At 67.1% G+C, this 52,410-nt stretch carries 47 protein-coding genes; 22 read left to right on the top strand and 25 right to left on the bottom strand.

The genetic code is table 11. From position 1 onward, the window contains the following. Both WG902_RS22430 and WG902_RS22425 read left to right on the top strand, forming a co-directional pair. A partial coding sequence (locus WG902_RS22430; protein WP_340062443.1) for an Ig-like domain-containing protein occupies window positions 1-8,293 on the top strand: 8,293 nt, incomplete at its 5' end. 25 nt (window positions 8,294-8,318) lie between these two features. Beyond that, window positions 8,319-10,271 (top strand): TolC family outer membrane protein, encoded by a 1,953-nt coding sequence (locus tag WG902_RS22425; RefSeq protein WP_340062442.1) that lies wholly within the window; start codon window positions 8,319-8,321, stop codon window positions 10,269-10,271. A 3-nt stretch (window positions 10,272-10,274) separates the two neighbouring features. Here WG902_RS22425 and WG902_RS22420 read toward each other — a convergent pair whose 3' ends face one another. Together WG902_RS22420 and WG902_RS22415 are read right to left on the bottom strand one after the other, a co-directional pair. Then, window positions 10,275-11,903 (bottom strand): AMP-binding protein, encoded by a 1,629-nt coding sequence (locus WG902_RS22420; protein ID WP_340062441.1) that lies wholly within the window; start codon window positions 11,901-11,903, stop codon window positions 10,275-10,277. Further along, a complete protein-coding gene (locus WG902_RS22415; RefSeq protein WP_340062440.1) occupies window positions 11,900-12,379 on the bottom strand; it encodes a MarR family winged helix-turn-helix transcriptional regulator in 480 nt (159 codons plus the stop codon). Before WG902_RS22415 ends, WG902_RS22420 begins: the two co-directional genes overlap by 4 nt. Window positions 12,380-12,501: 122 nt before the next feature. On the opposite strand from WG902_RS22415, the gene WG902_RS22410 reads away from it, so the two are divergent. Beyond that, complete coding sequence (locus WG902_RS22410; protein ID WP_340062439.1) at window positions 12,502-13,764, top strand: class I SAM-dependent methyltransferase; 1,263 nt, start codon at window positions 12,502-12,504, stop codon at window positions 13,762-13,764. A 12-nt stretch (window positions 13,765-13,776) separates the two neighbouring features. Further along, window positions 13,777-14,103, top strand: coding sequence for a DUF1840 domain-containing protein (locus tag WG902_RS22405; protein WP_340062438.1), 327 nt, complete (start codon window positions 13,777-13,779; stop codon window positions 14,101-14,103). 9 nt (window positions 14,104-14,112) lie between these two features. On the opposite strand, the gene WG902_RS22400 is transcribed toward WG902_RS22405, so the two are convergent. From WG902_RS22400 to WG902_RS22360, 9 genes are all read right to left on the bottom strand, one after another. After that, window positions 14,113-15,132 (bottom strand): Bug family tripartite tricarboxylate transporter substrate binding protein, encoded by a 1,020-nt coding sequence (locus WG902_RS22400; RefSeq protein ID WP_445263723.1) that lies wholly within the window; start codon window positions 15,130-15,132, stop codon window positions 14,113-14,115. Window positions 15,133-15,135: 3 nt separating this feature from the next. Beyond that, entirely contained in the window at window positions 15,136-16,119 is a 984-nt protein-coding gene (locus WG902_RS22395) for a tripartite tricarboxylate transporter substrate-binding protein (protein ID WP_340062437.1), read from the bottom strand. A 149-nt stretch (window positions 16,120-16,268) separates the two neighbouring features. Next, window positions 16,269-17,516, bottom strand: coding sequence for a phenylacetate--CoA ligase family protein (locus WG902_RS22390; protein ID WP_340062436.1), 1,248 nt, complete (start codon window positions 17,514-17,516; stop codon window positions 16,269-16,271). A 20-nt stretch (window positions 17,517-17,536) separates the two neighbouring features. Next, the gene (locus WG902_RS22385) at window positions 17,537-18,343 is read right to left on the bottom strand and encodes an ABC transporter ATP-binding protein (protein ID WP_340062435.1); all 807 of its coding nucleotides are present in this window, start codon (window positions 18,341-18,343) and stop codon (window positions 17,537-17,539) included. A 110-nt stretch (window positions 18,344-18,453) separates the two neighbouring features. Continuing rightward, complete coding sequence (locus WG902_RS22380) at window positions 18,454-19,767, bottom strand: ABC transporter substrate-binding protein (RefSeq protein WP_340062434.1); 1,314 nt, start codon at window positions 19,765-19,767, stop codon at window positions 18,454-18,456. Window positions 19,768-19,802: 35 nt separating this feature from the next. Next, a complete protein-coding gene (locus WG902_RS22375) occupies window positions 19,803-20,879 on the bottom strand; it encodes a branched-chain amino acid ABC transporter permease (RefSeq protein ID WP_340062433.1) in 1,077 nt (358 codons plus the stop codon). Between the two features lie 62 nt (window positions 20,880-20,941). Next, on the bottom strand, window positions 20,942-21,871 hold the full coding sequence (locus tag WG902_RS22370) for a branched-chain amino acid ABC transporter permease (protein WP_340062432.1): 930 nt from the start codon (window positions 21,869-21,871) through the stop codon (window positions 20,942-20,944). A gap of 86 nt (window positions 21,872-21,957) precedes the next feature. Then, a complete protein-coding gene (locus tag WG902_RS22365) occupies window positions 21,958-22,797 on the bottom strand; it encodes an ABC transporter ATP-binding protein (RefSeq protein ID WP_340062431.1) in 840 nt (279 codons plus the stop codon). Further along, complete coding sequence (locus WG902_RS22360) at window positions 22,794-24,728, bottom strand: AMP-dependent synthetase/ligase (RefSeq protein ID WP_340062430.1); 1,935 nt, start codon at window positions 24,726-24,728, stop codon at window positions 22,794-22,796. Before WG902_RS22360 ends, WG902_RS22365 begins: the two co-directional genes overlap by 4 nt. A gap of 109 nt (window positions 24,729-24,837) precedes the next feature. Here WG902_RS22360 and WG902_RS22355 point away from each other — a divergent pair, with 109 nt between their 5' ends. Continuing rightward, window positions 24,838-25,566, top strand: coding sequence for a Crp/Fnr family transcriptional regulator (locus WG902_RS22355; RefSeq protein ID WP_340062429.1), 729 nt, complete (start codon window positions 24,838-24,840; stop codon window positions 25,564-25,566). A gap of 34 nt (window positions 25,567-25,600) precedes the next feature. Beyond that, window positions 25,601-26,374: a pseudouridine synthase gene (locus WG902_RS22350; RefSeq protein ID WP_340062428.1), complete on the top strand. Its 774-nt coding sequence runs from the start codon at window positions 25,601-25,603 to the stop codon at window positions 26,372-26,374. 10 nt (window positions 26,375-26,384) lie between these two features. Here the strand turns inward: WG902_RS22350 and WG902_RS22345 are convergent, their stop codons facing one another. The 3 genes from WG902_RS22345 to WG902_RS22335 all read right to left on the bottom strand — a co-directional run bounded on the left by WG902_RS22345 (window position 26,385) and on the right by WG902_RS22335 (window position 28,934). Next, window positions 26,385-27,389, bottom strand: coding sequence for a Bug family tripartite tricarboxylate transporter substrate binding protein (locus WG902_RS22345; RefSeq protein ID WP_445263724.1), 1,005 nt, complete (start codon window positions 27,387-27,389; stop codon window positions 26,385-26,387). 49 nt (window positions 27,390-27,438) lie between these two features. Then, window positions 27,439-28,320, bottom strand: a complete 882-nt coding sequence (locus WG902_RS22340; protein WP_340062426.1) for an isocitrate lyase/PEP mutase family protein — start codon at window positions 28,318-28,320, stop codon at window positions 27,439-27,441. A gap of 62 nt (window positions 28,321-28,382) precedes the next feature. Beyond that, complete coding sequence (locus tag WG902_RS22335; protein WP_340062424.1) at window positions 28,383-28,934, bottom strand: VOC family protein; 552 nt, start codon at window positions 28,932-28,934, stop codon at window positions 28,383-28,385. A 134-nt stretch (window positions 28,935-29,068) separates the two neighbouring features. On the opposite strand from WG902_RS22335, the gene WG902_RS22330 reads away from it, so the two are divergent. The 3 genes from WG902_RS22330 to WG902_RS22320 all read left to right on the top strand — a co-directional run bounded on the left by WG902_RS22330 (window position 29,069) and on the right by WG902_RS22320 (window position 31,781). Next, on the top strand, window positions 29,069-30,091 hold the full coding sequence (locus WG902_RS22330; RefSeq protein ID WP_340062423.1) for an ABC transporter substrate-binding protein: 1,023 nt from the start codon (window positions 29,069-29,071) through the stop codon (window positions 30,089-30,091). 107 nt (window positions 30,092-30,198) lie between these two features. Next, the gene (pyp, locus tag WG902_RS22325; RefSeq protein ID WP_340062422.1) at window positions 30,199-30,582 is read left to right on the top strand and encodes a photoactive yellow protein; all 384 of its coding nucleotides are present in this window, start codon (window positions 30,199-30,201) and stop codon (window positions 30,580-30,582) included. 2 nt (window positions 30,583-30,584) lie between these two features. Beyond that, a complete protein-coding gene (locus tag WG902_RS22320; protein ID WP_340062421.1) occupies window positions 30,585-31,781 on the top strand; it encodes an AMP-binding enzyme in 1,197 nt (398 codons plus the stop codon). Here the strand turns inward: WG902_RS22320 and WG902_RS22315 are convergent. Beyond that, window positions 31,778-32,149, bottom strand: a complete 372-nt coding sequence (locus WG902_RS22315; RefSeq protein ID WP_340062420.1) for a hypothetical protein — start codon at window positions 32,147-32,149, stop codon at window positions 31,778-31,780. The genes WG902_RS22320 and WG902_RS22315 overlap by 4 nt on opposite strands. Window positions 32,150-32,158: 9 nt before the next feature. Next, window positions 32,159-32,716: a tetratricopeptide repeat protein gene (locus WG902_RS22310; protein ID WP_340062419.1), complete on the bottom strand. Its 558-nt coding sequence runs from the start codon at window positions 32,714-32,716 to the stop codon at window positions 32,159-32,161. Window positions 32,717-33,078: 362 nt separating this feature from the next. On the opposite strand from WG902_RS22310, the gene WG902_RS22305 reads away from it, so the two are divergent. After that, complete coding sequence (locus WG902_RS22305; protein WP_340062418.1) at window positions 33,079-34,635, top strand: hypothetical protein; 1,557 nt, start codon at window positions 33,079-33,081, stop codon at window positions 34,633-34,635. Between the two features lie 116 nt (window positions 34,636-34,751). Here the strand turns inward: WG902_RS22305 and groL are convergent, their stop codons facing one another. The 5 genes from groL to WG902_RS22280 form a co-directional block, all read right to left on the bottom strand. Further along, complete coding sequence (gene groL / locus WG902_RS22300; protein WP_340062417.1) at window positions 34,752-36,404, bottom strand: chaperonin GroEL; 1,653 nt, start codon at window positions 36,402-36,404, stop codon at window positions 34,752-34,754. A gap of 39 nt (window positions 36,405-36,443) precedes the next feature. Further along, window positions 36,444-36,764 (bottom strand): co-chaperone GroES, encoded by a 321-nt coding sequence (gene groES / locus WG902_RS22295; protein ID WP_340062416.1) that lies wholly within the window; start codon window positions 36,762-36,764, stop codon window positions 36,444-36,446. Between the two features lie 204 nt (window positions 36,765-36,968). Next, complete coding sequence (locus WG902_RS22290; protein ID WP_340062415.1) at window positions 36,969-37,613, bottom strand: MarC family protein; 645 nt, start codon at window positions 37,611-37,613, stop codon at window positions 36,969-36,971. Next, window positions 37,613-38,113 carry a MaoC family dehydratase gene (locus WG902_RS22285; protein ID WP_340062414.1) on the bottom strand — a complete coding sequence of 167 codons (501 nt, stop codon included), beginning with the start codon at window positions 38,111-38,113 and terminating at the stop codon, window positions 37,613-37,615. The genes WG902_RS22290 and WG902_RS22285 overlap by 1 nt, the downstream gene beginning before the upstream one ends. After that, the gene (locus WG902_RS22280; RefSeq protein ID WP_340062413.1) at window positions 38,113-38,859 is read right to left on the bottom strand and encodes an SDR family oxidoreductase; all 747 of its coding nucleotides are present in this window, start codon (window positions 38,857-38,859) and stop codon (window positions 38,113-38,115) included. The genes WG902_RS22285 and WG902_RS22280 overlap by 1 nt, the downstream gene beginning before the upstream one ends. A gap of 122 nt (window positions 38,860-38,981) precedes the next feature. On the opposite strand from WG902_RS22280, the gene WG902_RS22275 reads away from it, so the two are divergent. Both WG902_RS22275 and WG902_RS22270 read left to right on the top strand, forming a co-directional pair. After that, entirely contained in the window at window positions 38,982-39,665 is a 684-nt protein-coding gene (locus tag WG902_RS22275; protein WP_340062412.1) for a dienelactone hydrolase family protein, read from the top strand. After that, complete coding sequence (locus WG902_RS22270; protein ID WP_340062411.1) at window positions 39,662-40,567, top strand: amidohydrolase; 906 nt, start codon at window positions 39,662-39,664, stop codon at window positions 40,565-40,567. The genes WG902_RS22275 and WG902_RS22270 overlap by 4 nt, the downstream gene beginning before the upstream one ends. 4 nt (window positions 40,568-40,571) lie before the next feature. On the opposite strand, the gene WG902_RS22265 is transcribed toward WG902_RS22270, so the two are convergent. Continuing rightward, window positions 40,572-41,105 carry a hypothetical protein gene (locus WG902_RS22265; RefSeq protein WP_340062410.1) on the bottom strand — a complete coding sequence of 178 codons (534 nt, stop codon included), beginning with the start codon at window positions 41,103-41,105 and terminating at the stop codon, window positions 40,572-40,574. A 175-nt stretch (window positions 41,106-41,280) separates the two neighbouring features. Between WG902_RS22265 and WG902_RS22260 the strand changes: the two genes are divergently transcribed. Then, window positions 41,281-41,928: a glutathione S-transferase family protein gene (locus WG902_RS22260; RefSeq protein ID WP_340062409.1), complete on the top strand. Its 648-nt coding sequence runs from the start codon at window positions 41,281-41,283 to the stop codon at window positions 41,926-41,928. On the opposite strand, the gene WG902_RS22255 is transcribed toward WG902_RS22260, so the two are convergent. The 3 genes from WG902_RS22255 to hemB are packed head-to-tail and all read right to left on the bottom strand — an operon-like array spanning window position 41,911 to window position 44,742. Continuing rightward, entirely contained in the window at window positions 41,911-42,636 is a 726-nt protein-coding gene (locus tag WG902_RS22255) for a DUF72 domain-containing protein (protein ID WP_340062408.1), read from the bottom strand. The two genes, WG902_RS22260 and WG902_RS22255, sit on opposite strands and share 18 nt — an antisense overlap. Next, the gene (locus WG902_RS22250; RefSeq protein WP_340062407.1) at window positions 42,636-43,733 is read right to left on the bottom strand and encodes a magnesium transporter CorA family protein; all 1,098 of its coding nucleotides are present in this window, start codon (window positions 43,731-43,733) and stop codon (window positions 42,636-42,638) included. Before WG902_RS22250 ends, WG902_RS22255 begins: the two co-directional genes overlap by 1 nt. A gap of 7 nt (window positions 43,734-43,740) precedes the next feature. Further along, complete coding sequence (gene hemB, locus WG902_RS22245; RefSeq protein ID WP_340062406.1) at window positions 43,741-44,742, bottom strand: porphobilinogen synthase; 1,002 nt, start codon at window positions 44,740-44,742, stop codon at window positions 43,741-43,743. 288 nt (window positions 44,743-45,030) lie between these two features. Between hemB and WG902_RS22240 the strand changes: the two genes are divergently transcribed. From WG902_RS22240 to WG902_RS22200, 9 genes are all read left to right on the top strand, one after another. After that, window positions 45,031-45,453 (top strand): CopD family protein, encoded by a 423-nt coding sequence (locus WG902_RS22240; protein ID WP_340062405.1) that lies wholly within the window; start codon window positions 45,031-45,033, stop codon window positions 45,451-45,453. A gap of 1 nt (window position 45,454) precedes the next feature. Continuing rightward, the gene (locus tag WG902_RS22235; RefSeq protein WP_340062404.1) at window positions 45,455-46,588 is read left to right on the top strand and encodes a VanZ family protein; all 1,134 of its coding nucleotides are present in this window, start codon (window positions 45,455-45,457) and stop codon (window positions 46,586-46,588) included. Next, complete coding sequence (locus tag WG902_RS22230; RefSeq protein WP_340062403.1) at window positions 46,585-46,935, top strand: (2Fe-2S) ferredoxin domain-containing protein; 351 nt, start codon at window positions 46,585-46,587, stop codon at window positions 46,933-46,935. Before WG902_RS22235 ends, WG902_RS22230 begins: the two co-directional genes overlap by 4 nt. A gap of 13 nt (window positions 46,936-46,948) precedes the next feature. Then, window positions 46,949-47,578 carry an alpha/beta hydrolase gene (locus WG902_RS22225; protein ID WP_340062402.1) on the top strand — a complete coding sequence of 210 codons (630 nt, stop codon included), beginning with the start codon at window positions 46,949-46,951 and terminating at the stop codon, window positions 47,576-47,578. Further along, complete coding sequence (locus WG902_RS22220) at window positions 47,575-48,735, top strand: D-alanyl-D-alanine carboxypeptidase family protein (RefSeq protein WP_340062401.1); 1,161 nt, start codon at window positions 47,575-47,577, stop codon at window positions 48,733-48,735. The genes WG902_RS22225 and WG902_RS22220 overlap by 4 nt, the downstream gene beginning before the upstream one ends. Before the next feature lie 164 nt (window positions 48,736-48,899). Then, window positions 48,900-49,277 (top strand): 30S ribosomal protein S12, encoded by a 378-nt coding sequence (gene rpsL / locus WG902_RS22215; protein WP_193675732.1) that lies wholly within the window; start codon window positions 48,900-48,902, stop codon window positions 49,275-49,277. A 141-nt stretch (window positions 49,278-49,418) separates the two neighbouring features. Beyond that, entirely contained in the window at window positions 49,419-49,892 is a 474-nt protein-coding gene (gene rpsG, locus WG902_RS22210; RefSeq protein ID WP_193675731.1) for a 30S ribosomal protein S7, read from the top strand. Between the two features lie 69 nt (window positions 49,893-49,961). Further along, window positions 49,962-52,064: an elongation factor G gene (gene fusA, locus WG902_RS22205; protein WP_340062399.1), complete on the top strand. Its 2,103-nt coding sequence runs from the start codon at window positions 49,962-49,964 to the stop codon at window positions 52,062-52,064. Window positions 52,065-52,308: 244 nt separating this feature from the next. Beyond that, the coding region (locus WG902_RS22200) for a GTP-binding protein (protein ID WP_033456734.1) at window positions 52,309-52,410 on the top strand (102 nt) is incomplete at its 3' end.

Here is a 52,410-nt window from a genome sequence, read left to right as displayed (position 1 = left end):
GGCCAACGACACCGACCCGGACACCGGCAACACGCTCGGCATCACCGCCGTGGGCAACCCCGTGGGCGGCACCGTCGCCGTCGTCGGCGGGAACGTCGTCTTCACGCCGAACCCGAATTTCGTCGGCACGGCGACCTTCGAATACACCGTGAGCGACGGCAACGGCGGAACCGATACCGCCGTGGTCAGCGTCAACGTGACGCCGGTGCAGGACGCGCCCACCGCCGGTGCCGACAGCTTGAGCACCGCGGAAGACACGCCTGTCACCGTCCCCGTTGCAAGCCTGCTGGCGAACGATACCGACCCCGACGCCGGCAACACATTGACCGTCACGGGCGTGGGCAACCCCATCGGTGGCACCGTCACCTTGATCGGCGGCAACGTCACCTTCACGCCCAACCCGAACTTCACGGGCACGGCCAGCTACGACTACACCATCAGCGACGGCAACGGCGGCACGAGCACCGCCACCGTCACGGTCAACGTCACGCCGGTCCAGGACAGCCCCAGCGCCAACAACGACACGGTCTCGACCAACGAGGACACACCGCTCACGATCGCGCCGGCCACGCTGCTCGGCAACGATACCGACCCGGACGCCGGAGCGACCCTGAGCATCATCGCTGTCGGAAATGCGGTGGGCGGCACGGTTGCCATCGTCGCGGGCAACGTGGTGTTCACGCCGACCGCCAACTTCGCGGGCGCTGCGACCTTCGAATACACCGTGAGCGACGGCCAGGGCGGCACCGACACGGCGACGGTCACGGTGAACGTGGCGGCAGTGCAGGATGCGCCGACGGCGATTGGCGACACCGTCACCACCGCCGAGGACACGCCGGTGACCACCACCGTCACGAGCCTGCTGGCGAACGACACCGACCCCGACGCGGGCAACACCTTGACCGTGACGGGCGTGGGCAACGCAGTGGGTGGAACCGTCACCCTTTCCGGCGGCAACGTGACTTTCACGCCGAATCCCAACTTCACGGGCGCCGGCAGCTACGAGTACACCATCAGCGACGGCCAGGGCGGCACGAGCACGGCCACCGTCACCGTGAACGTGAGCCCGGTGCAGGACGCGCCGGCGGCAGGCAACGACACCGTCGCGACCGCGGAGGACACGCCGCTCACCATCACGCCGGCAACCCTGCTGGGCAACGACACGGATCCGGACTCGGGCGATACGCTCAGCATCTCCGCCGTGGGCAACGCGGTGGGCGGCACGGTTGCCATCGTTGCCGGCAATGTCGTCTTCACGCCGACGCCCGACTTCAACGGCGCCGCCAGCTTCGAATACACGGTGAGCGACGGCAACGGCGGCACCGACACCGCCGTCGTGACCGTGAACGTCGGCACGCAGGCGGACATCGCCGGGGACCTGGCGACCGCGGCCCAGGACACGCCGATCACCATCGACGTGCTGGCCAACGACAGTTTCGAAGGCACGCCGGTCATCACGGCCATCAACGGCACGGCCATCACGGATGGAGGCGGCGGCGTCGCGGTCACGAATGGCAGCGTCAGCCTCGTCGGCGGCGAGCTGGTGTTCACGCCGGCGGCGGGATTCAGCGGCGCGGTGCCCGCTTTCAGCTACACCGTCACCTCCGGGGGCGTGACGGAAACCGCGGCCGTCAACGTGAGCGTGGTTCCGACACCGACGGTCACGGCCGTGACCAGCCCGTCCGCCACCGAAGGCAGCGACCTGGTCTTCAGCGTCACGTTGTCGAATGCCTCGCCCATCGCAACCACCTATCCGTACACGCTGGGCGGCGGCAGCGCATCCGGCGCCGATTACGGCGCGGTCACGTTCAGCGACGGCGTCACGCTCGCGGGCGGCGTGCTGACGGTCCCCGCCGGCGTCACCAGCTTCACCATCACCGTCGCCGGTGTCCAGGACGCGCTGGACGAGGGCAGCGAAACCGTTCCGCTGACTGTAGGCGGCGCAACGGCCACCGGCACGCTGAACGACGATGACCCGGCGCCCAGCCTCAGCATCAATGACGTCGTCGTCAACGAGGCCGCCGGTACGGCGACATTCACCGTCACCCTGAACGCCGTGTCCGGCCAGACCGTGACCGTCGACTACGGCACATCGAACGGGACGGCGGCATCCGGTGGCGACTACACGACGGCGGCGGGCACGCTGACCTTCGCCCCCGGGGTGACGACGCAAACCATCACGGTGCCGATCGGCAACGACACGATCTTCGAGGGTGCGACCAACGAGACCTTCAACGTCACCCTGTCGAACCCGGGCAATGCCACCATCGCGGACGGCAGCGGAGCAGGCGGGATCGTCGACGACGACGCGGCGCCGGTGGTAACCACCATCAGCAGCCCCTCCGCGACCGAAGGTGGCGACCTGGTCTTCACGATCACGCTGAGCAACGCGTCGAGCACGACCACCACCGTCCCGTTCGTGATCGGCGGTACCGCCACGTCGGGGACCGACTACGGCGTGGCGCCCACCTTCACCAACGGCGTAACCTTGTCGGGTGCGAACCTCGTGATTCCCGCGGGCGTGACCAGCTTCACGGCCACGATCGCGACCGTCGGCGACACGCTCGACGAGACCGACGAGACGCTGGTCGTCACGGCGGCGGGCGGCGCCACCGGCACGGGCACCATCCAGGACAACGACCCGGCGCCGTCCCTGAGCGTCAACGACGTGACGGTCAGCGAGGCGGCGGGCACGATGACCTTCACGGTCACGCTGAATGCCGTGTCGGGCCAGTCCGTCACCGTGAACTACGCCACCGGGAACGGCACGGCCACGGCGGGCAGCGACTACACGTCCGCCTCCGGGACCCTGACCTTCGCGCCCGGCGTGACCACGCAGACGGTCACGGTGAGCATCCTCAACGACCTCGCCACCGAGGCGTCCGAGACCTTCAACCTGACCTTGTCCTCACCGACGAACGCCACCGTCGCGGATGGCACGGGCGTCGCGACGATCACGGACAACGACCAGGCCCCGGTGGTGGACCTCGACGGCAACAATTCCTCGGGCGCCGCGGGCACGGGCTATGCCGCCACGTTCACGGAGAACGGCGCCGCGGTCGCGGTCGGGGATGCCGACATCGCCGTGACGGACGTCGACAGCACGACGGTGACCGGCGCCACGATCACGCTGACCAACGCGCAGGCCGGCGACGTCCTCGCCGCCGGTGGAATGCCGGCGGGAATCACTGCCACCATCGTGGGCAACGTGGTGACGCTCAGCGGCGCCGGCTCCCTGGCCGACTACCAGACCGCGATTCGCGCCGTGACTTTCGCCAGCAGCAGCGAAAACCCGGGCACGACCGCCCGCACCATCGAGGTTGTCGTCACCGACGGCAACGCGACCAGCGCAGTGGCCACCGCGACTATCAGCGTCGTGGCGGTGAACGACGCCCCGGTGAACTCGGTGCCGGGCGCCCAGATCGCCGCCGAGGACACCGTGAAGGTGTTCAGCACCGCCGGCTCGAACGCGATCACGGTGGCCGACGTCGACGGCGGCACCTTGACCACCACGGTCAGCGTCACCAACGGCTCGCTGACTGCCGTGGCCTTCGCCGGCGCCACGATCACGAACAACGGGACTTCGAGCGTCACGATCACCGGAACGGCAGCCGCCATCAACGGCGCGCTGGACGGCCTCGGTTTCACCAATACGGGCGACTACAACGGAAGCGCGACGCTCACCGTGACGACCAACGATGGCGCCGCGCTGGACACCGACCTCATCGCCATCACCGTGAACGCGGTCGCGGACATTGCCGCCGACAACGTCAGCACCGCGGAGGACACCCCGGTCACGATCGACGTCCTGGGCACCGACAGCTTCGAGAACCCGGGCCGCGTCATCACCGCGATCAACGGCACGGCGATCGTGGACGGCGGCGCATCCGTGGCGGTCACGAACGGCAGCGTCGCGCTGGTCGGTGGCCAACTGGTCTTCAGCCCGGCCGCCAACTTCAACGGCGCGGTGCCGGCTTTCAGCTACACCGTCACCTCCGGCGGCGTCACCGAGACGGCCAACGTGACAGTGAACGTCACGGCGGTCAACGATGCACCGGTGGGCGTCGCGAACAACTACAGCGCCGTCGAGGGCACGACGGTCCTGCGCGGAACCGTGCTGGCCAACGACACCGACATCGACAGCGTGCTGCTGTCTGCCTTCCAGGTGGCGACCACCGCAGGTGGACCGGCGGTCCCGGTGAACGGGACCAACGCGATCACCACCGCCCTGGGCGGCACGGTGATCATGAACACCGACGGGACGTTCACGTACACGCCCCCGGCAAGGCTGCACAACGACGCGGTGGCCGACGTGGACAGCTTCGTCTACAAGGCCTCCGACGGCACCGACAGCTCGGGCTGGACCACCGTGAGCCTCACCATCACCGACACGGGCGTCACCGCCATCGCGGACGCCGACAGCGTCGGCCGCGGCGGCACCACGGCCGGCAACGTGATCACGGGCGCGGGCGGGGTCTCGGCGGATACGCTGGGCGCGGACTCCGCGGCGCTGTCGAATGTGAGTTTCACGGGAACGGCCTTGTCGACCACCTTCAGCGGTGGCGCCTGGACCATCGTCACCGAGACCGGCACGCTGGTGATCAACCAGTCCGGTGCTTACACGTATTCCTCACTGGGCAACGTGACGATTGGCACCGGCCAGAACCAGGCAGCCTGGACCAGCGCGGGCGTCGCGACCTACGGCTTCGCGGGCGCGGTGCCCTTCACCGGCGCAGGCGCCGCGAATGCGGGTCTCGACCTGTCCACGCTCACGCCGGCCCGCGCCGGCGCCATCAACGCCAACACAGGCCTGGGCGTGACTGCAGGCACGACCACCAGCATCGACCAGAACGAGTACCTGGTGATGAACATGGGGCGCAGCTCCACCTCGGCGACGCTGACTTTCAGCGGCTTGGGCAACAACGAGACCGCGACCTGGTATGCATATTCGGCGACCGGCGCCTACCTGGGCACGGGCAGCGCCACCAACGCGGGAACCGGGACGGTGAACGTCGGCGTGCCCTTCTACTACCTGGTGGTCACGGGCGGCGTGGGCGATGCCTTCCGCGTCAACGGCATCAACAGCATCACGGCGACGCCCACCGTCACCTTCAACTACACGCTGACCGATGCCGATGGCAGCAGCTCTTCGTCGACGCTGGCCGTGTCCACCAGCACGACCATCGGCGCCGTGGCGAACACCGCGATGGTCAACGAATCCGGACTGTCGGACGGGACCCAGGCCAACGGGCAGCCCACCATCGCCAGCGGCAATCTGCTGGACAACGACACCGGCCTGACCGGCACGACGACGATCACCGCGGTGGCGGGCGTGACGCCGGTGGCCGGAGTGATCACGGTGACGGACGCCTTCGGCACGCTGCAGGTGTACACCGTGGCGGGCGGCGGCCGCTCCGCCGGGGATTACGTCTACACGCTGAACGCCAACACCACGCAGGGCACGAACGACGTCCGCACTTACAGCTACACGATCACGGACTCGGCGACCGCGCAAACGTCGACTTCGAACCTGACCGTGACCGTACAGGACGATGCACCGCAGGCCGTCAGCGCGTCGGCCGAGGTGGCGGAGATCCCGGGCACCGCCTACAACATGGTGCTGATCCTGGACATTTCCGGCAGCATGGAGACCAACATCTATGGCGGCGAGGTCCGATCCGTGGCCGCCGACGGCACCGCGACCATCACGACGCGCCTCGAGATGGCCAAGGCCGGATTGGTGGCGCTGGTCGAGGAGTATTTCAGCCAGACCGGCAACGTGACGGTGAAGCTGGGCGTTTTTGCGGACGGGGCGGTGATGCTCAACGGGGGGGCCGCGTACGCCGGCAAGACGGCGATCGTCAACGCCATCAACGCCATCACCGGCAACGAGCTGACCAACCAGCTTGCCACGGACTATGAAGATGGCATCGCCATCATGCAGGCCGCGTTCGGCACGCCGTCATCGTCCGTGCAGAATGTTTCGTACTTCATGTCGGACGGGGCGCCCACCACCCCCACCGCCGCCAACACCGCCATCGCGAACTACATTGCCTTCGCCAACGCGAACAACATCAAGTCCTACTCCGTGGGCATAGGCACCGGCATCGCGGATGTCAGCTTCCTGAACAACCTGCACAACGTCGACGCCGACTTGAACGGGGCGATCGACTCCGCGGTGATCGTGCCCGACCTGAACAAGCTGGACGAAACCCTGGTCGCCACGGTTCCCACCGCCTACTCCGGCAGCGTCGGCGGAACCGGCGGTGCGAGCAACGTGACCTTCGGCGCCGACGGCGGCTACATCAAGTACATCGAGGTGATGCTGGACAGCAATGCCAACGGCACCGCCGACCAGCTGGTGCGCTTCACCTACAACCCGGCCACCGGCCAGATCACGCAGAACAGCAGTTTCCTCACCGGTTACCCGATCACCAACGACACGGTGAACCTGGGCAGCACCTCCGGCTTCGTGTTCGGTTCGTTGAATTTCAACTTCAAGACGGGTGAATACACCTACTACACCGCCAACGGCATCAACGAGGGCGATTCTTTCAACATCGGCTTCCAGGTCATGGATGGGGACGGCGACACGGCGAACGCCGTGCAGACGGTGACGATCGTCGATGGGCAGCCGATCGCGCGCAGCGACTACGACACCCTGGTGCCGAAGTCCACCTTCTTCGAAGGCAACGTGGTCAACGGGATCGGCACCGATGGCGGCGCGATCGACAGCATCGCGGAATTCTCCTCGTCGTCCGTGAGCAAGGACACCATCCTCGACGGCGCGGTGGTGACGTCCGTGACCTTCAAGAGCGTCGTGTTCGACCTGACCGTCAATTCGTCCGGCACGGCAGCGGGGGGGACGTACACGATCAGCGGGGGCCGCCTCACGTGGACGAGCGCGACCTCGTCGTTCATCTTCGACAACGACGGGTACTACAAGTACACGCCGCCGGCGACCCAGACGGCCGCTCCCACCCAGGCCGCAGCCGTCACGACCAGCTTCACGTCCGCTGTCAATGCGTCGGCCAACGGAGTGACCATCACCGGCTACACCCGCACCGGCAACCTGGAGGGCGCCGCGAACTCCACCCTGACGTACACGGCAGGCAGCGGCGTCGGGGTCACCGGCGGCGGCGACAACACGGTGGTGAACGACCTCGAAACCCTGGTCGTGGTGTTCAGCCGCACCACGCACCCGCGCGGCGTGCAGAACGTCAGCTTCAACATCAACGCGGCCAGCAGCAACCTGAACGGCACGCAGACCGTCACGTACACCGCTTACGACATCCACGGCAACTTGCTGGGGCAGTTCTCCAGCGGCGCCGAAAACACCGTCGCGCTGCCTGCCAGCTGGAGCAACATCGGCCGCATCGAGATCGAGGCGGGCAGCGCATCCGATGCCCGCATCGCAGGCGTCACGTTCAACAGCATCACGGGGTCGGGCACGGCCGCCGCGGTCGCGCCTGAATCCATCAACTACACGCTGACCGACCTGGATGGCGATGCGTCCTCGGCCACGCTGAACCTGGGCGTCATCAGCGACCAGTACGCGGGCTCCACCGGCAACGACACGCTGACGGGCACGCTGGTCAACGACTACGTCTCCGGCAACGCGGGCAACGACTCGCTTGCGGGCGGCGCCGGTTACGACCTGATCCGCGGCGATGCCGGCAACGACACCATCGACGGCGGCGCCGACGCCGACCGCCTGTTCGGCGGAGATGGCGCCGACTCCATCATCGGTGGCACGGGCGCCGACGAACTGAACGGGGAGGATGGCAACGACACGCTGGTGGCAGGCGACGGCAACGATTCGCTGGCAGGCGGCGCCGGCGTCGACGTGCTGACCGGCGGCCTGGGCGCCGACACGCTGCGGGGCGGCGCGGGCAACGACGCCGTCGACGCCAGCATCGACCTCGTTTCCGACGTCTTCGCATGGCAACTCGCCGACGTGGGTGCCAAGGGCGTGCCGGCCATGGACACCCTGCTGAATTTCAACGCGGCCACCGCGGGAACGGGCGGCGACGTGCTGGACTTGCGCGACCTGCTGGCCGGCGAGAACCACGACGTCGGCACGGGCAACCTGGACGACTTCCTGCAATTCGAGAAGTCGGGTTCCAACACGATCATCCACGTCAGCAGCACCGGAGAGTTTTCCTCGGGCTACAGCGCCTCGCGCGAGGTCCAGACGATCGTCATTTCCGGAGTCGACCTGGTCGGTTCCATGAACACGGACCAGCAGATCATCCAGGACCTGCTGGCCAAGGGCAAGCTGCTGGCGGACTGACCGCGGCGAGGAAGAGGAAGAGGGCATGAACCAGAATACGAACGAGAAAGACGCGCGCCGACGACGGAACGGGGCGCGGCGAGCGATCGCGCTGCTGCTGTGCGGGCCGGTGCTGCTGGCCCATGCCCAGGTGGCGCAGCCGCCGCTGACGCTGCGCGACGCGGCCCAGCAGGCGGTGCTGACCAATCCGGAAGTGCTGGCGCGCTGGCATGGCGTGCGTGCCGCCGAGGGCGAGCGTGACGCTGCCCGCGGCGGTTTCTTCCCGCGCGTGGACCTGAGCCTCTCGGCCGGCAACGAGCGCCAGAACGACGTGACCGGCGGCAACTATGGGCGCGGCTCCGGCAGCCTGACGCTGACGCAGTTGCTGTACGACGGCTTCGCGACGCGCGACGAGGTCCGCCGGCTGGACCACACGACGCGCGTGCGCCTGTTCGAGCTGATCTCCACGTCCGAGTCCGTGGCGCTGGAAGCCGCGCGTGCCTTCCTCGACGTGGTGCGCTATCGCGATCTCGTGCAGCTGGCCGAAGAGAACTTCATCGAGCACCGCACCGTGTATGCGCAGACCGACCAGCGCGTGAAGGCCAAGGTGGCCCGCGCGGTGGATTTCGAACAGGTCACCGGCCGGCTGGCGCTGGCCGAAGCGAACCTGTTGATCGAAACCTCCAACCTGCACGACACGACGGCGCGCTTCCAGCGCATCGTCGGCCGGACGCCGCCGGCGCAATTGGCCGTGCCCCCGCACCTCACGCAGGGCCTGCCGAACGACGCGACCACGGCGCTGGTGCAGACCAGCGAGCGCAACGCGGCCGTGCTGGCCGCGATCGAAAGCGTGCGCGCGGCCAATGCGGCGCTGGACGTGCGCAAGGATGCTTACGCGCCGCGGATCGACTTTCGCCTGCGCCGCGACCAGGGCCGCAACGTGGACGGACTGCCCGGCGGCACCAACGCCAACGTGGCGGAAGTGGTGCTGAACTGGAACCTGTTCAACGGCTTCGCAGACCGGGCGCGCGAGCGCCAGTTCGCCGAGCAGGCGAACGTGGCGCGGGACCAGCGTGACAAGACCTGCCGCGACCTGCGTCAGACCACCCTGATCGCTTACAACGATGGGGTGAAGCTGCGCGAGCAACTCGAATACCTGCTGCTGCACGAGTCCTCCCTGGACAAGACGCTCGTTGCGTATCGCCAGCAATTCCAGATCGGCCAGCGCTCGCTGCTGGACTTGCTGGACACCGAGAACGAGCGCTACCAGGCCCGCCGCTCGGTCGTCAATGCGCGCATCGACCTGGCCCTGGCCTACATCCGGCTGCACGCAGGCATCGGGACCCTCCTGCAGGCGCTGGACCTTTCGCGTCCCGCCACCAGGGACGACCAGGACCTGCGGACGTGGGCGATCGACGGCGACGGCGCGCAGCAGTGCCCGCCGGAGCCCGTCGCGGTGTACACCGTGGACAAGGACGCGCTGGTGCAGCGCGCCATGCAGCAGGTGCTGCGCACCCCCGCGCCGACCTTGTCGGCCGCCCTGGAGCGGCCTGATGCCTCGGCTGCCGCGCCCGTGGTGGTCGCCCCCGCGGCTCCCGCTGCCGCGCCCGTGGTGGTCGCCCCCGCGGCTCCCGCTGCCGCGCCGTCCATGGACGCGGTGCTTTCCGCGCTGGAGACCTGGCGAGCTGCCTGGGCGCGCCGCGATGTGGACGCCTACCTGCGCTCCTATGGTCCCGCCTTCGTCGCGCCGCAGGGCATGGAGCGCAAAGCCTGGGAGCAAAGACGCCGCGCGATCATCGGCAAGTCGAGCGGCGTGAGTGTCGACCTCGGCCAGCCGGAGGTCGCCTTCGTCGCTGAAGACCGGGCGACGACACGCTTCACGCAGACCTACCGGTCGGCCAGCTACGAGGACCGTGTGCGCAAGACTCTGGAGTGGCAGCGCCTCGATGGCCGCTGGGTGATCGTGTCGGAGACCAGCGAGCCGCTGGCGGCGCGTTGACGCTCAGCCCTGCTGCCGCAGCCTGAAGCGTTGCAGCTTTCCGGTTTCCGTGCGCGGCAGGGCGGCGACGAACTGGATCTCGCGCGGGTACTTGAAGGGCGCGATCGTGGCCTTCACGTGGTCCTGCAGCGCCTTGACCATGGCGGCGTCGCCGGCGTGGCCGTCCTTCAGCACGCAGAACGCCTTGACGATCATCCCGCGCTCGTCGTCGGGCTTGCCGATCACGCCGCACTCCGCCACGGCAGGGTGCTTGAGCAAGGCGTCTTCCACCTCGGGGCCGCCGACGTTGTAGCCGGCCGTGATGATCATGTCATCGGCGCGCGCCTGGTAGAAGAAGTAGCCGTCGGCGTCCTGCACGAAGGCGTCGCCGGGATAGTTCCAGCCGTCCCGGACGTAGTCGGCCTGCCGCGGCTCGTCCAGGTACTTGCAGCCCGTGGGGCCGACCACGGCCAGCTTGCCGACGGTGCCGCGCGGCACCTCCTTGCCCTCGTCGTCCACCACGCGCGCCGTGTACCCGGGCACCACCCTGCCGACGGCGCCGCGGCGAACCTGGTCGCCCGCCGAGGAGATGAAGATGTGGAACATCTCGGTGGCGCCGATGCCGTCCAGCATCTCCAGGCCGCTGGCCTGCTTCCACAACTGGCGCGTCGCATCCGGCAGGCCTTCTCCCGCACTCACGCTGATGCGCAGGCGGCCCACCCCGTGCTCGCGCGCAAAGGCGGCGGCCTGGCGGTAGAAAGTGGGCGCGGTGTAGCAGATCGTGGCGCCAACCTCGTTGATGGTGCGCACCAGCGACTCCGGGGTGTACGGGGCATCGGGAAAGTACACCGAGGCGCCGGCCCACATCGGGAACACCAGCAAGCCTCCCAGCCCGAAGGTGAAAGCCAGCGGCGGGCTGCCGACGACAACGTCTTCCGGCGTCGCGCGCAATACATGCCGCGGCCAGGCCTCGCACGCGGCCAGCACGTCGCGGTGGGTGTGCACCGCCGCCTTGGGCCTCCCCGTGGTGCCGGATGTGAAGGCCAGCATCGCGATGTCGTCGGCCGCCGTGGGACACGCGCTGAACTCGCCCGACCGTTGCGCCGAGCGGCTCTCCAGTGAACCGGCCACGCCCGGTGCGTTGAATCGCACCACTTCCCGCAGCACGGGGCGGCCGTCGCGCGCCAGTTCCAGCTCGTCGCCCAGCCGGTCTTCGCACAGTGCGAATGACGGCTGCGCCTTGTCGATGATGTCGCCCAACTCGCGCGCGCGCAGCAGCGGCATCGTGGCGACCGCAATGCCGCCGGCCTTGACGACCGCCAGCCAGGCCAGCGCCATGGCGATGGAGTTGCCGCCGCGCAGCAGGACCCGGTTGCCCGGCACGAGCCTCAGGTCATCCACCAGCACGCGACACATGCGGTCCACCTGTTCGCGCGCCTGCGCGTAGGTGAGCGTCAGGCGCGACGAGCGCAGCATCGGCCGGGAGCCCCAGCCACGCTCGGCCGCGCGGTCCAGCAGTTCGGCCACCAGGTTCAGGCGCGGCGGCAGCTGCAGTTCGGGCAATTCATAGTGCAGTTGCGGCCACTGCGCGCGCGGCGGCAGGCGGTCGTGCACGAAGCGGTCCACCTGCGCGGAAGCAATCGGAGCCCTCATGGTGCGGCCTCCCTGGGCGCGGTGGTCGCCTGCTCCTTGACCTTGCCCAGCAGCTTGTGCAACGTACCGATGTCCTTGTCGGTCAGGCCCGAGAACGCCTGCACGATCCAGTCCTCGTGCTCGCGCGCCATGTCGTGGAACTGCTTGCGGCCCTTGGCCGTGAGGCGAACGCAATAGGCGCGGCGGTCGCCCTCGACGTCGATGCGTTCCACCAGCCGCTCGGCGACCAGCTGGTCGGTGATGCCGGTCACGTTGCCGCCGGTCACCATCATGCGGCGCGACAGCTCGTTCATCTTCAAGCCTTCCGGAGCGCGTTCGAGCTGCGCCATCAGGTCGAAGCGGGGCAGGGTGGTGTCGAAGCGCTGGCGCAGCAGTCCGCGGACCTGCTTTTCCACCAGCTGGGTGCAGGTCAGCAGCCGCAGCCACAAACGCAGGGCTTCCGGGTGCTCGCTGTGCACGCGCGCTTCCATGTCCATGGGGAGTCCTTTGAAGGGGTCTAAATAGTTTAGGCCTGAACTAATCGCGGGGCAAGCACACCCGGGCATGGCGTTTACCCGGGCGGTTGACGGCACGGCCGGTCGAGTCAAGAATTTGGCTTATGGAACCCCTGCAGCGGAAGCTCGAGCAGCAGCTGGCCACACTCCCGGTGGCCCTGTCGGTCACCATCCCCGGCGGGCGGCGGATCGGCCCGGCGAATGCGGAAGTGCAGCTGGAGTTCAAGGACTGGTCCGGTCTGGCGAGGTTCGCCGCGGGCCAGATCGGGCGGATAGCGGAGGACTACGTCGAGCGGCGCGTGAGGATCGAAGGCCGGATGCGCGACGTGATGGCCGCGGCGGCGTCACTGTTGCCCGGCAGCCCGGTGGCAAGCGACACGAGCTGGTGGACGCAGATGCTGCGGCGCGCGCAATCGCTGGCCCTGCACACGCCGGAGAAGGACGCCGAGCAGATCCGCTTCCACTACGACGTCTCCGACGACTTCTATGCGCTGTGGCTGGATCCGCGCCGCGTCTATTCGTGCGCTTACTTCGCACAGCCGGACTACACGCTGGCGCAGGCGCAGGAAGCCAAGCTCGACCTGATCTGCCGCAAGCTGATGCTGCGGCCGGGGGACCGCTTCCTGGACATCGGCGCGGGCTGGGGCGGCCTGCTGATGTGGGCGGCCGAGCACTACGGCGTCAATGCCACCGGCATCACGCTGTCGCACAACCAGCATGCGTACGTCAACCGCACGATCGAAGAAAAGGGGCTGGGCGCTCGCGTGCAGATGCGCATCATGGATTACCGCGAGCTGCCGGAGGAGCAGCCTTTCGACAAGATCGCCTCCGTCGGCATGTTCGAGCACGTCGGGCAGGTGAACATGCCCACCTACTTCGGCAAGATCTACCGCCTGCTCAAGCCGGGCGGCCTGGTCCTGAACCACGGCATCACCGCGGGCAGCCTGCAGCCGGGCAAGCTCGGTGCGGGCATGGGCGACTTCATCGGCAAGTACATCTTTCCGGGCGGCGAGCTGCTGCATCCGAGCCTGGTCCTGCGCGACCTGGCGGTCGGCGGGCTGGAGATGGTGGACACCGAGAACCTGCGCCCGCACTATGCCCGCACGCTGTGGGCCTGGTCGGATGCGCTGGAAGATCGGCTGGAGCAGGCGCGCGCCGTGCTCGAGCGCACGCACGGCGTGGAAGGCGGCGACACCGTGCTGCGCGCCTACCGGCTGTACCTGTCGGGTTGCGCCATGACGTTCGAGCACGGCTGGATCGGGTTGCACCAGATCCTGGCGACCCGGCCGGACGGCAACATGGGCACGGGTTCGCTGCGCGGCGCGCAATCGCTCTATCCGTTCACCCGCAATTACATCTACCGGTGATACGCTGCAAGCATGCTGTACAAATTCAAGTCCAAGGCGGCCGGTGACCTGATCATGCTGGAGCCCAATGGTCGCCGCGTGCTGGAGATCATCGGCAAGGATGCGGGCCCGAAAGGCATCATCCTGCCCGAGGAGATGCCAGCGGCCACGCAGGCGCTGAGCGCCGCGATCGCGCGCGAAGAGGCCGACCAGCAGGCGGCCATCGACGAGGCGAAGGCCAAGGGCGAAGTGCCTCCGCGTTTCGACGGCGGCGTCTCGCTGCGCCAGCGCGCCGTCCCCTTCCTCGACATGCTGCAGCGCTGCAGCAAGGCGGGCAAGGAGATCGTCTGGGGCGTCTAGGCAGGCTGCCTAGTCGACCTTCGCGCCGGAGGACTTGACCACCGGCTGCCACTTCTTCAGCTCCCGGTCGATGTGCTGCGCGAACTGGGCCGGCGTGTTGCCGCTGGGGATGGCGCCTTGCGCGAGCAGGCGCTCCTTCATCTCGGGCGTCGCCAGTGCGCGGGCCGTGGCCTGCTGCACCTTGTTGACGACGTCGGCGGGCGTACCGGCGGGCGCCAGCAGGCCGAACCAGGAGCTCGCCTCGAAGCCCTTGAGCGACGGGCCGCCGACTTCTTCCACCGTCGGGATGTCCGGCAGCGCCTGCGAGCGGGCCGCACTGGTCACCGCCAGCGCCTTGAGCTTGCCGGACTTGATGTGCGGCATCGCCGAGGGCAGGTTGTCGAACATCACGTCCATGTCGCCCGCCATCAGGCTGAACAGCGCGGGGTTCGAACCCTGGAAGGGGAAGTGCGTCATGTAGACGCCCGTCATCGACTTGAACAATTCACCTGCCAGGTGGATCGACGTGCCGTTGCCGCTGGACGCCATGTTCAGCTTGCCGGGGTTGGCCTTCGCAAGCTTGATGAAGTCCTGCACGCTGTTGATGTTGCGCGCGGCCGCCTTCTCGGCGTTCATCACCATCACGTTGGGCACGCCCGCCACCAGCGTGATCGGCATGAAGTCCTTCTGCGGGTCGAAGGGCATCCTCGCGTACAGCCACTTGTTGATCGACTGCGTGCCGACCGTTCCCATCAGCAGCGTGTAGCCGTCCGGCGGCGCCTTGGCCACGAGGTCGGCGCCGATGTTGCCGCCGGCGCCCGGCTTGTTGTCCACCACGAAGGACTGGCCCAGCGCCTTGGTCAGTTCCTGCGCGACGGCACGCGCCAGGATGTCGGTGGTGCCGCCGGCCGCAAAGGGCACGACGATGCGCACGGGCTTGGCCGGCCAGGCGCCCTGCGCGTGCACGGCGACAGGCGCCAGTGCCGCCAGCGCGAGCGCGGCGCCGGCGGACAGGGTGAGGCGGCGGGACGGAGAGCGAAGGCGACTCACCGGTCAATCCACATAGACGTTGGCGGCCTTGATCAGCGGGCTCCACTTGGCGATTTCGGCGGCGACGAACTTCTTGTGTTCGGCGGGGTCGCTGCGGCGGTCGTTGACCACGACGGCGCCCAGGCCTTCCTGCTTCTTGATGAAGTCCGGGTCCTTGAGCGCCACCTTCAGCGCGTCGTTCAACTTCTTCAGCACCGGCGCGGGCGTGCCCTTGGGCGCGTACAGGCCGTGGAAGATGCTGACCTCGAAGTCCTTCAGGCCCGACTCCTGCAGCGTGGGCAGGTCTTTCAGCGCCGCGGTGGTCAGGCGCTTGGGCGACGACACCGCGTACGCCTTGACCTTCTTGCCCTCGATCTGCGCGGTGGTGTTGGTGGTCTGGTCGCACATCAGGTCGATCTGGCCGCCCATGAGGTCGGTCATTGCCGGGCCCGTGCCCTTGTACGGGATGGCGGTCATGTCGACGCCGATGGCGTTCTGGAACAGCATGCCGCACAGGTGCGAGGCCGAGCCGACGCCGGCGTTGCCCAGGTTGATCTTGCCCTTGTTGGCATTGATCCAGGTGGTCAATTCCCTGTAGTTGTTCGCGGGCAGCGAGGGCTTGCCGATCAGCGTCATCGGCACGTCGTTGATCATGCCGAGGTACTCGAAGTCCGATTCGACCTTGAACGGGATGTTGCGCACCAGCGTGGGCATGGTCGCCATGCCGATATGGTGGACCAGCAGCGTGTAGCCGTCGGCGGGCGCCTTGGCGACCTTGTTGGCGCCGATCGAGCCACCCGCGCCGGCAGCGTTGTCCACCACCACGACCGCGCCGCCGAGCGGCTTGCGCATGGCTTCGGCAAGATCCCGCGCGACGCGGTCCGTGGGGCCGCCGGCGGCGAACGGGACGACCAGCGTGATGGGCTTGGTCGGGAATTCCTGGGCGACGGCGCCGAAGGCAACGGCGGCGAGGGCTACGGGGACGAGGGTCTTGAACGTCTTCTTCATGGGAGCTCCAAAGGATGAACCGGCGGATGATAGGCACGGCCCGGGGCCGGCAACCGGCGGGAAACACGTAAATCGCCGGCGGGACAGGGAATTCCCGGGTGTTTCGCTTGATCTTGACGCCTCTGACGGCCGGGCAGGGCGTCCTGTTTCTATTTGTAGCTGCGCGCGTCCTCGATGACCTTGCCGTCGTTGGGCAGGCTGCCGGGCTGCACCAGTTCCACTTCGGCACGCAGCTTCGTCACGTCGCGCACCACCTCGCCGATGCGCGCGTCCAGCCCCTGCGGCGCGCCGGCGGCCTCGACCTTGAGCGTCATGACGTCGTTGGCCATCTCGCCGCTGACCACCAGGCGGGCCTTGACGATTTCGGGAAACCGGCGGGCGATGTCCGCCACCTGCGACGGGTGGACGAACATGCCGCGGATCTTGGTGGTCTGGTCGGCGCGGCCGAGCCAGCCCTTGATTCGCATGTTGGTCCGGCCCGTCGGGTCCTCGCCTTCCAGCACTGCCGACAGGTCGCCGGTGCCGAAGCGCACGAGCGGGTAGCCGGGATTGAGCGTGGTGACCACCACTTCGCCCACCTCGCCGGGGGCCACCGGGTCGCCGGTGCCCGGACGCACGATCTCGACCAGCACGCCCTCGTCCACCACCAGTCCCTGGCGTGACGAGGTCTCGTATGCGATGAGGCCCAGGTCGGCGGTCGCATAGCTCTGGTAGACATCGAGGTCGCGCTCCTGGAACCAGTCCCGCAGGCTGGGCGGGAATGCCTCGCCACCCACCATGCCCTTGCGCAGGCTGCCGATGTCGCCACCGCTTTCCTGCGCCTTCTCGACCAGGATGCGCAGGAAGCTGGGCGTGCCGGCGTAAGCGACGGGCCGCAACTCGGCGATCGCCTGCAGCTGCTGCTCGGTCTGGCCCACGCCGGCGGGGAACACCGTGCAGCCGACGGCGTGGGCCCCCGATTCCATGATGAAGGCGCCCGGCGTCATGTGATAGCTGAAGGCGTTGTGCACCAGGTCGCCGCTGCGAAAGCCGGCTGCATACATCGCGCGGCCCATGCGCCAGTAATCGCGGGTGCTGCCTTCGGGCTCGTAGATGGGGCCGGGCGACGCGTAGATGCGCGGCATGGCCGGCCCGCGCACCAGGGCGGAGAAGCCGCCGAATGCATCGGTGGCGCGCTGGGCCTTTTGCCGCTCGAGCAGCTCGCCCTTGCGGGTGACCGGCAGCTTCGCCAGCGCGGCGCGGCTGCGAACCTTGGCGGCGTCCACGCCCTGCAGGATCTGCGTGAACGCGGCGGACGAAGCTTGCGCGTGCGCCACCTGGGCGGGCAGCGCCGCCAGCAGCTGCGCCTCGCGCTCGGCGGCGGGGCGGGTTTCGAGCGTGTCGTAGAACGGGGTCATCGATTCTCCAGGCGTGCGGCTCAAGCCAGCCAGCGCTTGCGGCGCTTGTAGCTCTTGATCTCACGGAAGCTCTTGCGCTTGCCGCTGCCGACGCCGAGGTAGAACTCCTTGACGTCTTCGTTGCTGGCCAGGTCGGCGGCCGGGCCGTCCATGACGATGCGGCCGCTTTCCATGATGTAGCCGTAGCCCGCGTACTTGAGGGCCATGTTGGTGTTCTGTTCGGCCAGCAGGAAGGTCACCTTCTCGCGCACGTTCAGGTCCTTCACGATCTCGAACACTTCCTCCACGATCTGCGGCGCCAGGCCCATCGAAGGCTCGTCGAGCAGCACCATGCTGGGGTTGGCCATCAGCGCGCGGCCGATCGCGCACATCTGCTGCTCGCCGCCGGAGGTGTATGCGGCCTGCGACGCGCGGCGCGTCTTCAGGCGCGGGAAGTAGGTGTAGACCTTCTCCAGGTTGGCGGCGATCTCGCTCCTGCTCTTTCGGGTGTACGAACCGGTGAGCAGGTTCTCCTCGATGGTGAGGTGCGCGAAACAGTGCCGCCCTTCCATCACCTGCACCACGCCGCGCTGCACCAGGTCCGCCGGCGTGAGATTCTCGATGCGCTCGCCGCGCAATTCGATGGAGCCCTTGGTGACGGCGCCGCGCTCGCCCTTGAGCAGGTTCGACACCGCCCGCAGCGTGGTCGTCTTGCCCGCGCCGTTGCCCCCGAGCAGCGCCACGATGGCGCCTTCGGGCACCTGCAGCGACACGCCCTTGAGCACCAGGATCACGTGGTTGTAGATGACCTCGATGCCGTTGACGTTGAGGACGATGTTGGGTGTCATGGTCTTCCTCCCTCTCCCCTCCGGGGAGAGGGCTGGGGTGAGGGGCGAGCGCGCAACGGCCCTCACCCCAGCCCTCTCCCGCGAGCGGGAGAGGGAGCCTTCAGGTCACATCAGGACTGGCAGTCCGCCACCGTGCGGCGCTGCATCTTCTTGTCCGCCAGGTACTTCTCCGCGCCAGCCTTGACCATCGGCTTGATGATCTGCTCGTCGGCCTGGTACCAGTCGCTGGAGAAGTTCCACTTGGCGCCGTCCCAGGTGTGGATGCGGGCCCAGGTGGAACCCATGTGGTCGCTGCACGAGGTGCTGATGGGGCGCATCACTCCCGCGAAGCCGAGAGCGTCCAGCCGCTTCTGGTCCAGCGCCAGGTTCTCCAGGCCCCAGCGCACCTGCTCGGACGTCATCACCTTGCCCTTGCCGAAACGCTCCTGCGCGCGCCGCACGGCTTCCACGCCCAGCATCTGGATGATCAGGCCGCGGGTGTAGAGCACGGAGCCGACCTCGTCCTTCGGTCCCGTTCCCTGGCCCTTCTCGTGCACGTACTTCAGGATGTCCTGGATCACCTTCGGCTGCTGGCCCGAGGTGTTCAGTGCAAGCGCGTTGTAGCCCTTCGCGCCCTCACCGACGTCCTTGACGTCCGGTTCCGCGCCGGACCACCACACGCCATACATCTTGTCGCGCGGATAGCCCGTGGCTTGCGCTTCCTTCAACGCGGTGGAGTTCATCACGCCCCAGCCCCACAGCATCACGTAGTCGGGACGCGACTGGCGCACCTGCAGCCAGGCGGCCTTCTGTTCCACGCCCGGCGCCGTCACGGGCACCAGGTTCAGCTGGAAGCCGTGCATGCGCGCGCGTTCCTCCAGCAGGGGGATCGGCTCCTTGCCGAACGGAGAGTCGTGGTACACGAGCGCGATCTTCTTGCCCTTGAGCTTGTCCCAGCCGCCTTCCTTCTTGGCCAGGTGCTGCAGGATGATGTCGGCGCCCGTCCAGTAGCTTCCCATCAGCGGGAAGTTCCATTTGAAGGCCATGCCGTCCTGCGCCACGGACAGGCCGTAGCCCAGCGTGATCAGCGGGATCTTGTCGTTGGGCACCTTCTCCGTCAGCGCGAAGGTGATGCCGGTGGCCTGCGGATCGAACAGCGTCATGCCGGGGCGGCTCTTCAGGCGCTCGTAGCACTCCACGCCGCGGTCCGTGGCGTAGCCGGTCTCGCATTCCTCGAACGTGAGCTTCACGCCGTTGATGCCGCCGTCGCGCGCGTTGATCATCTTGATGTAGTCCTGCTTGCCGTTGGCCCACGGCGTGCCGTTCGGCGCGTACGGGCCGGTGCGATACGACAGCAGCGGGAAGAACTGCTCCTTGGCCTGGGCCCATGCCCCCGTGGCGGCTGCGCCCACGAGCGCGGCGAGTAGTACGGAACGAAGCTTCATCGGATGTCTCCTTCTGGTTTGGTCGGTCGGGAAATTCAATGCGGGAACGGCCACAGGCGCAGCTTCTGCTTGCCGGTGGCCCACAGGCGCGCCAGGCCGTGCGGCTCGACCACCAGGAACCACACGATCAGCGCGCCGAAGATCATCAGCTCGGCATGCGAGATGCCCGCGGTGGAAATGGAGATGCCGAACAGCGAGGCGAAAATCGGGAGGAACTGGTTCAGGAAGATCGGCAGCACCACGATGAAGGCCGCACCGAAGAAAGCGCCCGAGATCGAGCCCAGCCCGCCGATGATCACCATGAACAGCAGCCGGAAGGAGATGTCCACGGAGAATGCCGCGGGCTCCCAGGCGCCGAGGTAGACGAAGGCCCACAGCGCGCCGGCCACGCCGATGATGAAGGAGCTGACGGCGAAGGCGGTGAGCTTGGCGTACATCGGCCGGATGCCGATCACCGCTGCGGCAACGTCCATGTCGCGGATCGCCATCCATTCGCGGCCGATGGCGCTGCGCACGAGGTTCTTGGCCAGCACCGCCATGACCACCAGGATGGCCAGGCAGAACCAGTACTTGCTGACGGCGCTCTCGATCGGCATGCCGAACACCTGCAGGTTGTTGACCGACACCGAGCCCGAAGGCGAGTCGTTCACCAGCCACTTGATGCGCAGGAACATCCAGTCGGAGAAGAACTGCGCCGCCAGCGTGGCGACCGCGAGATACAGGCCCTTGACGCGCAGGCTGGGCAGCCCGAACAGGATCCCGAACAACGTGGCGCACAGGCCGCCCAGGATGATGGCCGGCACCAGCGGCATGCCGGGGATGCGCACGAAGAAGTTGTACGCACCGTAGGCACCCACCGCCATGAAGGCGCCGGAGCCCAGCGAGATCTGGCCGCAGTAGCCCACCAGGATGTTCACGCCCAGGGCCGCCAGCGCCATGATCAGGAACGGGATCAGGATGGCGCGGAACATGTAGTCGCTGGAGATGGACGGCACCAACAGGAAGGCGATCGCCAGCAGCGCGGCGATGCCCCACCGGTCCTGCAGGATCGGGAAGACCGCCTGGTCGGCGCGGTAGCTGGTCTTGTACTGGCCGTTTTCGCGGTAGAACATGTTTAATCAGTTGGGGTCAGAGCACATTTGCCGCGCAAATCGTGATCTGACCCACAAAGTTTTCAGACTCGATCGATGATCTTCTCGCCGAACAGCCCTTGCGGCCGGATCAGCAGGAAGCCAAGCGCCAGCACGTACGCGAACCAGATCTCGATGCCGCCGCCCACCAGCGGTCCGATGTAGACCTCGGAGAGTTTTTCACCGACGCCGATGATCAGTCCGCCGATGATGGCGCCCGGCACCGAAGTGAGCCCCCCGAGGATCACCACCGGCAGCGCACGCAACGCCACGGTGGCCAGCGAAAACTGCACGCCCAGCTTGCTTCCCCAGATCATCCCGGCCACGAGCGCCACGATGCCGGCGACGCACCACACGATCACCCAGATGCGCGCCAGCGGGATGCCGATGGATTGCGCGGCCTGGTGGTCGTCCGCCACCGCGCGCAGGGCCCGGCCCGTCGACGTCTTCTGGAAGAACACCGACAGCAGCGCCACCAGCGCCGCCGCGATCAGCGCCGCGATCAGGTCCTCCTTGTTGATCAGGATGCCGCCGGGGAAGACGTCCTGGAACGCCATCACCGGGTCCTTCGGCATGCCGATGTCGATCTTGTAGATGCTGCTGCCGAACAGCGTTTGCCCCAGGCCTTCGAGGAAGTACGTGATGCCCAGCGTGGCCATCAGCAGCGTGGCGCCTTCCTGGTTGACCAGGCGACGCAGCACCAGGAACTCGATGATCCACGCAGCCACGAACATCAGCACGCCGGCGATGAGGAAAGCCACGATGTTGGCGAAGATCGGGCTGGCGATGCCGGTCCACTGCGGGATCCACTCGGAAAAGCGCGCCATCGCGAGCGCGGCGAACAGCACCATCGCGCCTTGCGCGAAGTTGAAGACGCCCGAGGCCTTGAAGATCAGCACGAAGCCGAGCGCCACCAGCGAATAGAGCATGCCGGCCATGAGGCCGCCGAGGAGGGTTTCGAGGAAGAATCCCATGTCAGCCTCCGCTCGGCCGCCCGAAGGAGGCTGAAGCCCCCTCGGGGGGCAGCGCATTACACGTAGTGAAAAGCGTGGGGGCCATATCAGTGGCTGGTCCCGAGATAGGCCCGGATCACGTCCGGGTTGTTGCGTACTTCTTCGGGCGCGCCGTCGCCGATCTTCCTGCCGTAATCCAGGACGACGATGCGGTCCGAGATGTCCATCACCACCCCCATGTCGTGCTCGATCAGGACGACCGTGGTGCCGAATTCGTCGTTCACGTCCAGGATGAAGCGGCACATGTCCTGCTTCTCCTCCATGTTCATGCCGGCCATGGGTTCGTCGAGCAGCAACACCTGCGGCTCCATCGCCAGCGCGCGGCCGAGGTCCACGCGCTTCTGCAGGCCGTACGGCAGCTGGCCGACGGGCGTCTTGCGATAGGCCTGGATCTCGAGGAAGTCGATGATCTTCTCGACGTATTCGCGGTGGCGGATCTCCTCGCGCTCCGCGGGGCCGATGCGCAGCGCCTGCAGCAGCAGGTTGCTCCTGATGCGCAGGTTGCGGCCGGTCATGATGTTGTCCAGCACGCTCATTCCCTTGAACAGCGCCAGGTTCTGGAAGGTGCGGGCGATGCCCATCTCCGCGACCTGCCGGCTCTTCATGTGGTTGAAGTGCTTGCCGCGGAACGTGATGGTCCCCTGCTGCGGCTGGTACACGCCGTTGATGCAGTTCAGCATGGAACTCTTGCCCGCGCCGTTGGGGCCGATGATGGCACGCACCTCGTGCTCGCGCACGTCGAAGGAGATGTCGCTGAGCGCCTTCACGCCGCCGAAGGCCAGCGAGATGTTCTGCACGTCGAGGATGACGTCACCGAATTTGCGGCGCGGCTCCGGGGAGTCCGCAGCCGGTGCGCCGCTCACGCCAGGGTCGTCCACGACTTTCATGCCGCCGCCTTCAGGGGCGGATAGGTCCGCGCGTCCATGATCTTCAGGGTGGCGCTGACGCTGCCGGTGCGGCCGTCCTCGAACTTCACCTGCGTTTCGATGTATTGCTCGGTCTTGCCGCCGTACAGCGCATCGACCAGCGACTGGTACTTCTCCGCGATGTAGCCGCGGCGGACCTTGTTGGTGCGCGTCAGTTCGCCGTCGTCGGCATCCAGTTCCTTGTGCAGCACGAGGAAGCGGTGGACCTGGCTGCCGGCCAGCTTTTCATCGGCGGCGAGATCGGCATTGACCTTTTCGATGCACTCCTTGATCAGCTGGTACACCTCGGGCTTCTGCGCCAGGTCCGTGTAGCCGGCATAGGGCAGGTTGCGCCGCTCGGCCCAGTTGCCGACCGCATCGAAGTCGATGTTCACCATCACGCACACCATGTCGCGGCGATCGCCCAGGGCGACCGCCTCCTTGATGTGGGGGAAGAACTTGAGCTTGTTCTCGATGTACTTGGGCGCGAACATGGAGCCGTCGGCCAGCCGCCCGACGTCCTTGGCGCGGTCGATGATCTTCAGGTGGCCGTGCGCATCCAGGAAGCCCGCATCCCCGGTGTGGTACCAGCCGTCCTGGTCCTTCACTTCGGCGGTCGCCTGCGGGTTCTTGTAGTACTCCTTCAGGAGCCCGGGCGACTTGACCAGGATCTCGCCGCTGTCCGACACCTGGAGCTGCACGTCGCGGCAGGGGATGCCCACCGTGTCCGCATGCACCTCGTGGTCCGGCTGCATGCAGACGAACACCGCCGTCTCGGTGGAGCCATACAGCTGCTTGAGGTTCACGCCGATCGCGCGGTAGAAGGTGAAGAGGTCGGGGCCGATCGCCTCGCCCGCCGTGTAGGCGACCCGCACGCGCGACATGCCCAGGTTGTTGCGCAGCGGCCCGTACACCATGAAGTTGCCGATGGCGTACTTCACGCGGTCGAGCGCGCCCACCGGCTGGCCGGCGCGCATCGCCGTGCCGACGCGGCGCGCGACGTCCATGAAGGCGTGGAACATCTTGCGCTTGATGGCGCTGGCGTCCTCCATGCGGATCATCACGCTGGTCAGCAGGCCCTCGAAGACCCGCGGCGGCGCGAAATAGTAGGTGGGGCCGATCTCCTTGAGGTCGATCATCACCGTGCCCGCCGACTCCGGGCAGTTCACCACGTAGCCGCATGCCAGCCATTGCGCGTAGCTGAAGATGTTCTGGCCCACCCAGGCCGGCGGCATGTACGCCAGCACTTCCTCTTTTTCGGTGAGCTTGTCGAACTCGGCGCCCGCCTGCGCGCGGTCCAGCAGCGTGCGGTGCGTATGCACCACCCCCTTGGGCTGGCCGGTGGTGCCGGAGGTGAAGAACATCGCGGCCACGTCGTCCGCGGCGCCGGCATCGACCTGGCCTTGCAGGAAGCCCGGATGCTCGCGGCCGAACGCTTCACCCGCGGCCATCAGGTCGTCCATCGAGGACAAGCCGCTCTCCGCGTAATTGCGCAGGCCGCGCGGGTCGTCGTAGAAGATCGTGGAAAGCTGCGGGCACTGCGGGCGGATCTCCAGCAGCTTGTCGACCTGCTCCTGGTCCTCGGCCAGCGCGAAGCGCACTTCGGCGTTGTTGATCGGGAAGACACACTCGGTGGCGGCGGCGTCCTGGTACAGAGGCACGGGAATCGCGCCGAGCGCCTGCGCCGCAAGCATCGTGGCGTACAGGCGCGGCCGGTTGGTGCCGACCACCACCATGTGCTCGCCCCGGCGCAGGCCGGCCTGGTGCATGCCGCAGGCGAGGTGGTCGACCATGCGCGCGAGTTCCGCCCACGACAGCGCCTGCCAGATGCCGTATTCCTTTTCGCGCATGGCCGCGGCGGCGGGGCGGTGCGCCGCGTGCTGCAGCAGCAGCCGGGGGAACGTCGTATCCATGCCCTGTCCTTGCTTGCGTATGGGGCGCAATGTAGGCTCGGGTTTGACGCCATTCTGTCTTTACGACGACAATCCTAGGGATAGCCCCCATAGGGACTGCCCGAAGCGAATGGCCCTCGAACTCACCCTGCACCAGCGCCGCCGCCGGCCCACGCCCAGTGAACTGGCCGGCATTCCGTGGCTCGGCGTGCTGCTGCCCAGGGAGCGCGAGGTGGCTGTGCAAGGCATCACCGTGGGGGATGCCTTGCCCGGCGACATGCTCTGCCGGGTCGGCCGTCCCGTCACCTATTGGTTCGGCGTGATCGAAGGCCTGCTGAAAATGAGCACGGACAACGCGCAGGGGCAGACCATCACGTTCAGCGGCCTGCCGCCGGGCGGCTGGTTCGGCGAAGGCACGGTGCTCAAGCGCGAGGTGTACCGCTACGACATCCAGGCGCTGCGCAAGAGCGTGGTGGGCGGCCTGCCGGTGGACACCTTCCACTGGCTGCTGGACCACTCCATCGGGTTCAACCGTTTCGTGATGAACCAGTTGAACGAGCGGCTGGCGCAGTTCATCGCCGCGCGCGAGATCGACCGCATGAACGACCCCGACCTGCGCGTGGCCCGCAACCTGGGAGCGCTGTTCAATCCGGTGCTGTTCCCCGGTGTCGGCGAAGTGCTGCGCATCACGCAGCAGGAGCTGGCCTATCTCGTCGGACTGTCCCGCCAGCGCGTGAACGAGGCCTTGTCCTCGCTGCAGGAGCAGGGCGTGATCCAGGTGGAGTACGGCGGATTGCGCGTGCTGGACCTGCAGGCGTTGCGGGCCGGCGCGCTGGCGCGGCGCGCCCGGGCCGCCTGAGCAGCGCGCGCCTGTGCACAATCCGCGGCTGACCATGAACGCCGCCCCCGCCCCCGCCACCAGCCGATTGAACAAGCGCATGGCCGAACTCGGCATGTGCTCCCGCCGCGAGGCCGACGACTGGATCGCCCGCGGTTGGGTCAAGGTGAACGGCGCCGTCGCCGTGATGGGCCTGCAGGTGACGCCTGCGGATCGCATCGAGATCGACCCCCGGGCGCGTGGCCACCAGCGCGAGCAGGTCACCATCCTCATCCACAAGCCCATGGGCTACGTCAGCGGCCAGGCGGAGGATGGCTACCAGCCGGCCGTGGTGCTGGTGCAGGGCCAGAACCGATGGCGGGAAGACCGGTCGCCGCACCGCTTCGCGCCGTCGCAACTGCGGGGCCTGGCCCCGGCGGGGCGGCTGGACATCGACTCCACCGGCCTGCTGGTGCTGACGCAGGACGGCCGCGTGGCGCGCCAGTTGATCGGCGAGGACTCCGGCGTCGAAAAGGAATACCTGGTGCGCGTGGCGTACGGCCGCGTCGAGACCGACGTGCAGGCTGCCTTCCCGCAGTCGCAGATCGCGCGCCTGCGGCACGGCCTGAGCCTCGACGGCCAGCCGCTGAAGCCCGCCAAGGTGGACTGGCAGAACCCCGAGCAACTGCGCTTCGTGCTGACCGAGGGCAAGAAGCGGCAGATCCGCCGCATGTGCGAGGCGGTGGGACTGAGCGTGATGGGCCTCAAGCGCGTGCGCATCGGGCGCGTGACGCTGGGCAACCTGCCCGTGGGGCAGTGGCGGTACCTGGGGCCGGACGAGCGCTTCTGAGGCGGCTTGCCTATTCGATCTTGATCCCGGCTGCCTTCACCACCGGCCCGTAGCGCGCCAGGTCGCGTGCCATTTCATCGCGGAACTGGGCCGCGCTGCCCGGCGTGGCCTCGATGCCCAGCACGCGCAGCTTCTCGCGCGCATCCGCGTCATTGAGCACCGCGTTCAGCTCGGTGGTCAGGCGCGTGGCGATGGCCGGCGGCAGGCCCGAGGGCGCGAGCAGGCCGACCCACGAGTCCACCACGAAATCGGGGATGCCCGCCTCGGCGAAGGTCGGCACGTCCGGCAGGGCGGACGAACGCCGCGCGCTGGACACCGCCAGCGCCGTCAGCTTGCCGTTCTTCACGAAACCATGGGCGCCCGCCACTGCGGTGTAGACCAGCGGGATGCTGCCGCCCACGACGTCGGTCAGCGCCTGGCCGCCGCCCTTGTACGGCACGTGCGTGAGGTTGGCGCCGGTGCGCATCTTCAGCAGCTCGCCCGCAATGTGCGGCGTGCCGCCGGTGCCCGAGGTGCCGAACGACAGGCCGCCCGCCGTGGCCTTGGAAACGGCGACGAGGTCCGCCATCGACTTCACCGGTGCGTTGGGGTTGGCCACCAGGATCAGCGCCGCGTTGCCGATCTTGCCGATGGGAGTGAAGTCCTTGAGCGAGTCGAACGGAAGCTTGGCGAACACGTGGGGATTGATCACCATCGTGCCGTCGAAGCCGAGCACCAGTGTGTAGCCGTCCGCGGGTGCGTCCTTCACCAGCGCCATGCCGATGTTGCCGGAGGCGCCCGGCTTGTTGTCCACGATCACCTGCTGCCCGAGCCGGCGGCCCAGGAACTCGGCGACGACCCGGGCACTGGTGTCGGTCACGCCGCCCGGCGTGAACGGCACCACCAGGCGAATCGGCTTGACGGGCCAGGCGTCCTGGGCGGCCACGGGCGGTGTGCCGAGCGCCAGGCCGGCAGCGGCCAGCGCTGCGGTGGCGAGCCAGCGGCGCCGGCGCACGCGAAGCGAAGAAGCGAACATGGTCATGCGGGTCTCCTGTTGTCGTTGATCTGAAACTGGCGCGGTGCGCTCAGGGTGTCTCGGCATGGCGGCGATCGAAGTCCCATACCTCCTCGAATCCCATCAGGGTGGTGAGCTCGCTGAAAGGCATCAAGGGCACGGGCACGCCGGTGGACGAGCCGTGCTTGCGCACCTGCGCGTAGGCCTGGCGCATGGCGTGGGTGGCGGCGAGCAGGGCGGTGACGGGAAAGATGGCGATGCGGTAGCCCAGGGCCTCGAGCTCCTGCTGCGACAGCACCGGCGTGCGGCCGCCCTCCACCATGTTGGCTACCAAGGGCAGGTGTGTGCTGCGGCCGATCTTCTCCATCTCCGCCACCGACTCCGGTGACTCCACGAACAGCACGTCCGCGCCGGCCTCCGCATAGGCGTCCGCGCGCCGCAGCGCCTCGTCCAGGCCGAGGGACGTGCGCGCATCGGTGCGGGCGATGATCAGGAAGTCGCTGCGCGTGCGGGCTTCGCACGCCACCTTGATCTTGCGCACCATGTCCGCCATGGGAACCACCCGCCGGCCCGGTGTGTGCCCGCATTTCTTGGGGAACTCCTGGTCTTCCAACTGGATCGCCGCGGCCCCCGCCGCATCGTAACCTCGGATGGTGTGTGCCACGTTCAGCAGTCCGCCGTAGCCGGTGTCACCGTCGGCAATGAGCGGCGCGCGGGCCATGGAGGCCATGGCGCGAACGCGCTGAACCATGTCCGTGTACGTGGCGATGCCGGCGTCTGGCAGGCCCAGGTGGCTGGCGACCGTGCCGAAGCCGGTCATGTAGAGCGCGTCGAAGCCGAAGCTGTCCGCCAGCCGCAGCGACACCATGTCGAACACGCCCGGCGCCACCACCAGGCCGGGCTGGCGCAGTCGCTCGGCAAGCGTAGCGTTCGGGAAGGAGGAGTCGGGCATGCGGCATTCTGCCGCCAGTCCGGCGCGGGCGGGGCGGCGGGCGGTCGCGCTTCGTGCAGGCGTCAGCGGCAAGGAAGCGATCCGTGCTCCAGCGTGCCCTCGGCGCGCATGCGTTCCTGCAACTGCGCGCTCCATTCCGTGCGATCCATGGACCCGGGGGCGGCTGCGACCATGGCTTGCGTATCCGCCAGGATCTCCTGGTCGGAGCGCGCCAGGTCGAGCGGCAGCGACACGGGCGGCATGTACCAAGGCGTCTGTGCAAGCAGTTCGATGCGGTTGCCTTCCGGATCCATGAAGTACACCGACCACGAGCCGCCGTGGTTGGTGGGATTGAGCCCGGACACCTGCAGCGCTGCAAGCTCGGCGTGCACGCGGCGCAGTTCGGCCAGGGATGGGAGACGAAACGAAACCTGGTTCAGCGTCGATGCGCTGCCTGGCGCGCGGCCCGGGACCAGCACGATCTGGTGGTGCTCCTGCGGATTGCGGGAGATGAAGACCACGTCGACCCCCCGGATGTGCGCCCGGTCAGTGACGGAAAAGCCGAGGACCTCCGTGTAGAAGCGCACCATGGCGTCGATGTCCGTGACGTACAGGCCGATGTGCGAGAAAGCCATGCGAGGGGCAGGGAACACGGGCGGCCTCCGGCGAGGAGTGGATGTCGACCCAGTATGCGTTACGGCTGTTCCGGAAGCCAGGACTTGCCGCCGGGGCGCGCAGGCTAGGATGCGGTGGACTGAAGGAGTCCCCCATGCGCACGCGATCCATCGTCACCGTTCCGCTTCTGGTCCTGTCCGCCTTCAGCGCGCAAGCGCAGGGCGTCGTCAACGCGATCTGCAGCACCGACCAATCCTGGTGCGAGCTCGCCGCGCAGGAATTCACCAAGGCCACCGGCGTTCGCGTGCTGCAAACCCGCAAGCCCACGGGCGAAGCGTTCGCCCAGATCCGTGCCGAAGCCGCGAATCCGAAGACAGACTTGTGGTGGGGCGGCACCGGCGACCCGTACTACCAGGCCGCGGAAGTGGGGCTGCTGGACGCCTATCGGCCCGACTACCTGGGGGACCTGCACGGCTGGGCGGTGCGGCAATACGCCATGAGCCAGAACTACGTGGGCGGCTTCTACACCAGCGCCATCGGCTTCGGCTGGAACGAAGACGTGCTGAAAAAGAAGAAACTGCCGCCGCCCCGATGCTGGAAGGACCTGCTGGATCCCCGCTACAAGGGCGAGATTGAAACCTCGCATCCTGGCTCCAGCGGCACGGGCTACACCATCCTGGCCGGGCTGGTGCAGATGATGGGCGAAGAGCAGGCTTTCGACTACCTGAAGAAACTGAACGCCAACGTCACGCAATACACCCGCAGCGGCACGGCGCAGGCGCGCAGCGTCGCCAAGGGCGAAGTGGGCATCGGCGTGAGCTTCATCTTCGGCTTCGACAACGAGCGCGTCACCAACAAGTTCCCGGTGCAGGCCGCGGCGCCGTGCGAGGGCACCAGCTACGAGGTGGGCGGCATCGCCCTGGTCAAGGGCAGCCGGAACCGGGCCGAGGCCAGGCGCTATTACGACTGGCTCATGAGCCCGGCAGGCCAGCAGATCGGCGCGCGCGCCAACAGCCTGCAGGTGCCGGCCAACAAGACATTCAAGCCGGACCCGCGCATTCCCACCATCGACAACGTGCGCCTGATCAAGTACGACTTCGAGAAGTACGGCAAGGCGGCGGAACGTCGGCGGCTGGTGGACCGGTGGGTTCGGGAAGTGGAATCGCTTCCGCGCTGACCGGCTCCCCCGTCTTCGCCAGACGGCACGGCGGCGCCGATGGGTGGCGTGCCGGCCGCTGGCCGACGCACTAAACTCTTTTTGTCCTAGTACAAATGGAGCGGCGCATGAGCCTGAACATCGTCGGATTCGGCAAGGACGACATCGAGAACGTGATGTCGAAGATGTCTCCCACCGAGGTGGACCAGCTGGCCTTTGGCGCGGTGCAGCTGGATGCCCGGGGCAACATCCTGCGCTACAACGCCGCCGAGGCCACCATCACGGGACGTGATGCGAAGGGCGTGATCGGCAAGAACTTCTTTCGCGACGTGGCGCCGTGCACCAACTCGCCCACCTTCAAGGGCGTGTTCGACAAGGGCGTGCGCGAGGACAACCTGAACACCATGTTCGAGTACGTCTTCGACTACAAGATGGCGCCCACCAAGGTGAAGATCCACATGAAGAAGGCGATCAGCGACGGCAGCTTCTGGATCTTCGTCAAGCGCCTGTGACGATGGACTGGTGGCAGCCGCGCGGCGTGCTGCGCCGCTTCGTCGTCGACCTGCTGGCCGACGAGATGGCGCGACACCGCCGTGCCGCGGCACCGCATGCCACGATGTGGGCGGACTACCTGCGGCTGGACATGGACCTGGACTCCGACTCGCTGGAGCTGATGACGCTGGCCACCGCGTTGGCCGAGAGCGTGCACCTGCACGAGTCTGGCATCGAGGACTACCTGCTGGCCCGTCGCACGCTGGGCGAGTGGGTGGACATCACGGCCACGGGCCTGGCCCGCTACAGCGAATGCCTGACCTTTCGCACCAGCGGCAGCAGCGGCACGCCCAAGCCCTGCGTGCACGTGCTGGCCGCCTTGCAGCAGGAAACGCGGCACCTGGCCACGCTGTTCCCCGACCGCAGGCGCGTGCTTTGCGCGGTGCCCGCGCACCACATCTACGGCTTCCTCTTCTCCGTGCTGCTGCCCGCGCGGCTGGGGCTGCGCGCGGAGAAGGTGATCGACTTGCGCAGCAGCACGCCGGCCTGGCTGGCGCGCGGTGCGCAGCCGGGGGACCTGGTCATCGGCTTCCCCGATTTCTGGCACGCCGTGGGCCGCACCGTCCCCGAGCTGCCGCCAGGCGTGGTGGGCGTGACGTCTTGCGCGCCGTGCCCGGACGCCGTTTCGCAACAGGTGGAGGACGCGGGCATCGAGCGGCTGGTGCATGTGTACGGCGCTTCCGAAACCGGCGGCGTCGGCGCGCGCGACACGCACCGCAAGCCGTACACGCTGTTTCCCCATTGGCGCCTGGAAGGGGACCACCGCCTGGTGCGCCGGTTGCCGGACGGGGGCGAACAGGCGGCCTGGGTGCAGGACAGGCTGGAAATGTCGGGCGAGTCGCTGTTTCGCGTCGGGCCCCGGTTGGACAACGGCGTGCAGGTCGGCGGCATCAATGTCTTTCCGGTGCGCGTGCGCGAGGTGCTGAAAGCGCACCCCGCGGTGGACGACGTGGCGGTGCGGCTGATGCGGCCGGAAGAGGGCGGGCGCCTGAAAGCGTTTGTCGTGGCCAAGCCGGGATGGGACCCGCACGACATCCTGCGGGAACTGCGTGAATTGGCAGAGCGGGAGCTTGCGCCGGCGGAGCGGCCCAAGGCGTGGAGATTGGGCGAAAGCCTGCCGAAGACGCCGGCGGGAAAGATGGCGGACTGGGAGCCCTAGGCTGTCGACTTCCCTGCAAGAAGCAGATCCCCCAGCGCACTCACGGCAGCGGCCGCCGTCTTGTCCTGCGCCATCTGCTCCTGGACCGCATCCAGCATCGTGCCGAACTGCGGGTCGTTCAGCAGCCCATCGCCGAACTCGCGCACCAGCTCCGCCTGCAGGAACAGCCGAACGGCCTTCTGCCGACGGTGCGGGTCGTCCGGCGCGATGGCCTGCATTCTTTGCGTGAGCGTGCCGGTGATGGCCCCCTGATGCGCCGGACTTGCCTGTTGCGGTGAGCTGTCCTTCGCTCGCCCCCGCTCCTTCAATGCCGCGATCCGCGACTTCAAGGCGAGCGCAACCTGGCTGGATGGGTCGATGGTGGTCATTGCGGTGCCTCAGTGCAGCCCGCGCGCATACGCTGACAGCAGGACGTGTTGTGCCACCTCCTCCTCCTGCGGGGCGCCCTCTCTTCGCTGGAGCTTTTCCACGGCATCCACCAATTGCAGGATGTCCGAACAGAGGGCGGGATTGGGCGGATTGCACGCGAGCCCCGCGCGGTAGTGCCGAAGCGCGTCGTCGAACGCATCGGCGGCCAGCGCCGTGAAGCCGCGGACGAAATGCGGCAGGGCATCGGTCTCCGGCAATGAGAGGAGGGGCTCCCACGTGAGCAGGGCGACCGGCGCACGCTGCGAGGTGAACTGCAGCAGGCCGAGCTGGTAGCGGGCGAGCGGAAATTCCGGCGCCAGCAGCACGGCGCGCGCAAAGGCGAGCTCGGCGGCCGGGAAATCCCCTGCTGCCGCTTGCTCGGAACCGATGAGGAAATGCGGCACGCCCGATGAGGGGTCTGCCTCACTCGCCTGCGTGAACAACGCGAGCGCGGCATCCGGGCGGCCTTCGCGGCTGGCGGCCAGCCCTGCGGCCAGCCGGCTTTCGAAATCGGAAGTGGTGGTCATCTGCACTCCTCGCCAATACATCCGCAGAAATCGCGGTTGGTTTAGCGGTCCGCTCTTTTGCCGATTCGGGCGATGGACCGCGGTCAACCAACATGGGGTGCCCAGATGGTATCCACGGTCAGCGGCGACAGCTTAGGTCTGAACCTTACGTCCTTGCGGACGCGGGCGCTGCGGGTGGCCGTGCCGAATACGCCAGCCGAATGACCAGTCGGCGCGCGAAGGGCAGCCTCTCCGTGACTGCGTGAGAAAAGTCCGCGGCCTGATTTCCTCTCCGCAGCTCAACCGGTAGACTTTTCCCTCCGGTCACGCGCCTTCGCGTGGCTGCAAAAAGGTGGGGTTCACCACCGTCCTCGGGAGGCGGCATGCAGTTCAGGACCTTCTTCGCCATCACGCTCGCCAGCCTGCTGGTGTCCTGTGGAGGCGGGAGCGATGACTCCGCTATCGACGCGGCTGCGATCACGCAAGACGAGCGCGTTTTCCGCGCTGCACCGAAGGCGGCGATGGAGGCCGTCACCGCCGCCCAGACCCAGATTCTGCTGGGCAGCGACCCCGGGGAATTCGTCGGGGCGGGCCGCAGTTACGCGTACACCCAGGCCTCCGCGGTCATCCAGGTCGATGTGACCGAAGGGGTTCTTCACCTGCGAATTCACGGTGACGAAAGCTGGGACGCCCACTTCGCCCTGCCCACGTCTCGCCGCAGGTTCAATGGCGGGACTTTTTCGAACCTGGGGCGCTACCCTTCCGGCAACCCCGAAGTGGGCAGCATGAGCTGGAGCGGTGAAGGCCGTGGGTGCAACACGCTGCTCGGCTCCTTCCGTGTCAACAGCTCGGAATACGTGGGCGGCGAGCTTGTCGCAGTGGATATGGACTTCGTGCAGCAGTGCGACGCCCAGCCCCCCGCCCTGTTCGGCAACATCCGCTGGTTCGCCAACGACCCGACGCAACCGCGCGGTCCGGTGCGCAATGTGCCGGCGCGCCTGTGGTCGCCCGCACCGGATGCGATGCCCGCAAGCGGAAGCTTCGTCTACCTGGAATCGGAGGCCACCGACTACATCGGCGACGGTCGCCGCTATACCTACACGCCCCGCAACGCCCATCTGACGGTGAAGGAGACCGAGGGGCGTCTGACCGTTTTCGTGAACGGCGATGAGATGTGGTCGGCCGACTTCCAGGCCATGAACGTGCTGCCCAGGATGCGGGCAGGGTGGTACCCGAAGCTGCAGCGCTATCCCATGCACAACCCGACGGCGGGAGGCCTGAGTTGGTCGGGGGACGGCCGCGGCTGCAACAACCTGTCGGGCTGGTTCGTCGTGGACGAGATCACTTACGTCGCCGGGGAACTGGCCACGGTGGACATGCGATTCGAGCAACACTGCCTGGACGTTTTCGGGTGGACCGGCGCGCTGAACGGGCGCATCCGCTGGGACATCAACGACACGACCACCCCGCCCGGGCCGCGACCTGCGCCTGAAAGGTTGTGGGCGCCCGCTGCCGGCGCGACGCCGGCCGTTGGCAACTATCTCTATCTTCACAGCGTGCCTGGTGACTACATCGGCCAGGGGCTCGACTACCTGTACACCACCGGCGTGAGCGTGTCTTCCGATGGAACGAAGGTGAAGGTGTATTCGAATGGCTGGTCCGGGACCTTCGCCGCCATGGATTCGATCCCGCGGCTGCGGCGCGGCTACTACCCCGGCCTGCACCGCCATCCCTTCCACAATCCTGCGCTCGGCGGAATGACGTGGTCAGGGCAGGGACGAGGCTGCAACGAGTTGGACGGGTGGTTCGTCGTCGACCACATCAGCCATGACTCTCTCGGGGCGCTGATGGCGGTGGACCTGCGCTTCTCGCAAACATGCACGGATGTGGGGAACTCGCGGCCCATTCGCGGCGAGGTGCATTGGGTGCGGTCTCCTTGAGAAAGCCCCGAGGCTTTCCTCCAAACGAAGGGCAGCGCAGAAATGAAAAAAGCCCGCGGCTTCCACCGCGGGCTTTCTCTCTTTGCTTGAAGCTTGAGGGCTTCAGGCGCCGGACATTACATGTCCATGCCGCCCATGCCACCCATGCCGCCGCCCATGCCGCCACCCATGCCGCCGGCGCCGGATTCTTCCTTCGGCGCTTCGGCGACCATGGCTTCCGTCGTCAGCATCAGCGACGCCACGGAGGCGGCGTTCTGCAGCGCGGTGCGGGTCACCTTGGTCGGGTCCAGGATACCCATTTCGATCATGTCGCCATAGGTGTCGTTGGCGGCGTTGAAGCCGTAGTTGCCCTTGCCGGCCAGGACCGCGTTCACCACGACGGAGGCTTCGCCGCCGGCGTTGTAGACGATCTCGCGCAGCGGGGACTCGATGGCCTTGAGCACCAGCTTGATGCCGGCGTCCTGGTCAGCGTTGTCGCCCTTGATGGTGCCGGCAGCCTGCTTGGCGCGCAGCAGCGCAACGCCACCGCCGGCCACGATGCCTTCTTCCACCGCGGCGCGGGTGGCGTGCAGCGCGTCTTCCACGCGTGCCTTCTTTTCCTTCATCTCGACTTCGGTGGCAGCGCCGACCTTGATCACGGCAACACCGCCGGCCAGCTTGGCCACGCGCTCTTGCAGCTTTTCACGGTCGTAGTCGCTGGTCGCTTCCTCGATCTGGACGCGCACTTGCTTGACGCGCGCTTCGATGTCGGCGGCGGCGCCGGAGCCGTCGATGATGATGGTGTTTTCCTTGCCCACTTCGATGCGCTTGGCCTGGCCCAGGTCGGCCAGCGTCACCTTCTCGAGCGTCAGGCCGACTTCTTCCGAAATCACCTTGCCGCCGGTCAGGACAGCGATGTCTTCCAGCATGGCTTTGCGGCGGTCGCCGAAGCCCGGCGCCTTGACGGCCACGACCTTCAGGATGCCGCGGATGGTGTTGACCACCAGCGTGGCCAGCGCTTCGCCTTCGACTTCTTCCGCGATGATCAGCAGCGGACGGGAAGCCTTGGCGACTTGCTCCAGCACGGGCAGCAGGTCACGGATGCTCGAAACCTTCTTGTCGTACAGCAGCACGAACGGGCTCTCGAGCAGGGCGGACTGCTTCTCGGGGTTGTTGATGAAGTAGGGCGACAGGTAGCCGCGGTCGAACTGCATGCCTTCGACGACTTCCAGTTCGCTTTCGAGCGACTTGCCGTCTTCGACGGTGATGACGCCTTCCTTGCCGACCTTGTCCATCGCGTCAGCGATGATCTTGCCGATGGTCTCGTCGCTGTTGGCCGAGATGGAGCCGACCTGCGCGATTTCCTTGGACGTGGTGGTGGCCTTGGAGGCCTTCTTCAGCTGCTCGGTCAGGGCCAGCACGGCCTTGTCGATGCCGCGCTTCAGGTCCATCGGGTTCATGCCGGCGGCCACGTACTTCATGCCTTCGTGCACGATGGCTTGCGCCAGCACCGTGGCGGTGGTGGTGCCGTCACCGGCGATGTCGCTGGTCTTGGAAGCAACTTCCTTGACCATCTGCGCGCCCATGTTCTGAAGCTTGTCCTTCAGCTCGATTTCCTTGGCCACGGACACGCCGTCCTTGGTCACGGTGGGGGCGCCGAAGGAGCGCTCGAGCACCACGTTGCGGCCCTTGGGGCCCAGGGTGACCTTGACCGCGTTGGCCAGGATGTTCACGCCTTCGACCATGCGGGCGCGGGCGTCACCGCCGAAAATTACGTCTTTAGCTGCCATTGTTCGTTACCTCTGTGAGATGAATTCGGGGGTGGGCGCTTACGCGACCTTCTTCAGGCCGGCGGCGGGCACGCCTTCGACCACGGCGAACAGGTCGTCTTCCTTCATGACCAGCAGCTCGTCGCCCTCGACCTTGACGGTCTGGCCGGAGTACTTGCCGAAGAGGACACGGTCGCCGACCTTGACGTTCAGGGCGATCAGTTCACCCTTTTCGGTCTTGCGGCCCGGGCCGACGGCCAGGATTTCGCCCTGGTCCGGCTTTTCGGCGGCGTTGTCGGGGATGACGATGCCGGAGGCAGTCTTGGTTTCCTGTTCCAGGCGCTTGACGATCACGCGGTCGTGCAGGGGGCGAAGCTTCATGTGCATCTCCTTCAAGAGAATTGGGGTTCAACCTGGGCGCCAACGGAAGTTAGCGCTCATTAACTCACGTGGAGGAGGGCGATTGCAGCTCGGCTGCTAGCACTCAACTCCAGCGAGTGCTAATGATAAGGGCATTTTTGTCGGTTGCAAGCGCGGCGGCCCGTAGTCGGCCGCCTACTTCGCAAGCGGTCGATTCCTGGATGCCTAGCCGCCTGCCGCGCGGCCGAGGACCGGGAACAGTTTGCCCAGCCCTTCGGCCATCACTTCCACCGCCAGCGCCGCGAGGATCAAGCCCATCAGCCGCGTCAGGACGTTGATGCCGGTCTGCCCCAGGATCCGGGCAATGGGATTCGCCAGGGCGAAGCTCAGTGCGGTGACCAGCGCGACCACCACACCGTAGGCGACCAGGGTGGAAAGCTGCAGCGCCGTCTGCGCGCGCTCGGCGTAGATCACCACGGTGGACATCGTTGCCGGCCCGGTGAGCAGCGGAATCGTCAGCGGCACCACTGCAATGCTGTTGCCCATGGCCAGCTTGTCGGCGCCGGCTTCCATCTCATTCGTGTTCGGCTTGGCCTCGGCGGGCTTGGCGTTGAGCATGTTCAACGCGCTGGTCAGGAGCAGCATGCCGCCGCCCACCTGGAAGCTGGCGATCGAAATGCTGAAGAACTCCAGGATGCGGATGCCGAGCAGCGCGCTCGCCGCGATCACAAGGAATGCGGTGACCGACGACACCACCACGGTGTGCCGCCGCTGCGCCCGCGAGAAGCCCTGCGTGTAGTAGATGAAGAAGGGGATGATGGCCGGCGGGTTGACGATGGCCAGCAGGGTGATCAGCGGCTTCCAGTCCATCAGGCGCCCGCGCGCTGCGCCTCGTAGGCCGCCAGTTCTTCCGGCGTCGCCGGCGTGCGGCGGCCGAACATGCCCCAACCCTCCATCTCCAGCACCTTTTGGCCGTCCTGGTTGGACATCTCCCAGCGCGACCGCACCAGCCCGACCTCCGGACGCTTGCGCATCGGGCGCGACTCCAGGATCACGTGGCGCAGCGAAAGCTGGTCGTTCGGGTACACCGGTTTCAGCCAACGCAGGCTCTCCAGCCCGGGCGAGCCCTGGCTGGTGGAATGCCGCAGCATGTTGTCCACCGTCAGCCGCATCGCCAGGGCCGCGGTCTGCCATCCGCTGGCGCACAGCGCGCCGAAGATCGATTGCCTGCCTGCCTCCTCATCCACGTGGAAAGGCTGCGGGTCGTACCGGCGCGCGAACTCCTTGATCTCCTCCTTGTCGACCGAGGTGGTGCCGAGCTCGCGCACGCTCCCGGGCACGAGGTCTTCCCAACAGATCGTCTCGGGCATCAACGCCCCCCGGACACGTCCACCAGCGACATCGTGGTGTAGCTTGCCTCGGGTGACAGCAGCCAGACGATGGCCTGTGCCACTTCCTCGGCGCTGCCGCCGCGCTGCATCGGCACCAGGTGCTGCAGGTCGCGCACGCGGTTGGGCAGGCCGCCGGAGGCGTGAATCTCCGTTTCGATCAGGCCGGGCCGTACCGCGTTGACACGGATGCCTTCGTTGGCGACTTCCTTGGCCAGCCCGATGGTGAGGACGTCGATGGCGCCCTTGACGGCGGCGTAGTCCACGTACTGGCCCGGCGCGCCCAGGCGGGCGGCGGCGCTGGAGACGTTGACGATGGCGCCGCCCTGGCCGCCGTGTTTGGTGCTCATGCGGCGCACCGCTTCGCGCGCGCACAGGAAGCTGCCGAGGAGGTTGACGTCGAACATGCGCTTCAGGCGCTCCAGGCTCATCTCGTCGACGCGCTGGGCCCGGTCCACGATGCCGGCGTTGTTCACCAGGGCGGTCAGCCGTCCCAGCTTCGCATCCACTTGTTCGAACATGCGCAGCACCTGGTCCTCCTGCGCCACGTCGGCTTGCACGGCAAAGGCCTTGCCGCCGCCCGCCTCGATGCTGCGCACCACCTCCGCGGCCGCCGCTTCGTTGCTGGTGTAGTTGACGGCGACGGCGTAACCCTTGCGCGCCGCGAGCACGGCGGTGGCCGCCCCGATGCCTCGGCTGCCGCCGGTGACCAAAAGAACTTCTTTCATGCGCTGCTCCACTGCCGCGCTGCCGGCGGCGAGCCGCCATTAGACCAAATGGGACGGATTGACGCGGCGGCCGGGCTCGGCGAAATTCGGCGCTTCGCATCACACACCAGGAAGCCGTTCCCATGGGCCAATTCACACAACTCCAGGCCGCCGATGGCCAGTCCATCCCCGCGTACGTCGCCACTCCGTCGGGCAAGCCGCGCGGCGGCATCGTCGTCATCCAGGAGATCTTCGGCGTCAATTCGCACATCCGTTCCGTCGCCGATCTCTATGCAGCAGAGGGTTACCTCGCCGTGGCGCCGGCGATCTTCCATCGCGTGAAGCCGGAGGTGGAGCTGGGCTACCAGCCCGACGACATGACCGCCGGCATGGCGTTGAAAGCGGCCACCGAGGCATTGCCGTCGCCGGGCGTGATGCAGGACATCCAGGCAGCGATCAAGCACGCGGGTCAGGCGGGCAAGGTCGGCATCGTCGGCTTTTGCTACGGTGGGCTGCTCACGTGGCGCGCCGCGTGCAACCTGCAGGGCCTGAACGCGGCGGTTCCTTACTACGGAGGCGGCGTCACCACGCCCGACGAGATCGCGCGCAAGCCGAAGGTGCCGGTGCTCGCGCACTTCGGCGACAAGGACAAGCACATCTCCGTGGACAGCGTGGAGGCCTTCAAGAAGGCGCACCCGGAAGTCGAGGTCCACCTGTACGCGGCCGACCACGGCTTCAACTGCGACCAGCGCGGCTCGTTCAACGCCGAGGCGACCAAGCTGGCGCGCGAGCGCACGCTCGCCTTCTTCCGCAAGCACGTCGGATGAGATTCGTCACCCCCGCGCAGGCGGGGGCCCAGGGCCTCCTGGCTGTCCTCCTGGCGCTGTCCACTCCCGCTTTCGCCGCCGACTACGCCGGCCCGCTCTTCGACGCCCACCTGCACTACAACGAAGAAGCCTTCAACGGCGCCGAAGGCCCGCATCCCATCACCGACGTGCTCGGCCGGATGCAGCGCAGCGGCGTGCGCGCGATCGTCTCCAACTCACGGCCGAATGACGGCACCAAGTCCCTTGCGCAGTCGCCGCAGACGCGCCAGGCAGGCGTGACGGTGGTTCCTTTCGTGCGCCTGTACCGCAACCGCGCCGACTACGACAGCTGGTTTCGCGACGAGACCATCTACGAGATGGTGCAGGCCGAGCTGGCGCGCGGCACGGCCGCCGGCCCTTACCGCGGCATCGGCGAATTCCACCTGTACGACTCCGCCAATGCCAACGGACCGGTCGCGCGCAAGCTGATGGTGCTGGCCGAGGAGAAAGACCTGGCCGTCCTGGCCCACGTGGACGACACCGCGGTGGACTTGCTGATGGGCCACACGCCCTCCAAAGGCGCGAAGGCGCGCCTGATCTGGGCGCACACCGGCATCGGCGGAGCGCCGGTGGCGCGGGTGGACCAGATGATGGCGCGTTATCCGAGGCTGATGGGCGAGCTGTCGTACCGGCCGGGGCTCACCTGCGACGGCGGCAAGCTGTGCCCCGAATGGCGCACGCTGATCTTGAAATATCCGGGCCGCTTCCTGGTGGGCTCGGACACCTGGGTCAACCAGCGCTGGCAGTACTACGAGGAAACGATGAGAGGCTATCGCACCTGGCTGGGCGACCTGCCGGCGGATGTGGCGCGTCGCGTCGCGTGGGACAACGGTGCCGGCCTGTTCGGGCTGAAGCAGCCGTGAATGCTCAGAACCGGTAGCGCACGCCGGCCACGATGAAGTTGGAGCCGACGTTGCGCGGCGCGATCACGCCATAGGCCCCCGAGCGATGGTGGATGCGCGTCACGAACGACCAGTCCGGCAGCGGGGCCAGGCTCCACTCCGCCTCCAGCAGCACCAGCAACTGGGTGCGATAGCGCCTGTCTGGGTCGTCCGTCGGTCCGTCTTCGTAGCTGGGCGTGCCGAACGTATGCGACAGCCCGAGACCGCCGGCCACGTTGATGCGCAGCTGTGCGATTTCCAGGTTCGGCGAGCGCAGCATGTAGGCCGCGCCCAGCTCCGTGACCGTCTGCTTGCCGCGATGCTGCAGCAGCACCAACTCGTAGCCGTGCTGCACGTTTTCGACGAAGGTGGAGCGCAAGGCGTCGATGCTGCCGAGCGTGCCCACCGTCTTGCCCGCTCCCAAGCCGGTGAAATAGCTCGATTCCCGGTTCCAGCCCTGGCCGAAGATGGCGCCCGGCACTTCGCGCAGGTTCAGGTCCACCCCCTGCGCGGTGTACACCGAGATGGAATCGAATGGTCCGGAGGATGTCTGGGCGGCGGCGCCTCCGCAAGCTGTGGCGAGGAGAAGAACTGGAAGACTCGACGCGATCGGGCCTCTGCGCATCAGCGGTCCTGTGTGTTGTTGTGATGTGGCGATAGTGTAGTGTGGGCACCAGACCCAGGAGGACGACGGCGTGCAACTTCATTACTACCCCGGCACCGCGGCCATGATCCCGCACATCCTGCTCGAGGAACTTGGTGTTCCCTACGAGCGGGTGCTGGTGGATCGCACGCAGAACCGGCACAAGGAGCCGGCGTACCTGCGGCTCAACCCCAATGGGCTGATACCGGTCCTTACCGACGGGGACCTGGTACTTTACGAATCGGCGGCGATCGTGCTGCATTTGTGCGACACCCACCCGCACGCCGGGCTGGCCCCGGCGCTGGGCACGCCGCAACGGGCCCACTTCTACAAATGGTTGATGTGGCTGTCGAACACGCTGCAGCCGACGCTCAGTGCCTACTTCTATCCGGAGCGTTGGGTCAGGGAGGGGAACGCCGAGGCCGCCGCTGAAGTGAAAGCGATCGCGCGCGAGAAGGCGACTGGCTTGCTGGCGCAACTCGATGACCTGGTGGCGCGCAATGGCGGCCCGTGGGTCGAAGGTCCCCGCTACAGCGCGCTGGACTGCTATGTCTTCACCCTGTGCCGCTGGACCCGCAACTTTCCGCAGGGCAAGGCACGCGAGCTGCCCAACCTCGGGCCGTACCTGCAGCGCATGAGCGAGCGGGCGGCGCTGCAGCGCGTGTTTGTCGCGGAGCAGATTTCAGCGCCCTTGTTCTAGCAGGCCTCGCAGGAAGAGCGCGTCGCCGGCGGCAGCGCCGGACGCGGTGTTGTCGAAGATGCACCAGACCTCGGCGCCTGCCTGTTCCGCGGCGAGGATGCGCCGCGCCAGCGCCTGCACAAGCGCTGGTTCATAGGAAGAGTAGTAGACCCGCGGCGAGCCATGCAGCCGCAGGTAGATGCGTCCCGGCCAGCCGCCGGGCGCCGCGCCGGGCGCATGCCGCACCGGGTCCGCCAGCACGCGGGCCACTTCTTGTGCGCGCAGCAGTGCGTCGGCCTCCGCTTCGAACCACGTTGCGTGCCGCGGCTCCATCGCCACCGCCCCCGGCCAGTGCCGGCGCAGCATGTGCAGGAAGGTGGCTGCGAGCGCCGCATCGAACGCAAAGCTCGGTGGCAGTTGCACCAGCAGGCAACCCAGCTTGTCGCCGAGGCCGCCTGCCTGCGACAGGAACTCCTCGACCAGCGGCTCGCAATCCACCAGCCGCCGTTCGTGCGTGATCGTCTTGGGCAGCTTGGCGCAGAAGCGGAAGCCTCCCGGCACGCTGGCGGCCCACTTCTCGTAGAGCGACCGTTGGTGCGGGCGGTGAAAGGACGAATTGATCTCGACGGCGGGGAAGACGCTTGCGTAGCGCGCGAGGTGGGAGTCGCCGGGGCCGAACCTGTCCTGCACCTCGCGCGGCAGCGTCCAGCCGGCGGTGCCGACCCGCATCACCGCGTGCGCGCCAGGTAGCGTTTGCGCCTGAATACCAGCACCAGCACCACTGCGACCAGTGCCATGGCACCGACGACCCAGAAGACCCCCGCGGGTTGCTTGGTGAACGGCAGGTAATTGAAATTCATGCCGAACACGCCGGCGATCAGGTTCAGGGGCAGGAAGATGGCGGTCAGCGCCGTCAGCGTGCGCATGATCTCGTTCGTCCGGTGGCCCTGGGCCGAGAAGTGGATCTGCACCGCGCTCTCCGCACCGCTTTCCAGGCGGCGGACGTGATGCACGACGCGCTGGATGTGCTCCACGACGTCCCGGGCGCGCGCCATCAGGCCATCGCGCTCCGCCTGCGTCATGCTGCCGGAAGGCTGCTCGCGCTGCGTGTCCAGCCACTCCTGCATGGCGTCGTTCTGCTCCTCGCACAGATCCTCCAGCGTGTGCAGCGCATTGCGGGCGGTCATCAGCGCGGCCCAATCGGCCGCCCCGCCGTCGGGTCCCAGCAGCCCCTGCTGCCAGTCATCCATCTCCGCGCTCATGGCGCGCCGCAGCTCCAGGTAGCTGTCGACCATCACGTTGACCATGCGCAGCATCAGGTCCGCCGGGCCGGACGGCAGGCGTGAGCGCGCGGTCGCCGACAGGCCTTCGCTCTGCACCACGTCGCCCAGGTAGCGCTGGATGAAGCTGCGGGCCGACTGGCAACCGGAAGGATGCACGGTGATCAGCAGCCGGTCGAACACCACGAAACCGATGGCACGGGTGCGCACCCGGCCGAAGGTGGCCAGCGGCCGCTCGTCCTTCGCCACCTCCTCGCCGAGCTCGACGCGCACTTCCTGCTCCGTGGCCAGGCGGCGGAAGATGACCAGGTCGTAGATGGATGTGTAGTCGTAGTGCGAAGGATGGGCGCGGTTGCCCAGGTCCTTCACGTGCAGGTCCAGCAGCGTGGAGCCGCCGATTACCTGCGCGGCTTGCTGCAGCTGCGGCAGCTGCCCCTCCAGCTCCTCGCGATCGAGGTAGATCCACAGGAACCCCGACTGCGGGGGCTGCGTGGGCAACTGCTCCAGGAAGCGCAGCGTCCCGGTGCCGAACTCGACGATCTGCACGTGGACCTCAGGTGCGCAGCTTGCGCGCTGCGTCGAGGGCGAAGTACGTCAGCACGCCGTCGGCGCCCGCGCGCTTGAAGGCCAGCAGGCTTTCCATCATGACCAGGTCATGGTCCAGCCAGCCGTTGGCCGCGGCCGCTTTCAGCATGGCGTATTCGCCGGACACCTGGTAGGCGAAGGTGGGCACGCGGAATTCGTCCTTCACGCGCCGCACGATGTCCAGGTAAGGCATGCCCGGCTTGACCATCACCATGTCGGCGCCCTCGGCCAGGTCCAGCGCCACTTCGCGCAACGCCTCGTCGGTGTTGCCCGGATCCATCTGGTAGACCTTCTTGTTGCTCTTGCCCAGGTTGGCGGCCGAACCCACCGCGTCGCGGAACGGGCCGTAGAAGGCGCTGGCGTACTTGGCGCTGTACGCCATGATGCGCGTGTGGATGTGGCGGTTCGCCTCCAGCGCCGCGCGGATCGCGCCGATGCGGCCATCCATCATGTCGCTGGGGGCGACGATGTCGACGCCGGCCTGGGCCTGCGTCAGGGACTGCTTGACCAGCACCTCGATCGTCTCGTCATTCAGGATGTACCCCGTTTCGTCCAGCAGGCCGTCCTGGCCATGGCTGGTGAAAGGGTCCAGCGCCACGTCCGTCATCACGCCGAGTTCGGGAAATTCCTTCTTCAACGCCTGCACGATGCGCGGCACCAGGCCTTCCGGATTCCAGGCTTCGCGGCCGTCGGGCGTTTTCAGCGACGGGTCGATGACGGGGAACAGCGCCAAGGCCGGCACTCCGAGCTGCATGCATTGCTCCGCCACCGGCAGCAACAGGTCCAGGCTCAGGCGCTCCACGCCGGGCATCGACGCCACCGGTTGGCGCTGCTTGCGGCCGTCGAGAACGAAGACGGGATAGATCAGGTCGTGCGCAGTGAGAGCATGCTCGCGCACCAGGTTGCGCGTGAACTCGTCGCGCCGCAACCGGCGCGGCCGGCCGTGGGGGTAGGGGGCGTGGAAACTCATGGCGAAATTGTGCTCCATGCGCGACCGTACGCGCGCGAGTACGCGTCGCCATGGGGCGCGCATGGCGCTTGCAGCGCGTCAGTGAAATGAGGACTTTATGCTTGAAAGCCGGGCTTGCGACTGTTAAATTACGCACGGGCAGCTTGCTGCTCCCCGCTTTTCCTCCCTGAGCGGGCGCCTTGATGTGACAGCAAAAAGGCTTCGCACCCCGGCTCGCTGGAGCCGGGGCTTTTTTTTGCTGCGCGCGCGCCGCACCCCGTTGCGGCCGGGCTCCGTACACTCGGCAAGATGCTCTGGGTCAAGGCCTTTCACATCGTCTTCGTGGCCAGCTGGTTCGCCGGCCTGTTCTACCTGCCCCGCATCTACGTCAACCTGGCCATGGTGCCGCCCGGCTCCAGCGCCGAGCGGGAGCGCCTGTTGCTGATGGCCGGCAAGCTGCTGCGCTTCACCACCTTGCTGGCTGTCCCCGCCCTGGTGCTTGGCCTGTGGTTGTGGCTGGGTTACGGCATCGGCCGTGGCTCTGGCTGGATGCATGCGAAGCTGGCCATCGTGCTGCTAGCCATTGGCTATCACCATGCCTGCGCGGTGTTGCTGCGCAAGCTGCGCCTGGATTCCAGCCGCCACAGCCACCGCTGGTTCCGCTGGTTCAACGAGATGCCCGTGCTGCTGTTGGTCGCCGCCGTGGTGCTGGTCGTCGTGAAGCCGTTCTGACATGCAGCACAAGACCTCCGCCTGGCCCCTGGCCGGCGCCTATGCGCTGCTGGTGGTCTATGCCAGCCTCTATCCCTTCGCCGGTTGGCGCGACCAGCAGATCCCGCCCTGGGACTTTCTCCACGCCGGCTGGCCGAAGTACTGGACGGCCTTCGACCTGGTCGCCAACGTCATCGGCTACGTTCCGCTCGGCTTCCTGCTGGCGCTGAGTTTCATGCGGCGCGGCAACGTACGCCACTTCGCCACGCACCCGAACGTCGTCGGCATCGCGGTCGCCGTGCTCGTCGGCACCTTGCTGTCGCTGCTGATGGAAGGCGTGCAGAACTACCTGCCATCGCGGGTGGCTTCCAACGTGGACTTCGGGCTCAACGTGGCCGGCACGCTGGCCGGGGCCATCGCGGCCACCGCGCTCGAGCTCGGTGGCGCCGTCGACCACTGGAGCCGCTTTCGCGAACGCTGGTTCATCCCGCAGGCGCGGGGCGCGCTGGTGCTGCTGGCGTTGTGGCCCTTCGCGCTGCTGTTCCCGGCGGCGGTTCCGCTGGGGCTGGGACAGGTGTTCGAGCGCTCCGAGACGGCCCTGGCGGAATGGCTGGAAGACACACCGTTCCTCGAATGGATGCCCTTGCGGGAGATCGAGCTGCAGCCGCTGGTGCCGGCGGCGGAACTGTTGTGCGTGGCGCTCGGCGCGTTCGTGCCCTGCCTGCTGGGCTACACCGTCATGCGGTCCGTCGGCCGGCGCGCCGTGTTCGCCGTGCTTGCGGTCGCGCTGGGCACCGGCGTCACTGCCTTGTCGGCCGCGCTCAGCTGGGGCCCGACCCATGCCTGGGCGTGGATGAGCCTGCCGGTGCAGCTGGGTCTGGTGTTCGGGCTGCTGCTCGCGCTGCTGATGTTGCCGGTGCCGCGCCGCGGCTGCGCGGCCGTGCTGATGGTGGCCGTGGTCCTCCACCTGAGCGTGCTGAACCAGGCGCCCGCCAGCGCCTACTTCGCGGACACGCTGCAGGCGTGGGAGCAAGGCCGGTTCATCCGCTTTCACGGCCTCGCGCAGTGGTTGGGATGGCTGTGGCCGTACGTCGTGCTGGTGTATGTGCTGCTGCGCGTTTCGCGCCGGGATGCGGCTTCTACAATCCCCGAATGAGCGCGCCCCCTTCCGATTCGTCCCCGTACTACCGACACCACGTCTTTTTCTGCCTGAACAAGCGGGAGAACGGCGAAGCCTGCTGCGCCGACCACAACGCGCAGGCCGCGTTCGACCGGTGCAAGCAGCAGGTGAAGGCGCAGGGCCTGGTGGGACCGGGCAAGGTGCGGATCAACAAGGCCGGATGCCTGGATCGCTGCCAGGGCGGCCCCATCGCCGTGGTGTATCCCGAGGGCGTCTGGTACACCTACGTGGACAACAACGACATCGACGAGATCGTCGAATCGCACCTGAAGAACGGCAAGGTCGTCGAGCGGCTGCTGACGCCGCCGCACTTGGGGCGATGAGCGCGTCACCCGCATGAACGCGCAGACGGAGCAACTGGAGCTTGCGGGCGCCGCGGGCCGCATCCAGGCCCTGCGCGACCAGCCGGAGGGCGCGCCGCGCGGCGTGGCCGTCATCGCGCACCCGCATCCGCTGTTCGGCGGCACCATGGACAACAAGGTGGTGCAGACGATCGCCCGCGCCTTCGTGCAATGCGGCTGGACCGCCGTGCGATTCAACTTCCGCGGTGTCGGCACCAGCGAGGGCGCGTACGACGAAGGCCGCGGCGAAGCCGCCGACTTCCAGCAAGTCGTGCAGGCCGTGGCGCCGCAAGGCGCATTGGCATTGGCGGGCTTCTCCTTCGGCGCCTTCGTGGCGGCGCAGGCCATCGATGCGCTGTGGAGCGCGCGGGACATCCGCTCCATCGTGCTCGTCGGCACCGCCGCTTCGCGCTTCGCCGTGCCGGCGTTGCCGCGGGAGAGCCACGACAAGGCGTTGGTGATCCACGGCGAGCAGGACGAAACGGTCCCGCTGCCGGCGGTGCTGGATTGGGCGCGGCCGCAGTCACTTCCCGTTACGGTGGCCCCGGGGGTCGAGCATTTCTTTCACGGACAATTACCGCTTTTGAAGGGCTTGGTGGTTCGCCACCTTCGTACACAGGGATGAGAAATCGTTGGATTCAGGCGCTGCTGGCGCCATGGCTGGTCTTTTTCTGCCTCGTCGCGGCCGCGCAGGTGCCGCAGCCGCCGGAGATCGCGGCGCGCAGCTATCTGCTGCTGGACGTCAGCGCCAACCAGATCCTCGCTTCGCGTGACATCGATGCCCCCGTGGAGCCGGCGTCGCTGACCAAGCTGATGACCGGCTACCTGGTCTACCAGGCGATCAAGGCCAAGAAGATCGACGTCAAGCAGGCGCTGCCGGTCAGCGAGCGCGCCTGGAAGATGCCCGGCTCGCGCATGTTCATCGACCCCAAGATGCAGGTGCCGGTGGACGACCTCATCAAGGGGATGATCGTCCAGTCGGGCAACGATGCCACCGTCGCACTGGCCGAGGGCGTCGGCGGCACGGTCGAGCATTTCGTGGAGCTCATGAACCAGCAGGCCAAGGCCCTGGGCATGAAGAACACCACCTACAAGAACCCCGAGGGCTTGACGGCGCCGGGCCACACCACGACGGCGCGTGACCTGAGCATCCTGGCGACGCGGCTGATGCAGGACTTCCCGGGCGACCTGGCGTATTACTCGATCAAGAAGTACCGCTACCAGGGCACGCCGACGGCCAACGACACCAACCGGAACACGCTGCTGTTCCGAGACCCCACCGTCGATGGACTGAAAACTGGCCACACCGACGCTGCGGGCTATTGCCTGATCGCCACCGCCAAGCGCGACTTCCCCAACCTCCAGGGCCGCCGCCTGCTGGCCATCGTGCTGGGCGCCAACAGCGAGGCCGCCCGCGCCAATGAAGCGCAGAAGCTGCTGAACTGGGGCTATACGGCCTACGAGGGACTCAAGCTGTTCGAGGCGAACGTGCCGGTGATCGAGCCGCAGGTGTGGAAGGGCACCGAAAAGACGGTCAAGCTGGGCCAGACGCAGCCGATCGTGCTGGCCGTGCCCGCCGGCAGCGGCTCGAAGATCAAGACCCAGGTGGCCCGTCCGGATCCGCTGGTGGCGCCTTTCGCCAAGGGCCAGCAGGTGGGCACGCTGAAGATCCTGGCCGGCGACCAGTTGCTGCGCGAGGTGCCGCTGGTGGCCCTGCAGGCGGTGGAGCAGGCCGGCATCTTCGGCCGGGCGTGGGACGCGATCCGGCTCTGGATCAAATAGCCCCGCACCCCCGGCTCCGCGGGGGTGACGGAGGGCGCGCCTTGAGCACTTCCCCCATCCGCGCTATACTCGCGGGCTTTCCCGCATTCGGGGCGGGCACCGCATTTGCATTGCCGCATCCGCGGTGACCAGTTTTCAATCGACGTTTAGGGACGTTTTTCTTCATGCCAACCATCAACCAGCTCGTGCGTCAGGGCCGGGAAGTCGAGAAAGTCAAATCGAAGTCCCCCGCGATGCAGAACAGCCCCCAGCGCCGGGGCGTGTGCACGCGCGTCTACACGACGACGCCGAAAAAGCCGAACTCCGCGCTGCGCAAGGTCGCCAAGGTGCGCCTGACCAACGGGTTCGAAGTCATCTCCTACATCGGCGGCGAAGGCCACAACCTCCAGGAACACTCGGTGGTCCTGGTGCGCGGCGGCCGCGTGAAGGACCTGCCCGGTGTGCGTTACCACATCGTCCGCGGGTCGCTCGACCTGCAGGGCGTGAAGGATCGCAAGCAGTCCCGTTCCAAGTACGGCGCAAAGCGCCCGAAGAAGGCCTGACGGCCACGTAGTTTGTCGGTGCTCTTTCAGCCCTGGCAGGCTGAATCAGCGTAGTGACCCAATCCCGGGTCGAGTAAGCGGGCTGCCGGTTGGCGCCCTGGGTCCTTCGAGGGCCAGCTGAAGCAAATTGAGAGGTTAGAAATGCCACGTCGTCGCGAAGTCCCCAAGCGTGAAATCCTGCCCGATCCCAAGTACGGGAACGTCGAGCTCGCCAAGTTCATGAACGTCATCATGCAAGGCGGCAAGAAGGCGATCGCCGAGCGCATCGTCTACGGTGCCCTCGAGCAGATCGAGAAGAAGAACCCCGGCCGTGACCCGGTCGAGGCGTTCACCATGGCCATCAGCAACGTCAAGCCGATGGTCGAAGTCAAGTCCCGCCGCGTCGGCGGCGCCAACTACCAGGTCCCGGTCGAGGTGCGCCCGGTCCGTCGCCTCGCCTTGTCCATGCGCTGGATCAAGGAAGCCGCCAAGAAGCGCGGCGAGAAGTCGATGGCGCTGCGCCTGGCCAACGAACTCATGGAAGCCACGGAAGGCCGTGGCGGCGCCATGAAGAAGCGCGACGAAGTGCACCGCATGGCAGAGGCCAACAAGGCCTTCAGCCACTTCCGCTTCTAAAGTCCGTCCCCATATAACGGTACGGGCCCGCCACGAGCGGGCCCGTGCCCATTGAACGAAAGACTCATCATGGCCCGCAAAACGCCTATCGAGCGATATCGCAACATCGGTATCTCCGCGCACATCGACGCCGGCAAGACGACGACGACGGAGCGCATCCTGTTCTATACGGGCGTCAACCACAAGATCGGTGAAGTGCACGACGGCGCCGCCACCATGGACTGGATGGAGCAGGAGCAGGAGCGTGGCATCACGATCACCTCCGCCGCCACCACGTGCTTCTGGAAGGGCATGGACCTGTCCTTCCCCGAGCACCGCATCAACATCATCGACACCCCCGGCCACGTGGACTTCACCATCGAGGTGGAGCGTTCCATGCGCGTGCTGGACGGCGCCTGCATGGTGTATTGCGCCGTGGGCGGCGTGCAGCCCCAGTCGGAAACCGTCTGGCGCCAGGCCAACAAGTACAAGGTGCCGCGCCTGGCGTTCGTCAACAAGATGGACCGCACCGGCGCCAACTTCTTCAAGGTCTACGACCAGATGAAGCTGCGCCTGAAGGCCAACCCGGTGCCCATCGTGATCCCGATCGGCGCCGAGGAAAACTTCACCGGCGTGGTCGACCTGCGCAAGATGAAGGCCATCTACTGGGACGAAGCGTCGCAGGGCATGAAGTTCAACTACGACGAGATCCCGGCCGAACTGCTCGAACAAGCCAAGGAATGGCGCGAGAAGATGGTCGAGGCCGCCGCCGAGGCGAACGAAGAGCTGATGAACAAGTACCTGGAGGAGGGCGACCTCACCGAGGACGAGATCACGGCCGGCCTGCGCGCGCGCACCATCGCCAGCGAAATCCAGCCGATGCTGTGCGGCACCGCGTTCAAGAACAAGGGCGTGCAGCGGATGCTGGACGCCGTGATCGAGCTGATGCCTTCGCCGGTGGACATTCCCCCGGTCAAGGGCATGGACGACGACGAGAAGCCCGTCACGCGCCGCGCCGACGACAGCGAGAAGTTTTCCGCGCTGGCGTTCAAGCTGATGACCGACCCGTTCGTGGGCCAGTTGACCTTCGTGCGCGTCTACTCCGGCGTGCTGGCCAAGGGCGACAGCGTCTACAACCCGATCCGCGGCAAGAAGGAGCGCATCGGCCGTATCGTGCAGATGCACGCCAACAACCGCCTGGAAGTCGACGAGATCCGCGCCGGCGACATCGCCGCGTGCGTGGGCCTGAAGGACGTGACTACCGGTGAAACGCTGTGCGACCCGGCCGCGATCGTCATGCTCGAGCGCATGGTGTTCCCGGAGCCGGTGATCGCGCAGGCCGTCGAGCCCAAGACCAAGGTCGACCAGGAAAAGATGGGCATCGCCCTGAACCGCCTGGCGCAGGAAGACCCGTCGTTCCGCGTGCGCACCGACGAGGAATCGGGCCAGACCATCATCGCCGGCATGGGCGAGCTGCACCTGGAAATCATCGTCGACCGCATGAAGCGCGAGTTCGGCGTGGAAGCCAACGTGGGCAAGCCGCAGGTGGCTTACCGCGAGACCATCCGCAAGACGATCGAGGACGCCGAAGGCAAGTTCGTGCGCCAGTCGGGCGGCAAGGGCCAGTACGGCCACGTCGTGCTCAAGATCGAGCCGAACGAGCCGGGCAAGGGCATCCAGTTCGTCGACGCCATCAAGGGCGGCGTGGTGCCGCGCGAGTACATTCCCGCGGTCGAAAAGGGCATCCACGAAGCCGTCACGCAGGGCGTGCTGGCCGGCTACCCGGTGGTCGACGTCAAGGTCACGCTGCACTTCGGTTCGTACCACGACGTGGACTCGAACGAACTGGCGTTCAAGATGGCCGCGATCTTCGGCTTCAAGGAAGGCTGCCGCAAGGCCCAGCCGGTGATCCTGGAGCCGATGATGGCCGTGGAAGTCGAGACGCCGGAAGACTACGCCGGCAACGTGATGGGCGACCTGTCGTCTCGTCGCGGCATGGTGCAGGGCATGGAAGACATGGTCGGTGGCGGCAAGGCCATCAAGGCCGAAGTGCCGCTGTCCGAAATGTTCGGCTACTCCACCACGCTGCGTTCGATGTCGCAGGGTCGCGCCACGTACACGATGGAATTCAAGCACTACACCGAAGCGCCGAGGAACGTCGCCGAGACGATCATCGCCGCGCGGGCGAAGTAAGAAGACAGGAAGCCGGACAACCGGACGCAGAAGACGCAGAGTTTTCGCAGAAGACGCAGAAAAAACCATAAAAGGTTCTCTGTCCCCTTTTGCGTCTTCTGCGTAACTTTTGCGCCTTCTGCGTCCGGTAGGTTCAAGTTCGTCTGCGACCCGACCCCCTTCGCTGCCCGTGGCGAAGGACCCAGGAGCCGGGTGCAGACGTAAAACCCATACACGGGCATTGCTCTTTACTGGAGATTTCTGAATGGCAAAAGGCAAATTCGAGCGGACCAAGCCGCACGTCAACGTGGGCACCATCGGTCACGTGGACCACGGCAAGACGACCCTGACGGCGGCGATCACCACC

The sequence above is a fragment of the Ramlibacter sp. PS3R-8 genome, assembly GCF_037572435.1.
GTDB lineage: Bacteria > Pseudomonadota > Gammaproteobacteria > Burkholderiales > Burkholderiaceae_C > Ramlibacter.
Note: the sequence above shows the minus strand (reverse complement) of the source record. Positions and strands in the feature narration are given on the sequence as shown.

What these genes read in the sequence shown, in the direction of transcription:
- WG902_RS22425 (WP_340062442.1), top strand. Translation starts at nt 8,319, where the DNA reads ATGAACCAGAATACGAACGAGAAAGACGCGCGCCGACGACGGAACGGG.
- WG902_RS22420 (WP_340062441.1), bottom strand. Translation starts at nt 11,903, where the DNA reads ATGAGGGCTCCGATTGCTTCCGCGCAGGTGGACCGCTTCGTGCACGAC.
- WG902_RS22415 (WP_340062440.1), bottom strand. Translation starts at nt 12,379, where the DNA reads ATGGACATGGAAGCGCGCGTGCACAGCGAGCACCCGGAAGCCCTGCGT.
- WG902_RS22410 (WP_340062439.1), top strand. Translation starts at nt 12,502, where the DNA reads ATGGAACCCCTGCAGCGGAAGCTCGAGCAGCAGCTGGCCACACTCCCG.
- WG902_RS22405 (WP_340062438.1), top strand. Translation starts at nt 13,777, where the DNA reads ATGCTGTACAAATTCAAGTCCAAGGCGGCCGGTGACCTGATCATGCTG.
- WG902_RS22395 (WP_340062437.1), bottom strand. Translation starts at nt 16,119, where the DNA reads ATGAAGAAGACGTTCAAGACCCTCGTCCCCGTAGCCCTCGCCGCCGTT.
- WG902_RS22390 (WP_340062436.1), bottom strand. Translation starts at nt 17,516, where the DNA reads ATGACCCCGTTCTACGACACGCTCGAAACCCGCCCCGCCGCCGAGCGC.
- WG902_RS22385 (WP_340062435.1), bottom strand. Translation starts at nt 18,343, where the DNA reads ATGACACCCAACATCGTCCTCAACGTCAACGGCATCGAGGTCATCTAC.
- WG902_RS22380 (WP_340062434.1), bottom strand. Translation starts at nt 19,767, where the DNA reads ATGAAGCTTCGTTCCGTACTACTCGCCGCGCTCGTGGGCGCAGCCGCC.
- WG902_RS22375 (WP_340062433.1), bottom strand. Translation starts at nt 20,879, where the DNA reads ATGTTCTACCGCGAAAACGGCCAGTACAAGACCAGCTACCGCGCCGAC.
- WG902_RS22370 (WP_340062432.1), bottom strand. Translation starts at nt 21,871, where the DNA reads ATGGGATTCTTCCTCGAAACCCTCCTCGGCGGCCTCATGGCCGGCATG.
- WG902_RS22365 (WP_340062431.1), bottom strand. Translation starts at nt 22,797, where the DNA reads ATGAAAGTCGTGGACGACCCTGGCGTGAGCGGCGCACCGGCTGCGGAC.
- WG902_RS22360 (WP_340062430.1), bottom strand. Translation starts at nt 24,728, where the DNA reads ATGGATACGACGTTCCCCCGGCTGCTGCTGCAGCACGCGGCGCACCGC.
- WG902_RS22355 (WP_340062429.1), top strand. Translation starts at nt 24,838, where the DNA reads ATGGCCCTCGAACTCACCCTGCACCAGCGCCGCCGCCGGCCCACGCCC.
- WG902_RS22350 (WP_340062428.1), top strand. Translation starts at nt 25,601, where the DNA reads ATGAACGCCGCCCCCGCCCCCGCCACCAGCCGATTGAACAAGCGCATG.
- WG902_RS22345 (WP_445263724.1), bottom strand. Translation starts at nt 27,389, where the DNA reads ATGTTCGCTTCTTCGCTTCGCGTGCGCCGGCGCCGCTGGCTCGCCACC.
- WG902_RS22340 (WP_340062426.1), bottom strand. Translation starts at nt 28,320, where the DNA reads ATGCCCGACTCCTCCTTCCCGAACGCTACGCTTGCCGAGCGACTGCGC.
- WG902_RS22335 (WP_340062424.1), bottom strand. Translation starts at nt 28,934, where the DNA reads ATGGCTTTCTCGCACATCGGCCTGTACGTCACGGACATCGACGCCATG.
- WG902_RS22330 (WP_340062423.1), top strand. Translation starts at nt 29,069, where the DNA reads ATGCGCACGCGATCCATCGTCACCGTTCCGCTTCTGGTCCTGTCCGCC.
- pyp (WP_340062422.1), top strand. Translation starts at nt 30,199, where the DNA reads ATGAGCCTGAACATCGTCGGATTCGGCAAGGACGACATCGAGAACGTG.
- WG902_RS22320 (WP_340062421.1), top strand. Translation starts at nt 30,585, where the DNA reads ATGGACTGGTGGCAGCCGCGCGGCGTGCTGCGCCGCTTCGTCGTCGAC.
- WG902_RS22315 (WP_340062420.1), bottom strand. Translation starts at nt 32,149, where the DNA reads ATGACCACCATCGACCCATCCAGCCAGGTTGCGCTCGCCTTGAAGTCG.
- WG902_RS22310 (WP_340062419.1), bottom strand. Translation starts at nt 32,716, where the DNA reads ATGACCACCACTTCCGATTTCGAAAGCCGGCTGGCCGCAGGGCTGGCC.
- WG902_RS22305 (WP_340062418.1), top strand. Translation starts at nt 33,079, where the DNA reads ATGCAGTTCAGGACCTTCTTCGCCATCACGCTCGCCAGCCTGCTGGTG.
- groL (WP_340062417.1), bottom strand. Translation starts at nt 36,404, where the DNA reads ATGGCAGCTAAAGACGTAATTTTCGGCGGTGACGCCCGCGCCCGCATG.
- groES (WP_340062416.1), bottom strand. Translation starts at nt 36,764, where the DNA reads ATGAAGCTTCGCCCCCTGCACGACCGCGTGATCGTCAAGCGCCTGGAA.
- WG902_RS22290 (WP_340062415.1), bottom strand. Translation starts at nt 37,613, where the DNA reads ATGGACTGGAAGCCGCTGATCACCCTGCTGGCCATCGTCAACCCGCCG.
- WG902_RS22285 (WP_340062414.1), bottom strand. Translation starts at nt 38,113, where the DNA reads ATGCCCGAGACGATCTGTTGGGAAGACCTCGTGCCCGGGAGCGTGCGC.
- WG902_RS22280 (WP_340062413.1), bottom strand. Translation starts at nt 38,859, where the DNA reads ATGAAAGAAGTTCTTTTGGTCACCGGCGGCAGCCGAGGCATCGGGGCG.
- WG902_RS22275 (WP_340062412.1), top strand. Translation starts at nt 38,982, where the DNA reads ATGGGCCAATTCACACAACTCCAGGCCGCCGATGGCCAGTCCATCCCC.
- WG902_RS22270 (WP_340062411.1), top strand. Translation starts at nt 39,662, where the DNA reads ATGAGATTCGTCACCCCCGCGCAGGCGGGGGCCCAGGGCCTCCTGGCT.
- WG902_RS22255 (WP_340062408.1), bottom strand. Translation starts at nt 42,636, where the DNA reads ATGCGGGTCGGCACCGCCGGCTGGACGCTGCCGCGCGAGGTGCAGGAC.
- hemB (WP_340062406.1), bottom strand. Translation starts at nt 44,742, where the DNA reads ATGAGTTTCCACGCCCCCTACCCCCACGGCCGGCCGCGCCGGTTGCGG.
- WG902_RS22240 (WP_340062405.1), top strand. Translation starts at nt 45,031, where the DNA reads ATGCTCTGGGTCAAGGCCTTTCACATCGTCTTCGTGGCCAGCTGGTTC.
- WG902_RS22235 (WP_340062404.1), top strand. Translation starts at nt 45,455, where the DNA reads ATGCAGCACAAGACCTCCGCCTGGCCCCTGGCCGGCGCCTATGCGCTG.
- WG902_RS22230 (WP_340062403.1), top strand. Translation starts at nt 46,585, where the DNA reads ATGAGCGCGCCCCCTTCCGATTCGTCCCCGTACTACCGACACCACGTC.
- WG902_RS22225 (WP_340062402.1), top strand. Translation starts at nt 46,949, where the DNA reads ATGAACGCGCAGACGGAGCAACTGGAGCTTGCGGGCGCCGCGGGCCGC.
- WG902_RS22220 (WP_340062401.1), top strand. Translation starts at nt 47,575, where the DNA reads ATGAGAAATCGTTGGATTCAGGCGCTGCTGGCGCCATGGCTGGTCTTT.
- rpsL (WP_193675732.1), top strand. Translation starts at nt 48,900, where the DNA reads ATGCCAACCATCAACCAGCTCGTGCGTCAGGGCCGGGAAGTCGAGAAA.
- rpsG (WP_193675731.1), top strand. Translation starts at nt 49,419, where the DNA reads ATGCCACGTCGTCGCGAAGTCCCCAAGCGTGAAATCCTGCCCGATCCC.
- fusA (WP_340062399.1), top strand. Translation starts at nt 49,962, where the DNA reads ATGGCCCGCAAAACGCCTATCGAGCGATATCGCAACATCGGTATCTCC.